Raw genomic sequence first — 55854 nt, 5'->3', positions numbered from 1 at the left:
GCGGTGTTCATGAAGCCGAAGGACATCGTCATCGCGAAGATGCCGGGCATCGCGAACGTCGGGTAGTCCACACCGCTGCCGACGTCCATCGCGCTGCCGAAGACATAGACGAAGAGCAGGACGGAGACGACCGGGAAGCCCAGCTGCCAGGCGATGTTGACGGGCTGCCGGACGAGGTGGGTCAGGTCCCGGCGGATGATGGTCCAGCAGTCGGCGAGGGCCCAGTAGAGGCGGCGCGCGGGGCTGTTGTCCGGGCCGGCCGGGCCCGGAGAGCCGCCGCCCTGGATGTGCGGCACGGTGCCGGCGCTCATGCGGCCGCCTCCTGTCCGGCCCCGGCCGGACGGTGACCCGTGAGCCGCAGGAAGACCTCGTCCAGCGTGGGCCGGCGCAGTGCGATGTCCTCGACGCCGACGCCCTCGTCCTGGAGGGTGCGGGCGACCTCGGTCAGCGCCGCCACACCGTCGGCCACCGGCGCCCCGACCCGCCGCTCGGCCTCGTCCCGCGTGGGCGGCACATCGTCCGCGGCGACCCGCGCCACGGTGCGCACGGCGTGCGGCAGGTCGGCCGGGTCGCGCACCACCACCTGGAGGCTGTCCCCGCCGGCCTGCCGCTTCAGTTCGGCGGGCGTACCGTCGGCGATCGTCCGTCCGTGCTCGATGACGGCGATACGGTCGGCCAGCCGGTCCGCCTCGTCGAGGTACTGGGTGGTCAGCAGGACCGTGGTGCCGGACGCGGCCAGCGAACGGACCGACTCCCACACCTCGTTGCGGCTGCGCGGATCGAGGCCGGTGGTCGGCTCGTCCAGGAAGAGCACCTCGGGTGCGAGGATCAGGCTCGCGGCGAGGTCGAGCCGGCGGCGCATCCCGCCGCTGTAGCCCTTGGCCGGTTTCCCGGCCGCCTCCTGCAATCCGAACCGGTCCAGCAGTTCCGTCGCACGCATCCGTGCCCGGTGTGCGCCGAGGTGGAAGAGCCTGCCGAACATCTCCAGATTCTGACGCCCGCTCAGTATCTCGTCCACGGCGGCATATTGACCCGCGAGACCGATCGTGGCCCGTACCCGCTCCGGTGCCCGCGCCACATCGTGCCCGGCGACGGTCGCCCGTCCGCCGTCCGGTCGCAGCAGGGCGGTCAGGATGCGGACGGCCGTGGTCTTGCCCGAGCCGTTCGGCCCGAGCAGGCCGTGCACCGTGCCGCGGCGGACGGCGAGGTCGAGACCGTCCAGCGCCCGCTTGTCGCCGTACCGCTTCTCCAGGCTCTCCGCGAGAACCGCCACATCCGGCGGTGGCGGCGCCTGAACGGCCTCCGCCGCACCCGCCCCTCGCCGTGCCCCTCGCCGTGCCCCTCTCCTTGCCCCGCGCCCTGTCCCGTTCACCTTGCCGGCCATCGTCGGATCCCCTCCGGTCGAAAACTGGGTACACCGTACCCGATTGCGCGTACAGCGTACCCAGTTCCCGTCGGGGGGCGGCATAGGATGAGCGCACGATGACGACGACAGAACACAGCGGCAGCGGCGATGTCTCGCGCAGCCTGGAGCTGCTCTGGGGCCTCACCGACCGGCCCAGCCGCGGCCCCAAGCCGGGCCTCACCGTTGACCGCATCGTCACCACGGCGGTGGCGGTCGCCGATTCCGACGGGCTCGGCGCACTGTCCATGCGCCGGGTCGCCACCGACCTCGGCGTCGGCACCATGTCCCTCTACCGCTACGTACCGGGCAAGGCCGAACTCCTCGACCTGATGCTCGACAAGGTCTCCGAGTTCGACAGCGAGGCCCACCCCGACCCCGCCGCCGGCTGGCGCCCCGCGCTCGAGGCCCTCGCCCGCGACAACTGGCGGCTGCACCAACGGCATCCCTGGCTGCTCCAGGTCGACCAGGCCCGCCCGCTGCTCGGCCCCAACGCCCTGGACTCACTGGAGTACGCGCTGCGCGCCCTGGCCGGCACCGGCCTGACCGACCGCGAGAAGATCCACGTCATGGTGTCCCTCGGCGGCTTCATCACCGGCACCGCCCGCACCGAGCTCAACGCCGCCCTCGCCGAGAAGCGGACCGGTATCAGCAACGCGGACTTCTGGCGGGCCCAGGAGCCGGTCCTGTCCAAGGCGATGCTGAGCGGCCGCTACCCCGCCCTCGCCGGCCTGGACCAGGACACGTTCACCGGCGGCGACACCCCGGTCTTCGAGCTGGGCCTGGCCGCACTCCTGGACGGATTCGAGGTGCTCATCGCCGCCCGCAGTACCGCCCGAACGGACGCACCATGATGTGACGAAACAGGCCGGATGTGCCTGTATGGGAGTCATGACGAATCCCCCGAGCCCCGGCCTCGCCCCCTTCGAGCGGCAAGGGGCGATTGTGCTGACCACGTACAAGCGGGACGGCACGGGCGTCGGCACAGCGATGAACATCGCCGTCGACGGCGACCACGCCTACCTCCGTACGTACAGCAGCGCCTGGAAGGCCAAGCGGATGCGGAACTTCCCCGACGTGGAGATCTGCGCCTCCACCTGGCGGGGCCGTCCCACCGGGCCCACCGTGCCGGCGCGGGTGCGGCTGCTGGACCCGCAGACCCGGGAGTACCGGCGGGCCGAGCGCTCACTGACCCGCAAATACCCCTTGATCCACGGCCTGTTGGTTCCGCTGGTGCACCGGCTGAGGAAAGAGCGGACGCTGCACTACGAGCTGCGGCTGACCGAGGGCGCGGGAGCAACGGGCGAGGAATAGGCGTGTCGCCGCCATGGAGGAACTCATCCGCCATGACGGCGACAGCCCGACGCCCATGGGACCGAGGCCGCACCTCTGCGCAGCGCAGGGAGCAGAACTCGCGTGGCCCCGGGGGACTACACCGGGCCCGCGGCTGCGTGGCGCAGCGCCGGGCCCGGCTCGGTCACTTGTGGACGATCACGCAGGGCATGCCCTTGAAGGGGTGCTTGTAGCCGTAGCCCCACCACTCGGCGCACACCCGCCAGCCGTTCGGGACGTGCTGCTTGATCGACCAGGTGCGGTAGTCCGTGTCACCGTTGTTGGTGTCACCCCAGCCGCGCAGTTCCCGGCTGTAGTGGTTGCCGCTGTCCCTCAGGATCAGGTGCGCCGTGGCCTTGAAGGCGTGCGGCTTCCGCGTCGTCGTCACCGAGGACACATAGGTGCCGCTGCCGCGGACGGTGATGGTCTCGCCCCGGCTGGAGGAGTGGCCGGTGGCGGAAGCCGGCGTCTGCAGAGCGCCGACGGCCAGGAGCGCGAGCCCCGCGACTATGGCCTTCTTGTTTCGCACGTTCCTCACATGTTTTCTCTGTGCTCGCGGCGCATCCCCGCGGGGAGACACCGCGTCGGAAAGGGACGGCGACGACACTAGATCATTTTCATTGGATCTTCAGATCGTGGTCAGGTGTGTCGTCAACCGAGGTGCAGCGCTCGTGGGTTGAGCCGCCGCGACCGAGCCGGACGGACCGGACGGACCGGACCCAGTACCCGGCCCCTCAGTCCGGCCCCGGCTCTCGCCGTCAGCGACGGCGCAGCAGCCTGCGCAGCCCGACGACCAGCGCCGTGGCCACGGCGAGGACCATGGCGCCCTTGATGAAGGAAGGATCCAGGTCCGTCCCCGAACCGCTTTTCCCACCCTGCCCGTTGGCGCCGTCACCGTTCGCCGGGTCGTCCTTCGCCGTGTCCGGCAGCTGCTCGTCACTCAGGCCGACCGGTTCGACCTCGCTGTCGCTGCCCTCCGAGCCGTACATCAGGGTGCGGCCGTCGGCGGTGAAGGAGACCGATTCCCCCTGCTGTTGGACCGGCACGCCCACGCTGCCGAGGTCCTTCGGGCTGCCGTCCTGCCACCGGTAGATCCGGGCACCGAAGTAGCTGCGCATCACCAGACGGGTGCCGTCGGGGGAGAACGCGCCGTCGGTCGCCCACAGATCGATCGGCGCGACCTTGCGGAAGACGTTGGCGCCGGCGGTGGTGAGCCGCTGCGGGCCCTCGTAGAGGGCGCCACCACCGTCCTGCTTCTTGCTGGCGATATAGACCCGGCCGGTCCTGGGGTGCACCATCAGCGCTTCGGCGTCCCGCGGGCCGTCCGCGTACTTCACATCGAACTGGGTCGCCCTGACGGTGGCGTCGCGCAGCTTCTCCGGCTCGGGGAAGCGGTAGATCCAGACGTGGTTCCAGGTGCCGCCGAGGTTGTCACCGATGTCGCCGACGTAGACGTTGCCGTCCGGGCCGATCGAGATCGCCTCGACATCGCGCGGTGTGCCGATGCCGCGCAGCGTGATCCTGGCGACCGTACGGCCGGACCTGCCGTCGACGGCGTAGACGTACGGGCCGTCGTCGCTGTCGTTGTGGGTCCAGTAGATCCCGGGGTGCTTCCGGCTGGCGGCCAGACCGCTGGACTCGGTGATCCGGGGATCGCCGATGGTGAAGCCGTCGGGCTCGTCGGCGGCGGCGGGCACCACGGCCGCCGACCACAGGATTCCCGCGGCACCGGCCGCGCACAGAAGCGAACGCATGGGCACAGACTGCCATCCCGGGACGCGGCCCGTGGCGCGTCCGCCGCCTCGTCACCTCCGCCCTCACCGCGGCATCGGCCCCGTCACCACGCTGCGGGCCGGGGCGTGTCCAGCGTCACGTACCGAGCAGTAGGGGTTCTCGGACATCATGGCCGGATGAGGATCATGTTCGTCGGTGACTCGATGACCATTGGGAGCACCGGCGATTTCACGTGGCGCTACCGGATGTGGCAGCACCTGAACGCGACGTTCGACGGCCCGTACCGCATCGTCGGACCGCGCCACACGCTCCATGACCCCGTCGAGGGCGCCCCCACCTCGTCCGCCTACGCCGATCCCGGCTTCCCCGACGAGGCCCGCCGCCATCTCGCCGGCTGGGGCGAGGGCTGGCTGCACATGGCGCCGCTGATCGGTGACATGGTGCGCCGCTACGACGCCGACACCCTGCTGGTCTCGCTCGGCCTGATCGACCTCGGCTTCTATACGAACGCCGAGCAGACCGCAGAGAACGTGCGGCGCTTCGTGGCACAGGCGCGGGAGGCGGCACCGCACATACGGGCCGTGCTGATGCCGGTGATACCCAATGTCCGGGCGGCGGTGGACACCGCGTTCGGCGCGGAGTGCGAGCGCTTCAACGAGCTGCTGGCCAAGGCCGTTGCCGATCTCTCCACCCCCGGCTCGCCGTTGCTGCTCGCCTCCGAGCCGGACGGATGGGAGACCGACCGCGCCACGTATGACGGAACGCATCCGTCGGAGTGGGGGGAGCGGCTGCTGGCAGGAACGTTCGCCGGGGCGATGCATCAGGCGTGGGGGGTCGGGGCGCCGTACGGGGTGCTGTCGTCCCGCTGACGGTTCCGCTGGGGGTTCCCGGGGCGCGCGCCCTGCGGAGGTGCTCCTACCGGCGCGTCCACGAATCGGCCAGTGCGCACAGATCCGCCAGCGCCGCCTCCGTGCGCGCGCGGTCGCCGGTGACCAGGAAGTCGGTCTGGAGGCCCGCGTAGGCGCTGTTGAGGAAGGTGGCGTGCACCCGCGCCGCGTCGGGGGCGAGACCGCGGGCCTGGAGGGCCTCGGCGACGAATTCGGCGCGGTCCGCGAGGAACTTCGGGACCCGGCCGCCGAGCCGGCCGGCCGCCGCCAGCCCCTCGATCTCATGGATGAGCCGGGTCGCGCCGATGTTCTCGGGCTCCAGATGGCGCCGCCAGGAATCCCGCGCGATCGCGCCGATACCGCGCGAGGTGTCGTCCCAGCCCTCGGTGGCCCGCAGTTGCCCGTGCTGGATCTCGTCCAGCCGCTCCAGTACGGCGGTGAGCAGATCGTCCTTGTCCACGAAGTGGTGGGTGAGCACCCGTGTGCTGTGCCCGAGGGCGTGGGCCAGCGGGCGGAGCGAGAGGTTGGCGATCCCGGTCTCCACCAGGTGGCCGATGGCCGCGTCGAGGATCTCGGTACGGCGGCGGGGGTCGCGGGGCCTGGCCATCGGTCGGACTCCTAGCGGTGCGGGGGTGCCGGGCGGACGTCGGGACTCTCCTGGTCCCGTGCCCTTCGACCCTCGGAGCGGGTCACCCCCACCCTAATTAGGGAAACGAACGTTACGCTAATGGCATGTCCGCCACTTCCGCTTCCGCCGCGCGAGGGACCCGCCCTGCCCCCTGGCTCTGCGCCCTCACCCTGGGCGCCTTCGCCCTCCAGACCGATGACTTCGTCATCACCGGCGTGCTGCCCGCCCTCGCCCGCGGACTGACGGTCAGCGAGGCCGCGGCCGGACAGCTCGTCACCGCCTTCTCCGTCGTCTGCGCGGTGGCCGCCCCGATCGCCGCCGTCGGCACCGCACGGCTCCCCCGTCGCCGCCTTCTCACCACGACTCTGGCGCTCTTCTGCCTCGCCAACTTCACTGTTCCGCTGGTGAGTTCGTACGCCGCGCTGATGGCACTGCGGGTGGTGGCCGCGCTCGCCGCCGCTGTGGCACTGCCCACCGTCCTCGCCGTGACCGCGCAGCTCGCCCCGCCGGAGCGCCGGGGCCGCAGCCTCGCCACGGTCATGGCGGGGCCGACCGGCGCCGTGGTGATCGGCGTCCCGGCCGGCACCTGGACCGGGGCGGCACTGGGCTGGCGGGCCACCTTCGTCCTGGGCGGGGCGCTCGGGCTCGCCGCGCTGCTCTTCCTCCGCGCCACCCTCCCCCAGGTGCCGCCCGCCCCCGCCGCCTCGCTCGCCGCACGCCTGCGCCCGCTCGGCCGGTGGCGGCCGCCTGCTGCGCACAGACCGCGCTGCTGCTCTTCGCCACGGCCGGACGCCGACGCGCGGCCGGACGCCTCCGCGGCGGGAACCTCCACCGCCTGAAAGCCGGCAGGGGACGGCGGGGCCCGCTCCGCAGGACGAGTCCCCGCCCCACGGAGCGCACACCCCTCACCGGGAACCACGACCAGCCGAACTCCGCCACCCCCCGGGGTCCTTGCTTCGAGGGCACTCGAAGGCGTTGGCTGGACCACCATGAAGTACACGCAGCTCGGACGCACCGGACTCAAGGTCAGCCGACTCGTCCTCGGGACGATGAACTTCGGGCCTCAGACGGACGAGGCCGAAAGCCACACCATCATGGACGCCGCGCACCATGCGGGCATCAACTTCTTCGACACCGCCAATGTCTACGGCTGGGGCGCCAACAAGGGCCGTACCGAGGAAATCGTCGGCTCGTGGTTCGCCAAGGGCGGTGGCCGGCGCGACAAGACCGTGCTGGGCACCAAGCTCTACGCCAACATGGCGCCGAGCGACGACGGGGTCTGGCCCAACCACGACAAGCTCTCCGCGCTCAACATCCGGCGCTCGGTGGACGCGAGCCTCAAGCGGCTGGGCACCGACTACATCGACCTGTACCAGTTCCACCACGTCGACCGGGACACGCCCTGGGACGAAATCTGGCAGGCCATCGACATCCTCGTCCAGCAGGGCAAGATCCTCTACGTCGGCTCGTCCAACCACGCCGGCTGGCACATCGCCCGCGCCAACGAGACGGCCGCCCGTCGCGGTTCGTACGGCCTGGTCAGCGAGCAGTGCCTCTACAACCTCGCCGAGCGGCGCGCCGAGATGGAGGTCATCCCGGCCGCCCAGGGCTACGGCCTGGGCGTCATCCCCTGGTCCCCGTTGCACAGTGGGCTGCTGGGCGGCGCCCTGCGCAAGGAACGCGAGGGCGGCGCGGCCCGCTCGGGCGCCGGCCGCTCCGCGGAAGCCCTCGCCAACTCCGCGATCCGCGCCCAGGTCCAGTCCTACGAGGACCTGCTCGGCAAGCACGGCCTGGAGCCCGGCGAGGTCGCCCTGGCCTGGCTCCTGACCCGCCCCGGCGTCACCGGCCCGATCGTCGGCCCCCGCACGGCGGACCAGCTCGCCTCCGCGCTGCGCGCCGTCGAACTGGAGCTGTCGGACGAGCTGCTCGCCTCGCTGGACGAGATCTTCCCCGGCCCCGGCCCGAGCCCGGAGGCCTTCGCCTGGTGAGCGGACCGGGCGCCCGGCGGCCGGCTGCTGCCGGCTGCGGGGCGCCCGGCACCGGCGGCGGCAGCTCTCAGTGCAGCGCCGCCGCCACGACCACGACGACGAGCAGTACGGCGAGCAGACCGGACATGATCCGGTTACGGGTTTTGGGGTCCACCCTCTGAGCGTAACCGGGGCGGACCCGAACGTTTCAGCGGCCCGGGTGAGGCGGCCACCGGGCCCCGCCGTACTCAGTGTCCCAGCGGCCAGGACCCCACCGTTTCGTACCGCGGCTGCGTGCCCGCCGCCCCGGCGACCGGGGGATGGCTGCACACCAGCGAGAGCGCATCGACCGTCCAGGGGACGCCGGCGAAGTCCTTGAGGGCGGTCGCGTACGGGCGGAGGTCCAGGTCGGGGACGCGGTTCCTGGCGAGGGTGAGGTGCGGGGTGTACGGGCGGTGCTGCTCGTCCATGGAGATGCCGGTCCGCCGGGCCGCCGCCGATGCCGCGTCGGCGAGCATGCGCATGGCGGGGCGGTCGCCGTCCGCCCCGGCCCACACCACCCGGTCCGAGAACCGGCCGCCGCCGGCGATCCGCAGCGCAAAGGGGTCGCGGCGACGGGCGGCGCGGGCCAGGCGTTCGTGCAGTTCGGGGACGAGATCGTCGGGCACCTCGCCGTAGAAGGCAAGGGTGTAGTGCCAGCTGTCCCGGCCGGTCCACCGCAGCCGGCCGGCCGCCGGGAGTTTCTTCAACTGCGCCACCTCGGCGGCCAGTTCCTCGAGCGCGGGAGCGGGGGGCAGGACGGCGGCGAAGAGTCTCATGCGGTCAGTGTGGCGCAGGGCATATGGGGTCCGGCGGACCCCGATGTCTGCATCGCCACGCCCATGTCCGCGCCGCCGGAGCCCGCCCCCTTACTCCTACGCCGCCGGCGCCAGGTCCTTCTCCACGTGCGGAGCCGTTCCGGGGACCCGGGGCACGAAGGCGACGTGCTGATGGCCGCGGCGCAGGTCGATCTTGAGGCGCAGGCCGCCCACCCTGGCGAGGATCAGACCGATGACGGCCGCGGACACCATGGAGACCACGCCGCCCGCCAGGAAGCCGATCCGGGCACCGAAGGCGTCGGTGACCCAGCCGACCACCGGCGCGCCGAGCGGGGTGCCGCCCACGAAGACCATCATGAACAGGCTCATCACCCGGCCGCGCATGAGCGGATCGGTGGCCATCTGGATGCTCGAATTGGCGGTGACGTTGATCGTCAGGCCGACCATGCCGATCGGGGCGAGCAGCGCCGCGAAGACCCAGAACGACGGGGCGAGCGCGGCCGCGATCTCCAGGGCGCCGAAGAGGATCGCCGCACCGACCAGCAGCCGCAGCCGGGAGGTGGCGCGGCGGGCCGCGAGCAGCGCGCCGATCAGCGAACCGGCCGCCATCAGCCCGTTGAACAGGGAGTACGTGCCCGCGCCCTGGTGGTAGACGTGGTAGACGAACGCCGTCAGCCAGATCGGGAAGTTGAAGCCGAAGGTCCCGATGAAGCCGACCAGCACGATGGGCCAGATCAGGTCGGGGCGGCCCGACACATACCGCAGGCCCTCCCGCAGCTGGCCCTTGCTGCGCGGGACGCGGTCGACCTTGTGGAGTTCGGCGGTCCGCATCATCAGCAGACCGGCGATCGGGGCGATGAAGGAGAGGCCGTTGAGCAGGAAGGCCCAGCCGCTGCCGAAGGCGGTGATCAGGACACCGGCGACGGCCGGCCCGATCAGCCGCGCGGACTGGAAGTTGGCGGAGTTGAGACTGACGGCGTTGCGCAGCTCGTCCTGGCCGACCATTTCGGAGACGAAGGCCTGCCGGGACGGGTTGTCGAGGACGGTGACCAGGCCGAGGACGAAAGCGACCAGGTAGACGTGCCAGACCTGCACATGGCCGCTCAGCGTGAGCACGGCGAGGGCGAGGCCGGTCAGGCCCATGGCGGACTGGGTGAACAGAAGCAGCTTGCGCTTGCCGAAGCGGTCGGCGATGACGCCGCCGTAGAGCCCGAAGAGCAGCATCGGCAGGAACTGGAGCGCGGTGGTGATGCCGACCGCGCCGGAGGAGCCGGTGAGGCTGAGCACCAGCCAGTCCTGGGCGATGCGCTGCATCCAGGTGCCCGTGTTGGAGACCACCTGGCCGGTGGCGAAGAGGCGGTAGTTACGTATTCGTAGGGAGCTGAACGTGCCCTTGCGCGGTGTGGCGGCGGGGCCTGCGGCGACACCCGGGGCGATGCCCGGAGTGGTCGCGGTCGCGTCGTCGGAAACCGTGTCTTCTCGGGAGTTCGGTGCGGGGGCGGAGTGTGCTCCGGATCCCGTACTCAAAGTGGGTTCGCCTCCTCGGCCTCGGGTTCTACAACTGTGCGAGTTTCTCCAGCACGGGCGCGGCGGCCCGCACCTTGGCCCACTCGTCCTCGTCCAGCCCGGAGGCCAGCTCGGCGAGCCAGGCGTTGCGCTTGCGGCGGCTCTCTTCGAGCATCGCCTCGGCCTGTTCGGTCTGCGTGACGACCTTCTGGCGGCGGTCGTCGGGGTGCGGTTCGAGCCGGACCAGCCCCTTGGCCTCCAGCATGGCCACGATGCGCGTCATCGACGGCGGCTGCACATGCTCCTTGCGGGCCAGCTCGCCGGGGGTGGCATGGCCGCACCGGGCGAGGGTGCCGAGCACCGACATCTCGGTGGGGCTCAGCGATTCGTCGACCCGCTGGTGCTTGAGTCGGCGCGACAGGCGCATCACGGCGGACCGCAGAGCGTTCACCGCTGCTGCGTCGTCTGGGGGCACCTCCCGGCCGTCAGGCAGGGGGCGGGACAGTTCCGGCATGGTCTTTAGCATAACTCATTACCCTTTCTAAGGAAAGCCAAGGGGTGCCGCCCGTCGGAGATCACCCATACGAGTGAGGACGCAGTCGAAAGTGACGCGCCTGACCGCGTACGGACGCGACCGTGTCCATATGGGATCGCGAGTGCTCAGCCTGCGCGTGGACGGGGAGCTGCTGGAGCGCCTTCGGCAGCACGCCGCAAAACGCGGAATGAGCGTCCAGGACTATGTGGTCCGGACGCTCATCCGCGAGGACTTCGACGAGCGCTTCCAGTCGTCTCTCGACGAGACGGAGAAGCTGGGGGTGCGCTGGCCCGTTACTTGACCCCGAGCGCCTGCTCGATCGGGTCGAGCAGGAAGTAGACCAGGAAGCAGAAGCCGACCGCGTTCAGCAGCCAGGGGATCTCCTTGGCCCGGCCGGTCGCCGCGCGCAGCAGGATGAAGGCCAGGACACCGATCCCGATGCCGTTGGTGATGCTGTAGGTGAACGGCATCGAGATCATCGTCAGGAACGCCGGGATGCCGATGGTGGGGTCGCCCCAGTCGATGTCCCGCACGTTCGAGGCCATGATCAGGAAGCCGACGACCACCAGCGCGGGCGTCGCGGCCTGCGAGGGGACGACGGTCGCCAGCGGCGTGAAGATCAGCGCGAGCAGGAAGAGGCCGCCGGTCATCAGGTTGGCGAGACCGGTACGTGCGCCCTCGCCGACGCCGGCCGTGGACTCCACGAAGCAGGTGTTGGCGGAGGCGGAGCCGAAGCCGCCGCCCGCGACCGCGATGCCGTCGACCATGAGGATCCGGCCCATGTTCGGCAGCTGGCCGGTCTCGTTGTTCAGCAGCCCGGCCTCCTCGCCGACGCCGATGATGGTGCCCATCGCGTCGAAGAAGCCGGAGAGCAGCACGGTGAAGACGAACAGGCAGCCGGTCAGCACGCCGACTTCCTTGAAGCCGCCGAAGAGACTGATCTGACCGATCAGGCCGAAGTCCGGGGTGTCGACGATCTTGTCCGGGACGTTCGGCACCGCCAGTCCCCAGGACACGTCCGGGATCTGGACCAGGGCATTGATACCGATGGCGACCACGGCCATGGTGACCATGCCGATCAGGATCGCGCCCCTGACCTTCCGCACGATCAGCACGAACATCAGCACCAGGCCGAGTACGAAGACCAGCACCGGCCAGCCCTTGAGCTGTCCGCCCTGGCCCAGGCTCATCGGGACGGTGGTGTGCGCGGCGTCCGGGTTACGCGTCACGAAGCCGGCGTCGACCAGGCCGATCAGCGAGATGAACAGGCCGATGCCGATGGCGATGGCCCGCCGCAGCCCGTTGGGGATCGCGTCCATCACCCGCTGCCGCAGACCCGAGGCGACCAGGACCATCAGCACCAGACCGGCGAGCACGACCATGCCCATCGCGTCCGGCCAGCTCATCTTGGGTGCGAGTTGCAGGGAGACCACGGCGTTGATGCCCAGGCCCGCGGCGATCGCGATCGGGACATTGCCGATGAGGCCCATCAGCACCGTGCTCAGACCGGCCATCAGCGCGGTGGCGGTGACCAGCTGGGCGTTGTCGAGGTGGTGGCCGAATTTGTCGACACCGGCACCGAGGATGATCGGGTTCAGCACGATGATGTAGGCCATCGCGAAGAAGGTCGCCAGACCGCCGCGGAGTTCGCGGCCGACCGTCGACCCCCGCTCGGAGATCTTGAAGAAGCGGTCGAAACCGTTCTTGGGAGGCTTCGGACCCGGGTTCTTAAGGGTGTCGACCGGCGGGGTGGCCGAGGGGGGCATGCGGGGACCTCAGTCGGACAGGCCTGGGCAGGCGCGGGGGCCCGAGGGCCCGGAACACGAACAGAAACAGAAACAACCGGATCAGGTTGGAGGAAAAGACGAGCTAAACCAGCCGTATCCAGAAAGGTTCAGTATGAATAAACAATGCGCTGATCGCTATCTCCGCGCGTAGACCCTTGTGGCATACGGACCGCACCACCCGCCCCGCCCTCTCCGGCCCCCGACAGCCGCCGCCTGCCCCGTGCCACCGCCGCCCGCAGCCCCCGCACCCGCCCCCGCACCCGCACCCTCCCCGTAAGCTGACCCCTATGTGGAAGAAGTCCGAACTGCGCGAGGCCCCGGCGCCTCTCGAGGGCCCCGTCGTCGGCACGATCATCGGCGGCACCATCATCTGGTTCGTGCTCTTCCTCGGCCAGCTCCCCTTCTACGGCTGGTTCGCCGACCACGGCCACGCCTGGTGGGTGTGGACCTGTCTGGCCGGCGGCGGCCTCGGGCTGGTGGGCATCTGGTACGTACGGGCCCGGGACGCCGCGATCAAGCGCGCCGCGGCGAGCGACCAGCCCGCCGACCACCTCTGAGGCATACCGCCCACCACCCGCCCACCCAGCGGGTGAAGTGCGCATTCCGCCCGTAACGTCGAGGGCATGACGGAGCGGGCGAGGGCCGAAGTCGAGCACTCCGGACCGGGCGGCGAGCCGGCCGGACGGACCGCTCAGGAACCGGTCAACCCCGGGCTGACCGCCGCCGAGGTCGCGGAACGAGTCGCCCGGGACGAGGTCAACGACGTCCCCGTACGGTCCTCCCGCTCGGCCACGGAGATCGTCCGGGCCAATGTCCTCACCCGCTTCAACGCCATCATCGGCGTGCTCTTCGTGATCATCCTGATCGTCGGCCCGATCCAGGACGGCCTGTTCGGCTTCGTCATCGTCGCCAACACCGGCATCGGCATCATCCAGGAGCTGCGCGCCAAGAAGACCCTGGACGCCCTGGCGGTGATCGGAGAGGCGCGGCCCCTCGTCCGGCGCGACGGGGCCGCCGCCGAGGTCCCCGCCTCCGACGTGGTCCTCGGCGATGTCCTCGAACTCGGGCCCGGCGACAAGATCATCGTCGACGGCGAGGTGCTGGAGAGCGACGGCCTGGAGGTCGATGAGTCGCTGCTGACCGGCGAGGCCGATCCGGTCCTCAAGAAGCCCGGTGACCGGATGATGTCCGGCAGCTTCGTCGTCGCGGGCAGCGGCGCCTTCACCGCGACCAAGGTCGGCCGGCAGGCGTACGCGGCCCAGCTCGCCGAGGAGGCCAGCCGCTTCACCCTGGTCCACTCCGAGCTGCGCAGCGGCATCAGCCGGATCCTCAAGTACGTGACCTGGATGATGATCCCGACCGCGATCGGCCTCATCCTGAGCCATCTGCTCACCCTCGGCCTGCCGGGCGACGAGGCGATCCGCCGGATGGTCGCCGGCATCGTGCCGATGATCCCCGAGGGCCTGGTGCTGCTCACCTCCGTCGCCTTCGCGATCGGTGTCATCCGGCTCGGCCGCCGGAAGTGCCTGGTCCAGGAGCTGCCCGCGATCGAGGGGCTGGCCCGCGTCGATGTGGTGTGCCTGGACAAGACCGGCACCCTCACCGAGGGCGGGATGGACGTCAACGGTCTGCGCGCCCTCGACGGCGACGAGGCGTACGTCAAGGAGGTGCTGGGCGCGCTCGGCGGGTGCGATCCGCGGCCCAATGCCTCCCTCCAGGCGATCATCAACGCGTATCCGGCGGACGACGCCTGGCGCTGCACCCGGGCGCTGCCGTTCTCCTCCGCCCGCAAATACAGCGGCGCCGCCCTCAACGGCCCGGACGGCGAGAGCACCACCTGGCTGCTCGGCGCCCCGGACGTCCTGCTGTCGCCCGGCGACCACCGCCTCTCCGAGATCGACGGCCTCAACGCACAGGGCCTGCGCGTCCTGCTGCTGGCCCGCACCGCACGGGAGCTGGACGACCCCGAGGTCACGCGGAGCGTGCGGCCCACCGCGCTGGTCGCCCTGGAGCAGCGGCTGCGCCCGGACGCCCCCGACACCCTGCGCTACTTCGCGGAACAGGGCGTCCGGGCCAAGGTGATCTCCGGCGACAACGCGGTGTCGGTGGGCGCGGTGGCCGGCAAGCTGGGGCTGCCGGGCGCGGACGACCCCGTGGACGCGCGCGAACTGCCCGGCGACCGGGACGCGATGGCGGCGGTGGTCGAAGAGGCCGCGGTCTTCGGCCGGGTCACCCCGCAGCAGAAGCGGGCGATGGTCGCCGCCCTCCAGTCCCGCGGCCACACCGTCGCGATGACCGGCGACGGCGTCAATGACGTACTCGCCCTCAAGGACGCCGACATCGGCGTCGCCATGGGCTCCGGCTCCGAGGCGACCCGCGCCGTCGCCCAGATCGTCCTGCTCAACAACAGCTTCGCCACGCTCCCCTCGGTCGTCGCCGAGGGCCGCCGGGTCATCGGCAACATCACCCGTGTCGCCACCCTCTTCCTCACCAAGACCGTCTACTCGGTCCTGCTGGCGATCCTGGTGGCCTGCTGCCAGCTCCCCTACCCGTACCTGCCGCGGCATCTGACCCTGCTCTCCACCCTGACCATCGGCATCCCCGCGTTCTTCCTCGCCCTGGCCCCCAACAAGGAGCGCGCCGAACCGCACTTCGTCCGCCGGGTGATGCGCTACGCCGTGCCGTCCGGCCTGATCACGGGCCTCGCCGCCTTCACCACCTACCTGCTCGCCCGCGGCTACTACACCGGCCCGGACGCCCTGCCCGCCGAGACCAGCGCAGCCACCCTGACGCTCTTCCTCGCCGCGATGTGGGTCCTGGCGATCATCGCCCGCCCCTACACCTGGTGGCGGATCGCCCTGGTCCTGGCGATGGGCCTCGCCTTCCTCGCGGTCCTCGCCACCCCCTGGCTGCAGACGTTCTTCGACCTGCGCCTGGTCGGGACGACGATGCCGTGGGCGGCCGTCGCCATCGCGATGGTGGCGGCGGTGCTGCTGGAGATCACCTGGCGCTGGGTGGGACGGCGGTTCCCGGCCTGACGTCCGCCTCCCGTCCACCACCTACGCCCCGGCATCGCGACGCCCACCCCGCCTCCCCTAGAGTCCGTGCCCATGACATTCCACTCGGGAGCCCGCGCATTCGAGCTGCTGGCCCGCTCGCATCACCACTCCAGCCACTACGGCGGCCACTACGACTCCCACTCCTCCGGCGTCTCGTTCGCCGGCGCGTGGTGGATGATCCCGGTCGGCGTCGTGCTCGGGGTCGCCTGGGTGTTCGTGAAGCGGCGGCTCCGCTCCAGGTGAGCGCCGGCCGCGGCGCGCATGGTGCACCATCGGGCTGAGGAGGCCCCCGCGCTCCCCCACCGGCGGGCGGTACTTGGGGCCGAAGAGAACCTGCCCGGCCGATACCCCGGGCACTTCTGCCGTACTACGCTCCTGCCCCATGACATCCCACGGGGACCTGGCGTACAGGGTGCTGGCGAGCTCGCACCGTCACTACCACCACCACTACGGCGGCCACTACGGCGGCACCGGCGACGGCACCTTCGACTGGTGGGTGTGGCCCCTCCTCGCCCTCTCCGCCATCGTCGTCATCTGGAGCCTCGTCAAGAGATTCCGCTCGAACTGATCCCCTACGGTGCGCTGCGCGTCGTACTCACACCCCGCAGTGCCCCTCGCGTTCACGCCCCCGACGCGGCCAACCGAGCCCCCCGGCTCTCCGCGATGCGCCGCACATCCCGCAGCGCATCGGCCAACCCCCGGGCGAGGAACCGCAGCTCACGACTGGTGACCCGACGGCCGCCGAGCATGTCCTCCGCGTGACCGAGAATGGCATCGGCCATGCCGAGCTGTACGCCCTCGATCTCGTCAGCGACCCGGGAGACGTACCCGCCGCCCTCCCCCACGAGATAACAGGGCTTGCCGTCAGGACCCGACCAGGGCAGCAGCCGTACGGGGCCGTGGTGTTCCTCCGTCACGCCGGAAAGTTTCCCGATAGCGTGATTCATGTCGTCGACCTCCACAGGGCTGATGGCCACACCCCCGGACCGTGGCAGCGGTCGCGGGGGCTTTTCGTCCTCACTCAGCATTGCTGACGGAATACGCTGAGTGCACGCCGTACGTGTCACCAAAGTGCGCCCGTGGACAGCGAGTTGAAGGTGTGTTCGAGCAATGGAGCTGAACAACGAGGACGACGACAGGGCCACCCCGCGCTCGGTACTGGGCCGGCGCTTACGCCGCCTGCGGGAGACCGCGGGCCTTTCCCAACGAGCCCTCGCCGACAAGGTCGGTTACCCGCATACGTACCTCAGCCGGGTGGAGCGCGGGGAGCAGTTGCCCTCGGAAGCGCTGGCCGAGGCCCTGGACGCGCACTTCGCCACGGACGGACTCTTCGTCGAGTTACTGTCCATGGCGCAGGATTCGTCGATTCCGGACTACGGGCGTGCGGTACTTCATGGAGAAGCCAAGGCCGCTCGCATTCAGGTATTCGAGAGCAGCCTGATTCCCGGACTCCTGCAAACCGACGATTACGCCCATGCCCTGATTCGGAAATCACTGCCCGGCGAGCACGAAGAACGAGTAAACGAACTGGCGGCAGCGCGAATGCGCCGCAAGCGCGTATTCGACAAGGCAGAACCACCCTTCTACTGGGCAATCATGGACGAAGCCGCACTAAGGCGCCCAGTTGGGGGTGCAAAGTGCATGACTGGGCAGATTCACCACATCCTCACGATGGCTCGGTTGCCGCACACGTCGATTCAGATTCTGCCCTTCAGGGAGGGAGAACATCCATTGCTGGCCGGGAGTTTGACCCTGCTCACCCTCAGGAACGGCACGACGACCGGATATGCCGAGAGCTTCGCTTCAGGTGAATCGGTAGAGTCGCCGCGACGCGTCCTCCAGCTCACCCAGCGCTTTGATATTGCTCGCTCCATGGCATTACCGGAGAGCGGATCTCTCGATTTGATCCGCAGTTACCTGAGAGACTACGAAGATGAAGAAGATTCCTGACGCATCTGGTCTGGTCGGCTGGCGCAAGTCCAGCTACAGCAACGGTGAGGGCGCCGCGTGCATCGAGGTCGCCGATGGAATGCCCGGCGCTGTCCCGGTACGCGACTCCAAGAACCCGACCGGTCCCGCGCTGGCCTTCCGCGCGGACGACTGGGCCTCCTTCCTCACCGCCGTCAAGAACGGAGAGTTCGCAGGCTGAGCCACCGCGCAGTGCACCACGGCCGGCCGGCCCCCGCCGGATCAGGGCGAAGTGCACAGAAGAGGGCCCGTACGAGAGTTGGCTCCGAGGGAGCGTCGACAACTCGTTCATGGTGCCGTGGACACAGCTCATGCAGCGCGTCACCGGCCCCGGGAAGACCGTGCGCCGAGTGCGGGTCGTCACCGAGCCCCATAGCTCCTGCATTCAGTGGGAGTACGCGACGGCCCACGTCAACGTAGAGGCCGGCGAGTCCATCCGCTGGCTACCGCGCCACAAGCTGCACGAGGATCTGGTCTTCCCTGTAGAGGGCAATGACTGGTGGCTCTTCGATGACAAGCTCCTGGCCGTGGGGCACTTCGACGACACGGGGAGGGTCCTCGGGCCCGAAGTGATCGATGATCCCGAGACGGTCGCCGCATGCGCCCGCGTGCGGGATCTGCTCTGGGCCTCCGCCGTCCAGCACTCCGAGTACACGTCCTGAGAACCGCTCATGCCGCTCCGCGGCTCGACCGGCGGGCACCGGCCCCCGCCGCAGCGCGACGGGGCCCGGACCCATGCCCGTCCTCCGTCAGTCGAACCACCGTGCCCGTGCCAGTTCCTCGCCCCGGTCCGGGTCCTCCAGGAGGGCGGCGACCTCGAAGCGGCGGGGCCACTGGCCTGCTGCCCAGGCCAGGGCTGCCGCAACGCCCTCCAGGGTCGCGGCGTGGAGCGTGCCGTCCGGGGTGCGGCGCCAGTCCAGTTCCACGGTGTCGTCGGGGCCGTCGCCGACGAGGAGTTCCTCGTGCTCCGTGTACGCCTCGGGGGTGGCGGCGCCGAGCAGGGCCCGTACGGCGTCCGGCACCTCGTGGCGTACGCCCTCGGAGCGGACCTCGGCGTTGAGCACCTCGCTCAGGCGCCGTACCTGGAGCAGTTCCGCCAGCTCGGCGGCGCGGGCGGGGCGTACCGGCAGCAGGGCGAGGCCGGCGGCCAGCGGTACCAGGTCCGGGGCGTCGGCGACCACCGCCTCCGCCGCGTCCACCACCCGGACCTGCCGGTCGAGCACGGTCCGCAGCTCGTCGGGCAGGGTCACCTGATCGGGGTCGAGGTCCGCCAGCAAGCCGTAGATCGCGTGCAGTTGTGCGGCGCCGACGGGCAGCTCGGCGTCGGCGAGCCGGGTCAGCAGCTCCGCCGCGCCGCCCGGCTCGTCCAGGAGCGCGGCGACGGACGTACGGACGCCGAGCGCCCGCAGCACCTGTGCGTCGACCTCGCCGGCGTCCGCGGACTCGTACAGCCCGGCCAGCAGCGGGTCGCCACCCGCCGAGCGCAGACCGGCGGGCCGGCGGCCGTCGAGCACCGGGTGCCCGCGCAGCCACCAGGCGGTGTACGGGCGGACCGATTCGGTGGTGCCGTCGGGGAGCAGCACCCGCACCGGTGCTGTCAGGGCGTCGCGCAGGGGCGGGCGGGAGAGCATGGCCAGCACCTCGGGCCAGGCGTCGTCGTCGACCAGGTCGAGGTCGCGGACCGCCACCAGTTCGGTCACCACCGGCGGTACGGGGGTATCCGGCAGCGCGTCGAGGATGTCCTCGCACCAGACGTCCACCGCGTCCAGCAGTCCGACGTCGTCGGGCTCGGCGAAGTCCCCGTCCCGCGGATCCATTTCGTCCGGGTCGAGGACGACATCGGTGGCCCGGACGAGCGCGAAGTCGGCCATCACGCCCACCGACGTCAGCGGCTGCTCGCCCCAGCGCTCGGCCAACTCAGCTTCGCAGGCCGCGAGTTCACCCTCCCGGATGACCCGCTCGAAGGCGCTGCCCGGGTACACCAGCTCACCCGCGGGCGCCAGCTCACCGTCCTCGTCGGGCAGCGCGAGCGCCCCGAGCCAGGGCTCGTCCCCCGGTGCGAGGTTGGCGTCCCGGACCAGCCCGAGCACTGTCTCGGCCAGTTCCTCGGCGCCCAGCGGAGCTCCCGCCCCGCCGTCGATCTCGTCGGCGAAGACGTCGTAGGCGTCCTCGTCCGCGTCCAGTGAGTTCGCCACGGCCGCGCGCACCTGGGGCGTGGTCAGTACGGCACGGGGCTGGGCCGGGGTGGCGCCCAGCTTCTCCAGCAGCGGGTGCACCGCCTCGGGGTGGGCGACCTTCAGTCCGAGCCGGGCGAGCGTACGGTGCCGGGCCGCGGCGTCCTCGTCGAGGCCGCCGCCGGGCAACGGCAGCAGCACCTGCCGCGGCCCGATCGTGGTCCGTACGCCACCGCCCCCGCCGGGCCCCTGGCCCGCCGTGCCCGCCAGCGGCACCGGCAGCCCGCTGAGCCGGTCCGGGTCGGTGCCGGCCAGCGCGTCATAGAGCCGCCACCACCAGCCGGGCGACCGTTCGACGCCGGCCAGCCGGTCGACCATCTCCCCGAGCGGCACCCGGGCCACACCCAACGCCCGCAGCTCGGGACGGCGTTCGAGACCGGCCGGCAGCAGGCTCGGGAACAGCTCGGCCAGCACCCCGACCGTCGCCGCGCCCGCGCCCTCCACCAACTCGGCATCCACCGGACGCAGCACGAAGCGGTCCACACCGCCGCCGGCCTCGTCCCACTCGCCCGCCGCCGGCACCTCGGGCTCGGCCGGCAGGCCTCCGGGCGCGCCCGCGCTCGTCAGGAACCGCACCCGCGGCAGCAGCTCCAGCACCTGCCGGCGCAGCTCACCGTCCAGACCACCCTTGCCCAGCGGCCCCGGCACCAGGTCGAGGGTGCCGACCGACACCGGCTGCCAGTCGCCCAGCAGCCCCGCGTAGGTCGCGGCCGCCCGGTCCACCAGGAAGTCCGTCAGCGGGCCCGGTGCGACATGCCGACGGGTCGGCTCCAGCGGGAACGAGGCGATCAGCAGCGCGGGCAGCCCCAGCGGCTCGTCCGTCGGCGTCGGCGCATGCACCACCGCCGCCGTCCCCGGACGCGCCGGTGCGCCCTCGTCGTCCACCGGCACCGCCCAGGTCACCGACCAGGACGGCCGCAGCCGCTCCTCGACGGGCCGGTCCGCCAGCAGCGCCGGGTCCAGCGGACCGCCGTCGCTCGCCACCCGCCACCGGGTGGCACCGCGCTCACTGTCCTCGATCAGGACGTACGGGCCGTCCTGGCTCCGCCGCAACTCCCGTACGCATTCCGGGGTCTCGACCACGACCTCGGACAGCCCCGGCAGGGTCAGCAGCAGCGCCGCGTCGATCCCGTCCAGCAGCCGCTCGGCGAGATCCTGCGCCGCGACGTCCCGCAGCGGCAGCACGACGGCCGTGTCGTAGCCCTCGGGCGCCGTGCCCTCCGCGGGCAGCGGCAGCCGCAGCAGCGGGACATGCCCGTCGCGCCGGCGCAACTCGCCGCCCAGGCCGGGGCTGTGCGCCGCGACCTCCTCCGCCATCCCGCGCGCCTCGGCCAGCGACCAGCGCACTCCGCCCGTACGGCCCACCAACGCCGGCTCGTCGCTCACGGACAGCACCGCCGCGAAGCCCACACCGAACCGGCCGACCGCACCGGCCGACACGCCGGCCTCACGCTTCGCGGAGGCACGCAGCGTCGACAGCGACTCGACGCCGGTGGCGTCCAGCGGGGCGCCGGTGTTGGACGCGACGAGCACGGCGGGCGCGTCGCCATTGGCCGCATGCAGGGTCAGCCGCAGCCGGCCGGTGACGCCGGCCCGGGCCGCCGCGTCCGCCGCGTTCTGCGCCAGTTCCACGGCGAGCCGGTCGCGGTAGCCGCCGAGCGCGAGGTCCTCCTCGGCGTTGGCATCCTCCCGGAACCGGGCCGGCGAGGCGGCCCAGGCATCCAGCACGCCACGCCGCAGTCGGGCCGTCCCGAACGGGTCTCCGGCTGCGCCTCGCACCCACGACGTAGCTGTCACTGTCCGTCTCCCTAAGCGTGTGTCGGTGGGCCGACGGTATCGCCCCACGTCTGCGGGTGCCCCGCCGTGCCTGTTTCCCGCCTTCGGCGGTCGATTTCCCCGCCTTCGGCGGGAGGTGTGCCCGCCTTCGGCGGGAGGGGGTGTGTGGGGTGGGGCCCCGGGTTTGTGGTGGGTGCCGGGTTCGGGGCCGGAGGGGTGGGTGTTCGGACTGCTTCGCTTTACGTCCGAACACCCACCCCTCCGGCCCCGCCCCCTCCCGTCCGTTGTGGGCCCCACCCCGGTGGAAGTGCAGGAGAAAAACAAAGACCACGAACATCAGCTACGCCACGACGTGGCCGAGCTTCTGGTCTTGAAAACCTTCACCCTCACCGGGCGGCGGCCGCCCAACCCGGCGGGAGGGGGTGGGCCGGAGGGGCCTGTGTTGTGGACGTAAAGCGAAGCAGTCCACAACACAGGCCCCGGAGGCCCACCACCGGCACCACCACGAACAGCAAGCGGCCCCCGCCCGAACACCCCCACCCCCGCCGAAGGCGACACGCGGCCCCCGCCCGACCACCACCCACCCCCACCCCCGCCGAAGGCGAAAGAACGAGAGGCGAAACGGCGCCGCAGAAAACCACGTGGGGCCGGGGGCCCAGCGCGCCAGCGCGCCTAGCTGTGGCCGAGCTCCTCGGCCGGTCCCGTCTCCTCGACCGACCCCCCGTCCCGCTCCGGGCGGAGCGACAACGGCTCGACCACCGTCTCGTCGACCACCGGCGCGGCCGGCCGCGGCGGCTTCGGCATGACGGCGGCCTCGGAGTGCGCACCGCACCCGTACGCGAGGGACACCACGCGCCCGTCCGCCGGGGCGAACTCATTGGCGCAGACGCCGAAGGCCTGGCCCAGGGAGCCGGGGAGCGGGGTGAGGAAGCCGCAGGACACGCAGGTGGCGGGGGCCGCCTGGGCCATGGGGGTCTTGGCCCCGTAGGCCTCTTCCCAGCGGTCGGCGGCGGTGTGCAGGCCGTAGCGGGACAGGACCCGGGCGCGGCGCATGCCCAGTTCCTCGGCGACCGCCGCGATGCTGCCGCGCTCGGGGGCGGGCTGGATCGCGGGCGAGCCCGGGACGACGTCCGCCTCCTCGGAGTCGGCGACGTCGGCGGCCATGCCCTCGGCGACCGGGGAGTTCGGCGGCGGGGCGTCCTCACCGGTGAAGCCGGGCTCCAGGCGCAGGTCGTCGGCCTCGGTGGGCAGCAGGTCGCCGGGGCCCATGTCGCCGGGGCGCAGCCGCTCGCTCCACGGCACCCACTCCGGTGCGAGCAGCGCGTCCGGGCCGGGCAGCAGGACCGTCTCGTCGAGCGTGACGAGCTTGGCGCGGGAGGCCCTGGCGACCGTCACGGCCCAGCGCCAGCCGCGGTAGCCGGCTTCGTTGCAGGCGAAGAGGTGGGTGACGACGCGGTCCCCGTCGGCCACCGCATCGATGTGCTCGCCGACCGTGCCGGGCAGTGCGGCTTCCTCCGCCGCCTCCCGGGCAAGGTCGACCGCCTCGGCGCACAGGCGGTCAGGGGTACGGCTTCGCATCGCAGCACTCACAAGAATCGATTCTCTCTTCTACGCCGTCTCACGAGTGCGCCAGCCGTAGCTGTCCTTGTCCTGTCCGGACGACCGGCGGTACCGGGGCGGGCGGAGCGGACCAGGGGACCGCGTCGACGTCCGCGCCCGGTCGTTTCGGTCGAGCGCACCTCTTACGTCCCATTCTGCGGGATCGCGAGGAGGCACGCGGCCAAGAACGACCGCCGGTGGCGCGCTACACACGCTACCCCTTCAACGGTGTACGACCCCTCGGTGGGAGGGCAAATGTCAGCGGCAGCGACTGCGCGCGGGTACGCCTCGCGCGCCAGCGTGGAGAAAGTGCCCTCTCCTGGGCGAGTTGGGGCACTATGACCGGGTGGCTGCCGCAAGGGCGTCGAAGGTGTCGAGGGTGTCCAGGACCGCACGGAAGTCATCGCAGGTGTCGCACGCCTCGACACGAGGCGGGAATGGGGACAACCGGGCCCGCCGGGCGGGCCGGGTGGTCGGCCGTGCGCTGCGCAGACCGTTCACCGGTGCGGCGCGGGGAGTACGGCGCGCCACGCATGCGCACGGTGCGGGCGAGTCGGGCCTGGGCAAGCTGATCGAGCTGCATGCGGTCAACTCCGCCGGTGACGTGATGATCACCATCGCGCTGGCCTCGACGGTCTTCTTCTCGGTGCCGACGGATGAGGCGCGGGGCCGGGTGGCGCTGTATCTGGCGGTGACGATGGCGCCGTTCGCCCTGCTCGCCCCGGTCGTCGGGCCGCTGCTGGACCGGGTGCCGCACGGCCGCCGGGCGGCGATGGCGGGCGCGATGCTGGCGCGGGCGCTGCTGGCGCTGACGATGTCGGGCGCGGTGGCGACCGGCGGGCTGGAGCTGTATCCGGCGGCGCTGGGTGTGCTGGTGGCGTCGAAGGCGTACGGCGTGGTCCGCAGCGCGGTGGTGCCGCGGCTGCTGCCACCGCGGATTTCGCTGGTCAAGGCCAATTCGCGGGTGACGCTCGCGGGGCTGCTGGCGACCGGGGTCGCGGCGCCGATGGGTGGCGGGCTGCACATGCTCGGGCCGAGCTGGCCGCTGTACGGGGCGTGTGTGGTGTTTGCCGCCGGTACGGTCCTGTCCTTCTCGCTGCCGCACAAGGTCGACTCGGCGAAGGGCGAGCGAAGGGCCCGGCTGGCGTCCCGGGAGGCCTCCGCGCGCTCGGCGGGCGCCGGGCGGAAGCCGGGGCTGCGTACGGTCGGCCCGTCGGTGCTGCACGGCCTTCAGGCCAATGCCTGTCTGCGGGCGCTCTCCGGGTTTCTGACGTTCTTCCTGGCCTTCCTGCTGCGCGAGCATCCGCTGGGCGGGCTGGGCGAGGCGGCCTCGCTGGGGCTGGTGGTGGTGGCGGCGGGGACCGGCAATGCGCTGGGGACGGCGGTGGGCGCGTGGCTGAAGGCCCGCGGCCCGGAGCCGATCATCGCGGCGATGCTGGGGCTGGCGCTGTGCGCGACGGTGCTCGCGGCGGTCTTCTACCCGGTGGCGGCCGTGGTCGTGGTGCCTGCGGCGGCGGCCGCCGCGGGGCTGTGCCAGGCGCTGGCGAAGCTGTCGCTGGACGCGATGATCCAGCGCGATGTGCCGGAGGAGGTGCGCACCTCCGCGTTCGCCCGGTCCGAGACGGCGCTCCAGATGTCGTGGGTGGTGGGCGGCGCGATCGGGATCTCGCTGCCGTTGATCGGCACGATGGGGATGGCGGTGGCCGCGGGGCTGGTGGCGCTGGGCGTGGTGCTGGCCGTACGCGGACTGCTCAGTGCGGCCCGGCGGGGCGGTACGCCGAGCCCCCGGGTGGCCTGAGACCCGACGGGCAACGCGGCACGCCGTACCCGGGCGTGGCGTGAGCCGGAGCGCCAGATAGCCTGCCCGTATGACCGCTGCGTTGATCTCCTGGGGCAAGGGCCGCCGTGCCGCTGCCGCCATCGGTGCCGTGTCCCTGGGTCTCATCACCCTCTCCGCCTGCGAGAAGCCGACATCGCTCGCGACCGTGACCGTCGGTTCGACGACGGTGCAGGCCGAGGCCACCCCCGGCTGCGACGGCGGGGGCAAGGTCCTCTCCAAGAAGGACGTCACTGCCTGCATCACCAAGAAGGGCGGCAAGACGATCACCGTCCACCCCGGTGAGAAGGTGCGCGTCGGCGTCGACCCGGAGGTCGCCAAGTCCGGCTGGATCGTCATCGGTGCCGGCCCCGTCATGCGCGAGCCCAGCAAGCAGACGTACCGCAGCTTCGACGCGGACACCCTCTTCATGCAGCAGAACCCGCAGACCGGCCAGACCTCCTACTCCAAGGACGTCACCCTCCAGGTCGCGGAGCTGAGCGGCGGCGACGGGCCCAAGACCCTGTGGCACTTCACCCTGAAGCAGAAGGACTGAGACATCTGAGGTGGGAGGGCCGTCCGATGAGGGTCCTGGTCGTCACGGCGGTGGCCGCCGAGTGCGACGCGGTGGCTGCCGCGGCGGGGCCCTGCGACGAGGTGGCGCTGCCCGGCGGGTACGCGCTGCGGCGCGCGGCAGGGGTGCCGGTGGCGTTCGATGTGCTCGCCGCCGGCGTCGGCCCGGCCGCCGCGGCTGCCGGCACGGCCACCGCGCTGACCGCCGCCGCGCTCGCCGAAGCGCCGTACGACCTGGTCGTCTCGGCCGGTATCGGCGGCGGTTTCTCCCCGGGCCCCGGTGCCCGGCCCGGGGGATCTCCCTCCGGCGCGCCCCTGGGCTCCGTGGTGGTCGCGGACGCGATCGTCGCGGCCGACCTGGGCGCCGAGACCCCTGACGGCTTCACCCCGGTCACCGAACTCGGCTTCGGGACGGTGGCGCACCTGCCCGACCCGGCGCTGGTGAAGGCCGTCGCCGCGGCGGCCGGTGCGGCGGCCGGCACCGTCGTGACCGTCTCCACGGTCACCGGCAGCGCGGCCCGTGCCGCCGAGCTGACGGAGCGTCACCCGGGTGTGCTGGCCGAGGCGATGGAGGGCTTCGGGGTCGCCGAGGCGGCCGCCGCGCACGGTGTGCCGGTGCTGGAGTTCCGTACGATCTCCAACGCCGTCGGCCCGCGCGACCGCGCCGCCTGGCGCATCGGCCCTGCACTCAACGCCCTGACCGGTGCCTTCCGTACGCTTCCCGGAGCCCTGTCGGCCGCTGCCGGACCGGCTCCGGAACTGCACCGTCCCTGAGGAGGACCCGTGACCCGGCCGCTGAACATCGCGTACTCGCCGTGCCCGAACGACACCTTCGTCTTTGACGCGCTGGCGCACGGCCGCGTCCCGGACGCGCCGGAGCTGGCGGTCACCTTCGCCGATATCGACCTCACCAACGGCATGGCCGAGCGCGGTGAGTTCGATGTGCTGAAGGTGTCGTACGCGGTGCTGCCGTGGGTGCTCGACGACTATGCGCTGCTGCCCTGCGGCGGGGCGCTGGGGCGCGGCTGCGGGCCGCTGGTGCTGACCCGGGAGCAGGGCCCGGCCGCGGACCTGGCGGGCAAGACGGTCGCGGTGCCCAGTGAGCGGTCCACCGCTTATCTGCTGTTCCGGCTGTGGGCGGCGGCCGAGGTGCCGGGCGGTGTCGGGGAGATCGTGGTGCTGCCCTTCCACGAGATCATGCCGGCCGTGCGCGACGGCAAGGTCGATGCCGGCCTGGTCATTCACGAGGCGCGCTTCACGTACCAGAACTACGGTTTGGTCTGCCTGGCCGACATGGGCGAGCACTGGGAGCTCACCACCGGCCTGCCGATCCCGCTCGGCGCGATCATCGCCAAGCGGTCGCTGGGCGAGCGGGCGTTGCGCGACCTCGCGGCGGCGGTCCGCAGCTCCGTGCTGATGGCCTGGGACGACCCCGAGGCCTCCCGGCCCTACGTCCTGGAGCACGCCCAGGAGATGGACCCCAAGGTCGCCGAACAGCACATCGGGCTGTACGTCAACGAGTTCACCGCCGACCTCGGCGAGGACGGCTATGCCGCGGTGCGCGGACTGCTCACCCGCGCCGCGGCCGAGGGGCTGGTTCCGCCCCTCGGCCGCGATGCGTTGCACTTTGTGTGAGCTGAGAGCCGCGTGTGACGCGTGGGAGCGGCTGCCCTTGAGCCTGCTTGCTCAGACGTCCAGTTGGTCGGCGACGGCGCGCAGCATGCCGGCGATCTTCGCGCCGTGCACCTTGTCCGGGTAACGGCCGCGCTCCAGTTGCTGGGTGACGTTCTCCAGGAGCGTGGTCAGGTCCTGGACGATCGAGGCGAGTTCGTCGGGCTTGCGGCGTTGCGCCGCGGCCACCGAGGGTGCGGGGTCGAGGAGTGTCACGGTCAGCGCCTGGTCGCCGCGCTGGCCGGCGACGACGCCGAATTCGACGCGCTGGCCAGGCTTGAGTGCGGCTACGCCATCGGGCAGCACCGACGAGTGTACGAAGACGTCACCGCCGTCATCGCGGGAGAGAAAGCCGAAGCCCTTCTCACTGTTGAACCACTTGACCTTGCCGGTAGGCACGTCTGTCCTCGTCCTCGTACTCGTTGGAAAAAACTGGGCCGGGTCTTCTGCGGAAACTGCAGGGTGGGGCTCCCCCGCCCGTGCGGAACCGGGAGCGGGAGAGGGGCTGGAGAGCAGTGCAGCGGGCCGCAGGACCCGCCACACCCAAGGCTAATGGTCCCAAGGCCGGTGACAAGACGCCGCCGGGTGGATCCTCAGTGCTTCTGGCCCCGACTTACCCTGGTCAGGTGTCTGACGAAACTCCCCTGGCCGGGGATCTGCTGGTCCGAATCGGCGCGATCATGTTCCTAGTTGGCGCAGCGGCCACTCTCGCCACGGTGGCGCCGCTGTTCCTCGGGACCGAACCGCTGCCGTCCGTCTTCTACTGGGTGTGCATGCTGATGGGCCTCGGTTTTGCGATCGCCGCGGCCGGAGTGATCCGTTCCGCCACCGCTCAGCGCCGTCGGGCGGCGGCTGCGGCGCCCCCGTCCGCACCCTCCGCCAGATAGCGCTCCAGCCACGACGGGAACTCCGTCAGGTCGCCGAGCACCACGTCGGCGCCGGTGGTGCGCAGTTCCGTGGCGTCGCACGGGCCGGTGGCGACCGCGACGGACAGTGCGCCCGCGGCGTGCGCCCCGACGACGTCACCGATGTGGTCGCCGACGTAGACCTGAGCGTCGTGCTTGCGCAGCGCCTCGGCCTTGCCCGCCGCCCACAGGGAACCGACCAGGGCGTCCACGTCGAGGCCGAGGTGCTCCAGGTGCAGCTTGGCGCTGGGCTCGTACTTCGCCGTCACCACGATCGCCCGGCCGCCGGCCGCGTGGACCGCGTCGAGGGCCTCGCGGGCGCCGGGCAGGGCGGGCGACGCGGCGACCGCGTACTCCGGATAGAGCGCGCGGTAGAGGCCGGCGATCTCCGCCACCCGCTCCTCGGGGAACCAGCGGCGGATCTCCTCCTCCAGCGGGGGCCCCAGCCGGCTCACCGCGAGGTCGGCGTCGACGACGGTGCCGGTCCTGGCCGACAGCTCCTGATAGGCGGCCTTGATGCCCGGACGGGAGTCGATCAGCGTCATGTCGAGGTCAAAGCCGACCGTCGGAGAGTGTGCAGCCATGCCTGCCATTGTGCCTGCGACGGTGTCCCGGGCCGGGGCCCGCCCTCAGCGCGGGACCCGCCGCATCCGCCACACCAGGAACAACGCCGAGGCGACCGCCGCCACCCGCACGATCCCCGGCAGTCCGTCCGCCATCTCCTGCCCCAGCCGTCCCTGGGCGATGGGCTCGCCCCACCGCCCGTCGAACCGGCCCCACAGCCACACCACCATGCCGCCGACGACGATCCCCGGCACGCCGAGCGCCGCGAACTTGGCCTCGGCCCGGCTCAGCCGCCGTGATACGTAGGCGAGCCCCCAGCCGCCCGCCAGCGCGAGCCACGACCCCAGCGCCGCACCGGCGACCAGCAGGAGTACGGCCAGCGTCAGGACCGGGCTGAGCGGCGCCCGCGCCGGCGCCACCACCACCTCGTCCGGGGCTCCGGCCACAGGTGCCGCCTCGGCGGCCGCGCCGCCCCGCCGGCGGAGCACCCGCCGCACCAGCCCCGGCAGCGTCCGTTCCGCCGGCGCCGCGCCGTCCGCGTCCGTGCCGCCCGCTTCGTCCCCGTCCGCGCCGTCCTTCTGCAACGACAGCGGGCGCTCGCTCTTGGGCCGGTCCCATATCTCCGGGATCTCGATGCCGCCGACGAACCCCGGCACGGTCTCCCCCGGCCCGAAGGGCGCCGGCTCCACCCGCCACCAGTCGGGCGCGTCGGCGTCGTCGCCCAGTTCGTCCGCACCGGCCAGATGCGGGGGCAGGCCGACGGACGGCGCGGGGGCCGCCGCCCCGTCACGCGGGGCGGGCACCGTGCCGGGCCCGGAGTCCTTGCCGTGCGGGGAGTCCTTGCCGTTCGCGGACGGTCTGCCCGTCAGCCCGCTGCGCCGGGCCAGACCGGTGAGCTTCTCGCGTGCGGCGCTCCACGGCCGGGGCGGCTCCGCGGGCCGCGACGGCTCCGCGGGCGGGCGGCCGGCCGGAGCGGCGGGCTCCGCTGCCGAGGCGCGCCCGGCAGCCGGCCCCGGCCGCGCCGACGGGCCGCCCCGGGACGCCCCCGGCACCCGGTCGTCCGCGCTCCCCGCGGCCGTGACCACCGCCTCCGGTGTCCCCAGCCGCGCCAGAATGCGCTTCACCCCGGACACCGAATCGGCTTGCCGGCCGTCTATCTCGGCCCGCAGCCCGGTGACCAGCCGCATCCGCGTGGCGGCGGGCAGTCCCCGCTGCTGGGCCAGGTCGCCCACCCGGCTCAGATAGTCATAGACGAGCTGATCGCTCTCGATCCCCACGAAATCCCCTGCGGCGTCCGCTGGTTGCTGCCCCGACGGTACCGCTTCGGCCCGCCGACGGGCCGGAGGCCGCGGGGGACGGAACGGGGTGGCGTCCGGGTGCCGTGGCGGCGCTGCACGCATACCGGGCCGCCACACGGTCCCCCGTCCGGCCCCACCCCGCTAACGTAGGACGAATGACCGGTACACCCCGCACCCTCGCCGAGGAGCTCAGGACCCGCACCGACAGCGGGCTCGTCGGGCTGCTGCGGGCACGTCCCGACCTGCTCAATCCGGTGCCCGGCGATGTCACCCAGCTCGCCACCCGGGCCGGGACGCGGGCGTCGGTCGTGCGCGCGGTGGAGCGCCTCGACCGGTTCGTGCTCCAGACCGCCGAGGCACTGGCGGTGGCGCCCGACCCGTGCCCGTACGACACGCTGGGCGGGCTGATGGCCGGGGACGCCGGGAACCCTGCGGTCGCCGCCGAGCTGCCCCGGGCGGTCGCCGAGCTGCGTGCGCAGGCGCTGGTGTGGGGCCCGGACGACCGGCTGCGGCTGGTGCGTACGGCCCGTGAGCTGCTCAGTCCCAGCGCCACGCACCCGTCGCCGACCGGCCTGGGCCCGACCGTCGCCGAGGCCACGGCGGGGATGTCGCCGGGGCGGCTTCAGGAGATCATCGCCGCGGCCGGGCTGCCGACCACCCACGACCCGGTCACCGCGGTCGCCGCGCTCACCGGGCTGTTCTCCGACCGTTCCCGGATGGCGGCGCTGCTCGACACCGCGCCCGCCGAATCCGTCACCGTCCTCGACAAGCTGCTGTGGGGCCCGCCCTACGGCGGGGTCACCGACCGCCCGGCCCCGCACCTCCAGTGGCTGCTGGACCGGGGCCTGCTGATCGCGGCGGGCGCCCGCAATGTCGTGCTGCCGCGGGAAGCGGCGCTCCATCTGCGCGGCGGGCGCGCCCATCACACCCCCGAGCCGGTCCCGCCCGCCCTCGCGCCCGCCACGGAACGTGATCCACAGCTTGTGGACAACGCCGCCGCGAGCCAGGCGTTCACCGCGCTGGCGACCGTCGAGGAGCTGCTCAAGGAGTGGGACCTGGGCGGACCGGCCGTGCTGCGCGCCGGCGGGATGAGCGTCCGCGACCTCAAGCGGACCGCCGCCGCCCTGGACACCACCGAGCAGCTCGCCGCCTTCTGGCTCGAACTCGCCTACGGGGCGGGGCTGATCGCCTCCGACGGCGAGGCCGACGAGCGGTTCGGGGCCACCCCGGCCGCCGAGGAGTGGCTGCAACTGCCCGACCACGAGCGCTGGGCCGCGCTGGCGGCCGGCTGGCTCGCCGCGACCCGCACCCCGGGGGTCGTCGGCACCGCCGACGCCAAGGGCCGCGCGCTGGCCGCCCTCGGCCCGCACCTCGACCGGTCCCCGGCCCCCGAGGTCCGCCGCCGCGCCCTCTCCCTGCTCGCCACCCTGCCGAGCGGCGCGTCCGTACCGGCCGCGGCGGTCCGCTCGCGGCTGCGGTGGGAGCGGCCGCTGCGGAGCGGCGCGGGCCAGGCTCCGGCACCGGCCGTGGGCCGGACTCCGTCCGCGGCGGCCGCCGTCGACGGCGCCGCCGGCCCGGCCGGTCCCGCCGGGTCCGCGCCCGACCCCGTCGACGACCTCCGCTCGCGCCTCGCCCAATGGACCCTGACCGAGGCCGAGTTGCTCGGCGTGACCGGCCGTGGCGCCCTCGCCACCCATGGGCGCGCCCTGATCGACGCCACGTCGCACACCACCGCGGACCCCACCCCCGCGGACACCGACGCCGCCGCGACCCGCGCCGCCGCCCTGCTCGCCCCCCTCCTCCCCGAACCGGTCGACCACGTCCTCCTCCAGGCGGACCTGACCGCCGTCGCCCCCGGCCCGCTGCACCGCCCGCTCGCCGACGCGCTCGGCGTCCTCGCCGACATCGAGTCCAAGGGCGGCGCGACGGTCTACCGCTTCACCCCCGCCTCCGTACGCCGCGCCCTGGACGCCGGCCGCTCCGCCTCCGAGTTGCAGGAGTTCCTCACCACCCACTCCCGCACCCCGGTCCCCCAGCCGCTCGCCTACCTCATCGACGATGTGGCCCGTAAGCACGGCCGGCTGCGGGTCGGCGCAGCCACCGCCTACGTCCGCTGCGACGACGACGCACTGCTCTCCGAGATCCTCGCCGACCGCCGCGCCGCCACCCTGCGTCTGCGCCGGATCGCCCCGACGGTGCTCGCCGCCCAGACCGCCCCCGACCAACTCCTCGACGGCCTGCGGGCGATGGGCTACGCCCCGGCCGCCGAGTCCGCCGCCGGTGACGTACTGATCGCCCGCGCGGACACCCACCGCACCCCGCCGCGCACCGCCCCCGCCCCGGTCCCCGACGGCCCGCCGTCCCCAGACCCCACCCTGCTCACCGCGGCGGTACGCGCCATCCGCGCCGGCGACCTCGCCGCCACCGCGGAACGCAAGCCGGTCCACGCCCCCGCTCCGGCCCCCGGCGGCCTCCCCCGCACCACCTCCGCCGAGACCCTCGCCACCATGCAGGCCGCGGTCCTGACCCACTCCGCCCTGTGGATCGGCTACGTCAACGCCGACGGTGCCGCCAGCCAGCGCGTCATCGCCCCCGTACGCGTCGAGGGCGGCTTCGTGACGGCCTACGACCACACCTCCGACGAGGTCCGTACGTACCCGCTGCACCGGATCACGGGCGTGGCGGAACTGGCGGACGATTCGGTCTGAGCGGGCACCGGAGCCTGCCGTGCTTTCCTTCGCGCGCGGGGGCCCGCCGTCCATCGCTGACGACCGCCGCGGCGATGCGGCACACTGGACGTTTGGCCGTATCTGCGGTCGATGTCTGCGGTCGTGATCAACGGTCGAGGTCTGTGGCCGGTCCAGCGGTCGACGACCGGGAAGCGAAAGGCGAGGCGCGTGAACGGACCCCTCATCGTCCAGAGCGACAAGACGCTGCTGCTGGAGGTGGACCATGAGCTGGCGGACGCCTGCCGGCGGGCCATCGCGCCCTTTGCCGAGCTGGAGCGGGCGCCGGAGCACATCCATACGTACCGGGTGACCCCGCTCGGGCTCTGGAACGCGCGGGCGGCCGGGCACGACGCCGAACAGGTCGTCGACGCGCTGGTGCAGTTCTCGCGGTACCCGGTGCCGCATGCGCTGCTCGTCGACATCGCCGAGACGATGTCGCGCTACGGGCGCCTCACGCTCACCAAGCACCCCACGCACGGGCTGGTGCTGACCACCACCGACCGCCCCGTGCTGGAGGAGATCCTCCGCTCGAAGAAGGTGCAGCCGCTGGTCGGGGCGCGGCTGGACCCGGATTCGGTCGTGGTGCACCCGTCGGAGCGCGGGCAGATCAAGCAGACGCTGCTCAAGCTGGGCTGGCCGGCCGAGGACCTGGCCGGCTATGTCGACGGTGAGGCGCACCCGATCGAGCTGGACGAGAACGGCTGGGCGCTGCGGCCGTACCAGCAGCAGGCCGTCGAGGGCTTCTGGCACGGCGGCTCGGGTGTGGTCGTGCTGCCCTGTGGCGCGGGCAAGACGCTGGTCGGGGCGGGCGCGATGGCGCAGGCCAAGGCGACCACGCTGATCCTGGTGACGAACACGGTCTCGGCCCGGCAGTGGAAGCACGAGCTGGTGAAGCGGACCTCGCTGACCGAGGAGGAGATCGGTGAGTACAGCGGGACGAAGAAGGAGATCCGGCCGGTCACCATCGCCACGTACCAGGTGCTGACGACCAAGCGGAAGGGCGTCTACCCGCACCTGGAGCTGTTCGACTCCCGGGACTGGGGCCTGGTCATCTATGACGAGGTGCATCTGCTGCCCGCACCGGTCTTCAAGTTCACCGCCGATCTTCAGGCGCGGCGGCGGCTGGGGCTCACCGCGACGCTGGTGCGCGAGGACGGCCGGGAGTCGGATGTCTTCTCGCTCATCGGGCCGAAGCGCTTCGACGCCCCCTGGAAGGAGATCGAGGCGCAGGGGTACATCGCCCCCGCGGACTGTGTCGAGGTGCGGGTCAACCTGACCGAATCCGAGCGGCTGGCGTATGCGACGGCCGAGACGGAGGAGAAGTACCGCTTCTGTGCGACCACCGCCAGCAAGCAGTACGTGACCGAGGCGCTGGTCCGCCGCCACCAGGGCGAGCAGACGCTGGTCATCGGGCAGTACATCGACCAGCTGGACGAGCTGGGCGAGCATCTGGACGCGCCGGTGATCAAGGGCGAGACCACCAACGCCCAGCGCGAGAAGCTCTTCGACGCCTTCCGGCAGGGCGAGCTCTCGGTGCTCGTCGTCTCCAAGGTCGCGAACTTCTCCATCGACCTTCCGGAGGCCACGGTCGCGATCCAGGTGTCCGGCACCTTCGGCTCGCGCCAGGAGGAGGCCCAGCGGCTGGGCCGGGTGCTGCGGCCCAAGGCGGACGGGCACGAGGCGCGCTTCTACTCGGTCGTCGCGCGCGACACCATCGACCAGGACTTCGCGGCGCACCGCCAGCGCTTCCTGGCCGAGCAGGGCTACGCCTACCGGATCGTGGATGCGGACGAGCTGCTGGCGGCGGACGAGGACGCCTGAGGCGGCGGTCTCGCGAAACGCCGGCTGAACGGGGCGGCGGCCTGGTACCGGGCGCGGCGTTCCGCCCGGATACCTGGCCGGGCGCCCCCGCTCGGACGGGCCGCCCCGCTCGGACAGGCCGTCCCGCTCGGACGGGCCGCCCCGCTCAGCCCGCCCGGGACCCGCTGGACAGCTCCTGCTCGACGCGCTGCGTCGGGACGCGGCCGCCCGGTGCCTCGCGGACGCCGGGGAGCTGCCGTGTCCACCAGAACACGGCAGCCAGCAGGGCGAGACCGAGCAGGGGGTACGGGGCCGCGAACGGCTGCTGCCACCAGGAGAAGGACAGGTCGAGATCGCCGGTGTGCGGGATCATCCACATCGTGCGGGCGGTGAAGGCGAGGGTGACGGCGGCCGGCAGTGCCCTGCGCCAGGCGTGGCCGCGGGTGCGGGCGGCGAGCGCGACGAGCAGAGGAACACACCAGACCCAGTGGTGGGACCAGCTGATCGGCGAGACCAGCAGCGCCGTGACGGCCGTACACAGCACGCCCCAGCTGTCCAGGCCGCGCCGCAGATACACCCGGCGGGCGGCGTAGAGCCCGGCCGCGGCGGTCAGCAGCGCGGGCACCGCCCAGAGGAGGCCGGGCTCGGGCTCGTGCAGCACGCGGGCGATCAGTCCCTGGAGGGACTGGTTGTCGACGAGCCAGGCCTTGCCGACCCGGCCGGTCTCGAACATCCGCCGCGTCCAGAACTCGATGCTGGCGGCGGGCAGCACCAGCCAGCCCAGCAGCGCCGAGGCCAGGAACCCGCCGAGGACGGTGAACGCGGCCTTCACCCGGCCCGTGACGAGGAGATAGACGGCGAAGAGCGCGGGGGTGAGCTTGATGCCCGCCGCGATGCCGGTGGCGAACCCCTTGAGGCGTGCGCCGTCCGGACGGGAGAGGTCCCACAGGACCAGGCAGGTCAGCGCGAGATTGACCTGCCCGAAGACGAAGGTCTGGAAGACGGGCTCCAGCCAGAGGCCGAGCGCGGTGGCGGCCAGGATGACGGGGGCGGCGCGGCCGGCCTTGCCGAGGCCTGCGGCCTTGCAGGAGAGGTGGACCAGCAGCGCGAGGAGGACCGCGTTGACGAGGACGGCGATGATCTTGAGCGGGCCGAGCGAGAGCCAGGTGGTCGGTATGAAGAGCACGGCGGCGAAGGGCGGGTAGGTGGCCGGAAGCGCCCACTTCGTGACCGTGAAGCCGTAGAGATCCCCGCCGGCCGAGGCCGCCTGGCCCTCGGCGCGGTAGACCGCTATATCGGACATCGGCAGCGGCTGGAGCTGGTACAGCATCCACAGTCCGGCCAGCGATGCCATGAGCAGCGCCGCTGCGAGCACCACGCGAGGACGGGCGATGCCCTGCCCCCGGACCGGTCTCCCCGTCCGCGTCCCGTCGGCGGCAGACACCCTTCGACCCCTCCCCGTTGCCCTGAGCGCACCCTCTGTGGTGACGCTAGTGGAACGGGGCCTACTGTCCGTAACGGTTTTCGGTCATCCGGATGGCGCCCCGGAGGCGGCTTCTCCCGCGGAGCCGGCCGTCCGTGGCATCAGTCGGCCACGGACTTTGTCATCAATCCGAGGGGTCGTCCGCGTACTCGCCCATGACGACGACGCTGAAGGCGGCCGTGGCGAAGACCTTGACGGCGCGGAGCGCGTTGCCCACGACATAGCGATGCTCGTGGGCGGGCGCCGCACCGCGCCCGGGGTCCGCGCCGAGGGCCGTGGCGCCCTTGACCGGGTGGAGGGAGACGGGGTGGACAGAACCTGGGGGAATCGCTGCGCTGCTCATGTCTCCATGATGAATTTCACGCGATTGCAGCACATCGGTCCATAGGTCCATCCCTGAGGCCCCGGACGTCAGACTCCAGACCCACCCCTCCCCCTAAGGGAGGCATGCGGCTCCTCAGGGCCGTCCGCCCCGGAACGACCGCCGCGACCCCGCGGAAATCCGTTGGCGCCCTCCTGAGCCGCTGACTACAATCGCGCGTCTGCCTGCCTCCCGTCGAGGAGTGCCGCCTGCCGGTCGGAAACCGGTCGGCCCTTCGCTTCACGCCGCTGACCCGCGAGGCGCAATCACCTGCGCTGCGCACCGACACCGGCCCGCCGCGCCCGCGCACCTCGGCGCGCCCGCCGAAGTACCTGCCACCGGAGGCAACGCCGTGCCCTCGCACGCCCACCATCCCTCGACGACGGCGCTGCACGCCGAAAGCCCGTCGCCACCCGGCCCCCACCCCGGCGAGCCCGCCGCCCCGGCCGGCACCGCCGCCCCGACCGCGGCGGGCACGAGCCCCGACCCGCTCCAGCGCGAAAAGTCCCACCTGGCCGCCTCCCGGGCCGCCCTGCGGGCCATGCGCGAGGACGCCGAGGCGCTCAACATCGCCGACGTCACCGCGAACTGGGTCAACGCCGAGGTCCTCCAGGGCGAGATCGACGCCCGGATCAAGGCGCTCGCCGACCTCTCCCACACCCCGCTCTTCTTCGGCCGCCTCGACTATCTCCATGCCCCCGGCATGGACCTCGCCGAAGGTGCCGCGGGAGAGAACTTCTACATCGGGCGGCGGCACGTCCACGACGCCGACGGCGACCCCATGGTCATCGACTGGCGCGCGCCCGTCTCCCAGCCGTTCTACCGGGCCTCCAAGAAGGACCCGATGGACCTCGGGCTGCGCCGCCGTTTCGGTTACACCGCAGGCGAGTTGACCGCCTACGAGGACGAGCACCTCACCGACCCCGCGGAGGCCGAACGGACCAGCCGGCTCCTCCAGTCCGAGATCGAGCGCCCGCGCGTCGGCCCCATGCGGGACATCGTCGCCACCATCCAGCCGGAGCAGGACGAGATCGTGCGGGCCGGCATCGGCGGCTCGGTCTGCGTGCAGGGGGCGCCGGGCACCGGAAAGACGGCGGTCGGCCTGCACCGTGTCGCGTATCTGCTGTACGCGCACCGCGAGCGGCTGGCCCGGTCCGGCACCCTCGTCATCGGCCCGAACCGCTCGTTCCTGCACTACATCGAGCAGGTGCTGCCGGCCCTCGGCGAGCTGGAGGTCAAGCAGGCCACGGTCGACGACCTGGTCGGGCATGTGGACATCCGCGGCACGGACGAGGCGGCCGCCGCGACGGTCAAGGGCGACGCGCGGATGGCGGAGGTGCTGCGGCGGGCGGTCCGTTCGCACATCGCGATGCCGCAGGAGCCCTGTGTGGTCGTCCGCGGCTCCCGCCGCTGGCGCGTACCTGCTTATGAACTCGAAGAGCTCGTACAGGAGTTGACGGACCGGGACATCCGCTACGGCGCGGCCCGTGAGGCGCTGCCGCAGCGGATCGCCCACTCCGTGCTGGTACGGATGGAGCAGGCGGGCGAGGCGCCGGACGACCGGGTGCAGGACGCGGTGGCCGCAACCCCGCGGTGAAGGCCGCGGTCAAGGCGGTCTGGCCGCCGGTCGACCCGGCAAAGCTGGTGCTGCGGCTGCTGGGCGACGCGGAGTTCCTGGCCGAGCAGGCCGAGGGGATCCTGACGCCCGAGGAGCAGAAGACCATCCTGTGGACCAAGCCGGCCCGCAGCGTGAAGAGCGCCAAGTGGTCCGCCGCGGATGCGGTGTTGATCGACGAGGCGATGGACCTGGTGGCGCGCACCTCGTCACTGGGCCATGTGGTCCTCGACGAGGCGCAGGACCTCTCCCCCATGCAGTACCGCGCGGTCGGCCGCCGCTGCACGACGGGCTCCGCGACCGTCCTCGGCGACATCGCCCAGGGCACCACCCCTTGGGCGACCAACACCTGGGAGGAGGCGCTGACCCACCTGGGCAAGCCCGGCTCGGCCGTCGAGGAGCTCACCCAGGGCTTCCGTGTACCGCGCGAGGTCATCGCCTACGCGTCCCGGCTGCTGCCCGCCATCGCCCCCGATCTGACGGAGGCCACCTCCATCCGCGAGTCGGCGGGTGACTTCGAGATCCGTACGGTCGAGCCGGCGGACCTGACCGATGCCACCCTCACGGCCTGCGACGAGGCGCTGACGAAGGAGGGCTCGGTCGGCCTGATCGCCACGGAGGCCCGTATTCCGGCGCTGCGCACGGCCCTTGAGGCAGCGGGCGTGTCCTGTCTGGCGCCCGGCGAGGAGACCTCGGCCGAGGCCCGGCTGACGCTGGTGCCGGCCACGCTCGCCAAGGGTTTGGAGTACGACTACGTCGTCCTGGACGAGCCGGCCGCGATCGTCGACGGCGAGCCGGACGAACGGACCGGCCTGCGCCGCCTGTACGTCTGCCTGACCCGGCCGGTGTCCGGCCTGACGGTGGTGCATGCGGCGGCGCTGCCGGAACAGCTGGCCGACCGCTGAGCGGCCGGCCGCCGGCGGGCGTCAGGCGACCTTGGCGCAGATCATCGTCCGGCCGTCATGGACGTTCCACGAGTAGCGGTAGCGGCCCGGCTCACCCGGGCACGCATGCGTGCCCGCCGAGGCCGGCAGGACGGCCGTGACCTGCATGATGTAGCTGAACTCCGAGGGCACCCGCCCGGCGCCACAGCTCCACGCGGTGAGGAGGTTCGCCGGGCCGGGCCGGCCGGCCGCGGACTTGGCCAGGAAGCACTGGCCCCGGCGGAACTGCCGCTCCACGCAGAGGTTGGTGAACGTGTAGTCCTCACCGGTGTGCCACCAGCTGCCGCGCCCCCCGCCGGACGGGCAGCCGCCCCCGGACCGGGTCACCCGCAGCACCCGCAGATAGGCGTCCGCCGCACCGCAGCCGACCTGCTGCGGTGCCGGACGGCTCCAACTGCCGTAGCCGTTCTGGTAGGCGTCGAGGCAGTCGCCGGTCCGTACGGAGGTGAAGGCGCGGTCGGCCGCGCTGGGGGTGCGGGACACGACGGTCGGGGGCGCGGAGGTGGTGGGCGCCGAGGTGGTCCCGCCGGTCGTGGAGCTGCCGCGGGTCGGCGCGGAACCCAGCCCACCGCTCGTGTACGTACCGGTCGTCGGCGTCGAACCGGTCCCCCCGCTCGTGTACGTACCGCTCGACGAACCGCTCGACGAACCGCTCGATGTGCCGCTGCTCGTCGAGCCGGCCGTGCCGCCGGCGTCCCAGGGCTTCCAGATGAAGACCACGAGAGCGATGACCGCGATCACCCCCCAGAAGCAGCCGGCCGAGGAGTCGGCGGACTGCGCGGCGGGCCGCGCAGCGGACGACGGCCGGGACGCGGCGGCCTTTCCGGTCTGCGGGGCGGACGCGGTCCGGGAGGAGGACGAGGAGGTCCGGGACGAGGAGGCCGCGCCGGTCTGCCCGGAGGCCCGCACCCGCTGCTCCTGCCGCGCCTGTTCGGCGCGCTTCTTCCGCTCCCGCTCCTCGCGTGCGCGGCGCTGCTTCTTCTCGCTCTCCGCGGTCGCCCGCGCCCTGGCCGCCGCCCGCCTGCGGTTCTCCTCCTCCTCCTTGCGCTCCCGGGCCTCGCGGGCCTTGCGCTCCCGGGCCTCGCGCGCCTCGCGCTCCCACTCGGCGCGGGCCCGCTCCTCCTGCTTCCGGCGCGCGGCGAGCTCTTCCTGCGCCCGGCGCGCCGCCCGCTCTTCCTCCTCCTTCCGGCGCGCCGCCCGCGCTTCCTCCTTCCGGCGCGCCGCCTCTTCGTGCGCGGCGCGCTCCGCGGTGTAGGGGCGGGTGGGGTCCGGCGGCGGCACGGGCCGCGTCCGCTCATCGGCCGTGAGCCCCTCCCCGCCCTCGCGTAAGGCCCGTCCCCGGGCCTCATACGCCTCGATCAGTGCGGTCCACCGCGGCGGCAGCCAGCGTTCGCCGCGCTGCGACGTGGGCGCCCGGTCGAGCTCCTCCAGGAACTGCCGCAGTACGTCGGCCGGTTCGGGCCTTTCGTCCGGATCGGAGGCCAGACAGGGACGGATCAGCGGGGCGAGCTCCTTGGGCAGCCCCGTCATGTCGAGTTCCCCGCGCTGCACGAGGGTCAGCAGCCGGATGGTGTCGACGGTGTCGGGGTAGGGCGGGCGGCCGACGGCGAGGTGGAAGAGCGTGGCGCCCAGCGAGTACACGTCGGACGCCGTGGTGGACGGCTCGGCGCGCGCCTGCTCCGGCGAGGTGAAGGCGATGGTGCCCAGCGTCAGCGAGGTACGCGTGATGTCGTTGGCGTGCGAGATGCCGAAGTCGATGAGGCGGGGCCCGTCCAGCGGCAGCAGGATGTTCTGGGGTTTGACGTCCCGGTGGACGATGCCCGCGTCGTGCAGCAGCACCAGGGCCTTCGCGGTGCCCGCCGCGATCCAGCGCACCGCCGAGCCCGGCAGCCGTCCCGCGCTGCGGACGAGCTCGGACAGCGCGGGCGCCGGTATGTACTCGATGGCCATCCAGGGCCGCTCGGCGTCCGGGTCGGAGTCCCGCACCCGGGCCGTATAGGCGCTCTCGATCCGCCGGGCCAGCGTCACCTCGCGGGCGAACCGCCGCCGGTCGGTGTCGCTGACGACCCCCTCGGCGAGCAGCGTCTTGACCGCGACGAGCGAGCCGTCCACCGTGGACCGCGCCAGATAGATCCGCCCCATGCCGCCCGAACCGAGCTGCCCCAGCAGCCGGTAGACGCCGAGCCGCTGCGGATCGTCGCCACTGAGCGGCTTCATCCCCATGCCGGTCATGCCGTGTCACCCTCCCCCGGTCCTGCTGCCGTGACACCCGTCACACAGTGCCACGCCGAAGGGAGTTGAGGAAGCGGGCGAGCGGCGGGCCCCAGGGCGCGTGTGCGCGTGCGGTGGCCCGGGACGGCGCACCTGCGCCCGGGGCCCGCCGGGCGGCGGTCAGGCCCGCTGCGCGACGGGCTGGTCCAGCGCCTGACGCCACTCCCGCACCGCCGCCGCATCCACCGGCGCCGACCAGCCGGCGGGCCGGGCGGCGCCCCCGATGTGGAACGCGTCGAGACCGGCCGCCCGCAGCGCCGGCAGATGACCGAGTCCGAGCCCGCCGCCGACCAGGATCCGCGGCGCATACCCTTGCTCGCCCGCCGCCGTACGCGCCTGCTCGGCCAGCAGCGTCGTCAGCCCCTCGTCGACGCCCTGCGCGGCACCGGCCGTCAGGTAGGTGTCGAGCCCCGCGGCACCGGCCGCCGCCGACAGCTCCTTGCGCAGTGCGTCCCGGTCGGCGGCCCGGTCGATGGCCCGGTGGAAGGTCCAGCGGCAGCCGTCGATCACCTCGGTCAGCGCCGCCACGGCATCGAGATCCGGCCGCCCGTCCGGCGTCAGAAAGCCGAGGACGAACTCCTCGGCGCCCGCCGCCCGCAGCGCCGCCGCCTCCTCGCACAGCGCCGCCACGTCCCCGGCCGCGAAGCCGTCGGCGGCCCGCAGCATCACCCGCAGCGGGATGTCGACAGCCGCCCGGATCGCCGCGAACGTGGCCCGGGGCGGGGTGAGCCCATCGGCCGCCATGTCCGTGACCAGCTCCAGGCGGTCGGCCCCGCCGGCCTGGGCGGCGACCGCGTCCTGCGGGCCGAGCGCGATCACCTCCAGGAGCGCGCGCTTGCTCATATGACCCAATCCTTCGATGACGACGACGATGATGACGAGGGTGATGGAGATGGAGACGGCGACGGCGACGGCGACGGCGTGACGAGACGGACCGCCGCCACAACAGGTCTAGTCCAATATCCCAGAGTAAGCGCCATCCGGCATTCCCGGGGCCGCCTCACCACCGGCGCGGCCGGAATCCGCCCGTACGCCTCACCCGTACACCTACCCGGATGACCGGCGGCCGACGACCGGCCACCGACGACCGGCCACCGGGCGGACGCCCCGCCGGACCACGCCACCCCGCCGGACCACGTCACCCGCCTGACCCGACACCGCCCTCCGGCCCGGTTTCCCGGGGCCCGGGGCACAATGGCTGGCATGACTTCCGTGTCCCGTACGGCAGACAGCACCGACCCGGCGCCGGAGCTGCGGCAGCGCTGGGCCGTGACCGTCGCCGAGGCCCGCGGCAAGAAGAACCCCACGGCACCCGACCCCGCCCCGTACGCGGACAACCTCCTGTCCCGTTGGCGCGAACCGCAACGCCGCTATCACACCGTCGACCATCTGGCCGCGGTCCTCTACCGCATCGACGAACTGGCCGAGCACGCCGACGACTTGTCCGCCGTCCAGTTGGCGGCGTGGTTCCACGACGCCGTCTACCGCCCGGACCGCTCCGAGAACGAGGAACGCAGCGCGGCCCTCGCCGAGCGCGCACTGCCCGAGCTGGGCATCGGCGCCGCCCGCACGGCCGAGGTCGCCCGCCTGGTCCGGCTCACCGTCACCCACGACCCGGCGCCCGACGACCCCGACGGCGAGGTCCTGTGTGACGCCGATCTCGCCGTGCTCGCCGGCTCCCCCGACGAATACGCCGCCTACGCCGCCGCGGTCCGCGACGAGTACGCCTTCGTCCCCGACCCCGACTTCCTCGCCGGCCGCTCCGCCGTACTCTCCCAACTCCTCTCGCTGCCCCGCCTGTTCCACACCCCCCGCGGCTACGACCGCTGGGAACACCTCGCCCGGCGCAACCTCGCCACGGAGCTGGATCTGCTGCGGGGTGCGTAGAGCGTGTCCCCCCGGGCCGCCCCCCGGGGGCCGCGCCCACCGGGAATGTGAGCCGTCCTACCGCTGTTAGTAGCTGATATGCCAGCACCGTCCGACCGCGCCCGCCTGCCCATAGCCGTGTACGTCCTCGGCCTGTCCGTCTTCGCTCTCGGCACGTCCGAGTTCATGCTCTCCGGGATCCTCCAGCCGCTCGCCCGCGACCTTCAGGTCTCGATTCCGCAGGCCGGGCTGCTGGTCTCCGCATTCGCCATCGGCATGGTGGTCGGCGCCCCGGTGCTCGCCGCCGCGACGCTCCGGCTCCCGCGCCGGACGACCCTGATCGCGCTGCTCGCCGTCTTCGGCCTGGGCCAGGTGGCGGGCGCCCTGGCGCCGTCCTACGGCGTGCTGTTCGTCTCCCGCGTGGTGAGCGCGCTGGCCTGCGCCGGATTCTGGGCGGTCGGCGCGGCGGTCGCCGTCTCGCTGGTGCCGGTGACCGCACGGGCCCGCGCGATGGCAGTGATGGTCGGCGGTCTGAGCATCGCGAACATCGCGGGCGTCCCGGCGGGCGCACTGCTCGGCCAGCACGCCGGCTGGCGCGCCGCCTTCTGGGCCGTCTCAGGACTGGCCGCGATCGGTCTGCTCGGCGTGGTCGCACTGGTGCCGCGTACGGCCGTGCCCACCGGCGACGACCGCCCGCAGCTGCGCCGCGAGCTGACCATCTACAAGGACAAGCAGGTCTGGCTGGCGCTGACCGCCACGGCCCTGAACGGCGCCGCGGTCTTCGCGCTCTTCTCGTACCTCTCGCCGCTGCTGACCGACACCGCCGGCCTGGCCGAGAGCTGGGTGCCGACGGTGCTGGCGCTCTTCGGCGTCGGCGCGCTGATCGGTACGTTCATCGGCGGCCGGATCGCGGACGCGCATCTCTTCGGGACGCTCTTCGGCGGCATCATCGCGTCCACGCTCGTGCTGACCGTCCTGGCGCTGACCGCGCACAGCCCCCTCGCCGCCATCGCGCTCTCCCTGATGCTCGGGGTGACCGCGTTCACCACGGCCCCGGCGCTCAACGCCCGGATGTTCAACGTGGCGAACGCCGCGCCGACGCTGGCCGGCGCCACCACCACCGCCGCCTTCAACATCGGCAACACCCTCGGCCCCTGGCTCGGCGGCCTGACCATCGGGGCGGGCTGGGGCTACCCGTCCGTGGCCTGGACCGGCGCCGCGCTGGCCGCGGGGGCCGTCGGCACGACGGCTCTCGCCTTCCGGCTGCACCGCACGACGAGCCGCTCCCGGCTGATCGCCTCCTCGGCCGCCGCCACCCCCGCACCGGATTTGCACAAGGCAGCGGAGGCAACGGGGGCAACGGGGCAGCAGCACTGAGCCCTGGGGGCGCGCCTCGGAAGATGCCACGGCGCCGCCCCCTCCTCCCACCGGTCACTCCCCGCCGTCGAACCTCCACCGTGTCTGGCTGTACGTCTCCCCCCGCCCGAAACCGAAGGCCGTGACCGGCTCGACCCGGAAGACCACGGCCCGGTTGCCCTCCCCGTGGAAGGCGCCGTCGCGGACGTCGAAGTGCCAGTCGCTGCCGTACTTCTCTTCATAGAGCTCGGCCAGCCGGCGCAACGTCGGCTCGTCGCCGACCTGCACCGCGTCGCCCTCGACGACCACATCGAGCCCCGCATGCAGGTCGTTGCCACCGGCCGTCGAGGTCGTCAGCACGCAGTGGGCGTTGGCTTCGAGGTTCTTGGCCTTGCGTTCGCCGGGACCGGTGCAGAAGTGGAGGGCGCCGTCCGACCAGACGGCGAGCAGCGGGGTGACATGCGGACGGCCGTCGGGCCGGACGGTGGAGAGCCAGAAGATCTCCGCCTCGGTCATACCGCCGATGGCCGCGGGCCATGCGGTCGCCGTGGCGTCCTCACTGCTGTAGTCCGGGTCGAGCGTGGTGGCCGGGTCCCGGCCCGGTTCGCCGGCTGACATGGCTGTCCCCTTTCGGTACGGCGCGCGGTCAGGCCCATCGTGCGGGGGCCCGCCATCCCGCCGCCGCTACGACGCGCCGCAGCGGGCCGTACGGGGGGTGCCGCGGGGCGACGGCTCCCGGGCCGACGCCGACGGCCTCACACCCGCGACGCCGACGGCCTCACGCCCACCGCGCCGACGGCCTCATCCCCGCGGCGCCGGCCGGTTCTTGGGTCGGCGCAGGCCCGCGGCCGTCAGCCGGCGCAGCAGCTCCTTGCTGCCGACCTCCACGGCCCCGGCACGCACCGCGTCGCCGTACCGCTCGGCCGGCAGGTCGTAGTGGTCGCGTTCGAACGCCCGCCGGGGCGCGCCGATCCCGGCCGCGAAGGCGTGCAGTTCGTCGAAGGAATGGTCGCTGACCAGATGCGACCACATCCGGCCGTGCCCGGGCCAGGTGGGCGGATCGATGTAGATCGCCACGTCAGCCCGCCGGCCCGTTCGCCACGTCAGCCCGCCGCACCATCAACCACCTCAGCCCTCCATGGGGTCACGCAGCTGCCCGACCGGGGCCACCGCGACCGCCGTCTTGGGGCAGACCCAATGCGGATCGGGCCCCAACTCCGGTTCGACGTCGAGCGCATGGGGATCGCCCGACTCCGTGCACACGGGACACAGCGGCCAGCGGCCGTACCGGTCCAGCAGGGCGTCCTGGACGTCCTGCGCTATCAGTCCTGCGACGAATGCCGCGCCTTCAGGCCATTGCTCCACCCACCACCGGCGGTGGACGACCGCATCCTCCACGAGCGAGACGATGTCGGCGTCGGCCACCTTGTCCGCCATCAGGTCGGCGAGCACCAGCGCCCGCGCGGCGTGCAATGCCTGTTCCAGCTCCATGCCACCCATTGTCCCCCGACCCTCCACCGGCGATCGGCGCCGTCCACAGCCCGCGGCGGGATCATGCGCTTTGTCCACAGCACTCACAGAGGGTATTGACGCCGGGCGTCGATGAAATTACTTTTCAAGCGTGAGCAGTAGCGTGAAGGAAACTTTCAAGGACGTGGCCGTCGAGACCCGACCGGCCCCGGCCCCACCCGCCCCCGCCGCACTGGCCGCCAAGGTCCGCACCCTCGCCCCGACGATGACCCGCTCCATGCAGCGGGTCGCCGAGACCGTCGCGAGCGACCCGGCCGGCTGCGCCGCCCTCACCGTCACCGGCCTCGCGGAGCGCACGGGCACCAGCGAAGCCACCGTCGTGCGGACCTCCCGGCTGCTCGGCTACCCGGGCTACCGCGATCTGCGCCTCGCCCTCGCCGCGCTCGCCGCGCAGCAGGCGGCCGGCGGCGCCCCCGCGGTGACCGCCGACATAGCGGTCGACGACTCCCTCGTCGACGTCGTCGCAAAGCTGGCGCAGGAAGAGCAGCAGTGCCTGGCCGACACGGCCGCGGCGCTGGACGTCACCCAGCTCGAAGCCGCCGTCGCCGCGCTCGCCGGTGCCCGCCGCATCGATGTGTACGGCATCGGGGCCTCCAACCTCGTCGGCCAGGACCTCGTCCAGAAGCTGCTGCGCATCGGCCTGATCGCGCATGCGCACGCGGACCCCCATCTGGCCGTGACGAACGCGGTGCAGATGCGGACCGGTGACGTCGCCCTCGCGATCACACACTCCGGCCGGACCACCGATGTCATAGAGCCGCTGCGGGTGGCCTTCGACCACGGCGCCACGACGATCGCCATCACCGGCCGCCCGGACGGCGAGATCGCCTCGTACGCCGACTACATCCTGACCACGTCCACGGCCCGCGAGAGCGAGCTGCGCCCCGCCGCGATGTCGTCCAGGACGAGCCAGCTGCTGGTCGTGGACTGCCTGTTCATAGGTGTCGCGCAGCGTACGTACGAGACCGCGGCCCCCGCGCTCTCTGCCTCCTACGAGGCCCTCGCCCACCGCCATTCACCACGCAACAACCAGCGCTGACCTCGCTGACCCGCCGCTGCGGGCCCGTGCCGCCGGGCGGCGCGGGCGGGCGCGGCGGCGCCCCGCGGCGAGGCAGCCGAACAGCAACGGCCCCCACGAGCCCGACCCGAAAAGAGCCGTCACGCCATGACCTCCACCGCCGACTACGCCCATCTGCGCGCCCAGTTGGACACCCTCACCACCGAGGCCTTCCGGCCCGAGCTCGCCGACATCGACCGCCGCCCGACCCTGGACATCGCCCGCACGATGAACGGCGAGGACGCCACCGTCCCCGCCGCCGTCGCCCTGCGGCTCCCGGAGATCGCCGCCGCCATCGACGCCACCGCCGCGCGCATGGCCCGCGGCGGCCGGCTGATCTACGCGGGCGCCGGTACGGCCGGCCGTCTCGGGGTGCTGGACGCCAGCGAGTGCCCGCCGACCTTCAACACCGATCCCTCCGAGGTGCTCGGGCTGATCGCGGGCGGCCCGTCCGCGATGGTCACCGCCGTCGAGGGCGCCGAGGACAGCAAGAAGTTCGCCGTCGAGGATCTGACCGGCATCGGCCTGACCGACGTGGACACCGTCGTCGGCATCTCCGCCTCCGGCCGCACGCCGTACGCGATCGGGGCCGTCGAATACGCCCGCGACCTGGGCGCCCTGACCATCGGCCTGTCCTGCAACGCCGATTCCGCACTGGCCGAGGCCGCCGAGCACGGCATCGAGATCGTGGTCGGCCCCGAACTCCTGACCGGCTCCACCCGGCTCAAGGCGGGCACCGCCCAGAAGCTGGTCCTCAACATGCTCTCGACCATCACCATGATCCGCCTGGGCAAGACCTACGGGAATCTGATGGTCGACGTCCGCGCCTCCAACGAAAAGCTGCGGGCCCGCTCGCGCCGCATCGTCGCGCTCGCCACCGGCGCCACCGACCTGGAGATCGAGACGGCGCTCCGCATCACGAACGGCGAGGTGAAGAACGCCATCCTCACCCTCCTCGGCGGAGTCGACGGCCCCACCGCCGCCCGCCTCCTGGAAGCCGCCGACGGCCATCTCCGCGAGGCCCTCCAGGCCGCCAAGGCCCTCTGACGCCATGACCGCTGACATCCGCTGACCCGCTGCGTTCTGCCGCCCCTCGAAGATCCCACCACCACCCACCACCTCACGCACACCGCCCCGGGCCGGGCCTCAGCCCGCCCGACACCGCCCACTCCTCCCCTGGTTGGTCTCCACAGCAAGGCACCGCATATGCCCGAAGACAAGAACCGCGCCACCGCCGCCGCGATCCTCCCTCTCGTCGGCGGCGCCAGGAACCTCACCTCCATCGCCCACTGCATGACCCGGCTCCGCCTCGGCATCCAGGACCGCTCCCTGGTCCAGGACGAAGCCCTCAAGGCACTGCCGGCCGTCCTGGGCGTGGTCGAGGACGACACGTACCAGATCGTGCTGGGCCCCGGGACGGTCGCCCGGGTCACCCCCGAGTTCGAGCGCCTGGCCGAACAGGCCCGCAGCACGGAACCACCCCCGGAACCGAAGGCCGCAGCACCGGCCGCCGGCCCCCTGGCCGCCACACCACCCTCCACCCCGGAACCCACGCCTGAGGCCGCCCCGCCAGGCGCCGCCTCGCCCGCCACCGCCCCGCCCGCCGGCACCGCCGAGGAGCTGGCCGCCCAGGGCGCCGCCCTCAAGGCCCGGCAGAAGTCCCGGAACGCCACCCCGGTGAAGCTGTTCCTCCGCCGGATCGCCAATATCTTCGTCCCGCTGATCCCGGCCCTGATCGGCTGCGGCATCGTCGCCGGGATCAACGGCCTGCTGACCAACCTCGGCTGGCTGCCGTCCGTCGTCCCGGCCCTGGCCGCCATCGCCTCCGGCTTCATGTCCCTCATCGCCGTCTTCGTCGGCTACAACACCGCCAAGGAGTTCGGCGGCACCCCCATCCTCGGCGGTGCGGTCGCCGCGATCATCGTCTTCCCGGGCATCTCCCACGTCACGGCCTTCGGCCAGAAGCTCGCACCGGGCCAGGGCGGCGTCCTCGGCGCACTGGCCGCGGCGCTGCTCGCCGTCCGGGTGGAGAAGTGGTGCCGCAACGGAGTCTTCCCCGGCCGGGCGCATTCGAGAGCGTGGGGAAGGGTCCGGGTCCCCGAGGCACTGGACGTGCTCCTCACCCCCACCCTGACCGTCCTGGTCACGGGCCTGGTCACGATCTTCGGCCTGATGTTCGTCGCGGGCGAGGTCTCCACCGCCATCGGCTCGTTCGCCGGCTGGCTGCTGGCCCACGGCGGCGCGTTCGCCGGCTTCATCCTGGGCGGCCTCTTCCTCCCCCTCGTGATGCTCGGCCTCCACCAGGCCCTCATCCCCATCCACACCACCCTCATCGAGCAGCAGGGCTATACGGTCCTGCTCCCGATCCTCGCCATGGCGGGAGCGGGCCAGGTCGGCGCCGCCATCGCCGTCTACCTCCGCCTCCCGCGCAACCGCTCGATCCGTACGACCATCAAGTCCGCCCTCCCCGCAGGCTTCCTGGGCGTCGGCGAACCCCTGATCTACGGCGTCTCGCTCCCTCTGGGCCGCCCCTTCATCACCGCCTGCCTAGGCGGCGCGTTCGGCGGCGGCTTCGTCGGCCTGTTCAACCAACTCGGCGACACCGTCGGCTCCACCGCCATCGGCCCCTCGGGCTGGGCCCTCTTCCCCCTGGTCAAGGGCAACCAGAGCATCACCACCACCCTCGTCGTCTACGCCCTGGGCCTGGCCGTCGGCTACCTCACCGGCTTCCTCGCCACCTATTTCTTCGGCTTCAGCAGGCAGATGCGGACGGACCTTAACCACGACAACCACGACTCCGACACGCCTCGCAACCCCGGCACCACCACCCCAGCGACCGGCACACCCCCGGCCCCGGCCCCGTCCGCAAAGCCGACCCACCCCGAGGGCGTCCACATCCCGGGCTGACGTACGCGGGTTCGTCAACCGGACGGAAGAGCTGGACCGGCCCCACGCCCGTCCCACCCGGTGATCCCCGGTCACGGCATCCGGCTCTGCCAGTTCAATTCCCTGACCCGGGCCGCCAGTACGGCGGACGGCGGGGCGGCGCGTAATAAGTACGGCGGGCAGTTCCACGACCGGCCGCCGCCGGGCGGCCGGAGCTGCACACACGGCCCCTCCTGGCCCACGACCCGCCCGACGCGCCCGTCCCGCCCGTCCACCGCATAGCTGCCGAGCGCCGGAATCACGGCTGCCGCTCCTCCGTGCCGTGTCCGGGAGCGGCGGTCTTGGCGTACTCCGCCAGTACGTCGGCCAGGCGCTGGGCGGTGTCCAGGTTGCAGCGCCCCAGCTCGACCAGTGGCGCCATGACGCTGCTCGCGCACGACACCGGGTCGACGCAGAGGGAGGGCAGGGTGACCCCCACTGCTCGGAGTGCGGTCTGTAGTTCCACCATGACAACCTCGGCCTGCCGTACCCGATCACGCGCCGTCAACATTTCTCTCCATCACCTTCCACGCTGAGTGTTCCGGTTGTGCACACAGCGTGGCGGCTACAGGTCTAGCCTGCATAGAGACGCAGACCCAACAACCGATCGTGTGTAACAGGGAGTTGCTGCGATGCCCGGACCCAAGCCCCTCGACCCGTCTTCGTCACCCCGCGCCATGCTCGGGGCCGAGTTACGACACAAACGTGAAGAGGCGGGCCTCACCCAGGAGGAACTCGGCAGTCCCCTCTTCGTCAGCGGCTCGTTCATCGGCCAGCTGGAGGCAGGGACGCGGCGGATGCAGATGGAATACGCCGTCAAGATGGACGAGATCCTGGCGACGGACGGCTACTTCGTCCGCAACTGCGAGGCCGCGAAGAAGTCGAAGTACCCGGATCACTTCGCGGAAGCGGCGGAGGCGGAAGCCATCGCCACGGCGATCAGGGAGTACGCGCCGCAGCTGATTCCGGGGCTGTTGCAGACGAAGGCGTATGCATGGGCGGTCTGCCGCGCGTACCAGCCGACGGCGCCGGACGATGTCATCGACGAGCTGGTGTCTGCGCGGCTTGAGCGGGCCCACCTGCTGACTCATCCAACGACCCCGCTGTTGTGGGCAGTACTGGACGAGGCCGTGCTACGCCGACGGGTAGGTGGTGCAGGAGTCATGGCAGAGGCGCTACGGCACATCACTGAACTATGCAGGCGACACCGGATCATTGTGCAGGTGCTGCCGCTTACGGCGGGGGCTCACGCAGCAATGAACGGATCCCTCAAACTCATGACCTTCGAGGACGCGCCTCCACTCGCCTACCTTCAAAGCTTGGGAACTGGCCGCCTGCAGGACGATCCGGCTACGGTCGCCCGTCACGAACTGACTTACGATTTGCTTGGGGCCAGCGCACTGTCACCCCAGGAATCCCTGGCCCTGATCGAATCAGTGGCGGAGGATTACGCGCATGAGGATCAGTCCTGAGTACGGCCTGCACTCGGCCACCTGGCACAAGTCCAGCTACAGCGGTGGCGACGGCGGCGACTGCCTTGAGGTAGCCCGGGACTTCCCCGGCGCCGCCCAATGGCGTAAGTCCCGCCACAGCGGTGGTGAGGGCGGCAACTGCCTCGAAGTCTCCGACGACCACCCCGGCATCGTGCCCGTCCGTGACTCCAAGGACCCGCACGGTCCGGCGCTCGCGTTCCGGGCGCCGGCCTGGACGGCGTTCGTCGAGGGCGTCAAGTCAGGTTCGTTGCACGGCGTCTGACCCCCACTCGGGGTCCGTGGCTGCTCAAGCCGCGGACCCCGATCTGGTGCTTGCGCCGCCCTCGGGCCGCCTCCGCGTGCTACACGGCCCTCACCCCGCGATGACGCTCCCGAACTCCGGCGCGCCCGCCGTCGAGATGCCGACGTCGGACGGACTGATGTAGCGGGAACCCGTGGCGGTGAGGCTGCTGCCGTCCGAGGGGAGGGTGATGAGCCCGCCGTTGCCGCCGTCCTCGTAGGTGGCGCCCACCGTCAGGTCGGCCTTCTTGTCACCGTTGAGGTCGGAGAGGACGACCTCGCCGCCGAAGTAGTCGTCCTTCTCGCTGGCCCCGGGGACGCCCGGGGAGTTCTCGTGGAAGTACTGGATGTGCTGCGAGGTGTCGATACCGGAGGGCGAGCCGCGCAGGACGGTGACCGCCCCGGCCTTGCTCACGCCGTCGAGGGTCTCGTGTGCGACGCCGATGGCCAGGTCCTGCATGCCGTCACCGTTGGTGTCGCCGAGGGTGACCTCGTAGCCGAATTTGTCGCCCTTTTCGGAGCTGCCGGGCACGGCGCCGGACTCCTGGGTGATGGCGTCGATGCGGTCCAGGCGCGGGCCGTTCGCCGAGCCGTGGATGACGTTGACCTTGCCGCCCTTGGTGCTGCCGGGGACCCGGTCGTCGAAGAGCATGCCGGTGACGAGGTCGCCGAAGCCGTCGCCGTCGACATCGCCGATGGCCGTGATGAAGCCGCCGGGCAGCCGCTTGAGGCCGGCGCCGGAGAGGCCGGCCGGGGTGCCGGGCAGGTAGTAATTGGTGCTGTAGTGGGGGGCGTTCTTGTCGTAGGCGCTGACGACGAGGTCGGCGTAGCCCTGGTCGGTGACCTCGCCCGCGGTCAGCTGGAGGACGCCGCTGGTGGGCCCGCCGACGACGGGCAGGGCGAGGGCCGTGCGCGCGCCCGGGGCTCCGGACCTGCCGATGCCGCCCTTGAAGACGTGCAGCGTCGGGGCGGACGTGCCGACCGCGACGTCGGCCTTGCCGTCACGGTCGAAGTCGCCGGCGGCCAGCGCCGCGCCGAAGCGGTCGTGCTGGGTGGGGGCCGGGTCGGCGAGGGCGACGCCGCCGTTTCCGGAGAGGCCGCCGGAAGCGCCCCACAGGATCTGAATCGTGCCGGCGTCGGCATCGGCCGCGATGTCCTCGTACGGGGCGGAGACGGCGAGGTCGGCGAAGCCGTCGGAGTTGAAGTCACCGGTGGCGAGGCTCGCGCCGAAGAGGTCGTCGGCTTCGGCCGCGCCGGGGACGCCCGGGGAGTTCTGGGTGAGCGTGGTGCGCCGGGAGGCGTCCACGCCGTGCGCCGAACCGTAGAGCACGGTGACGGCGCCCGCGCCCTTCTTCCCGTCGACGGTGGCGGAGGGCGCGGCCACCGCAAGATCGCGGTAGCCGTCGCCGTTGAAATCGCCCTGGCGGCCGTTGGCGGCCGGCGCGGCGTGGTCCGCGGCCGCGGCGGTGCCGGTGGCGGCCGTCAGCAGCCCGGCCGCCAGCGCGGTGGCGGCGGCGGTGGCCAGGGTCGTACGGAGGTGCTGGGGCATGCGGGACTCTCCTGCTGCCTGCGGGACGCGCGGGGCGTCCACAACCGAATGGTGTGTCCGAACCGCCGCGGCCCGGGGCGCGAGTCTCCACCGGCACCTGTGCGGGAGTCGCTTCCCGGTACCTGTGCGGGAGCCTCTCCCCCGTACCTGTGCGGGGGAGTCGCTTCCCGGTACCTGTGCGGCAGTTGACTCACAAGAGACCTGCGAGGGGCAGGGAGGGTTGTAGCCAAATGGCGAAGAAGGCGTGAAGGTGCGGTGTTTGGGCGGAATGCGGACGGATCACACCCGGAGGGCGGACGGATCACACCCGGACCGGGGACGGACCGCACCCGGACCGCGCCCCCTGTCGACGCCACTCCGCCGCAGTAGGGTCGGCGCCATGCTGATCCGGTTACACCGTCCCTGGCGCGCCAGGCTGGCCGTGGCACTCACCGTTCTCGTGGTGGCCGCCGGCGGGGTGGCACTGGTCCTGTGGGGCGAGGCGCCGCCTCCGTACGCGCCACTGCCCTCACTGCCCGCGGCACACGGAAATACCCTGGTCCAGGTCGTCTACGAAAGCACCTTGGACCGCGACGGCCCGCCCGGACCGGCCACTCTCGGCGGAGCCGCGATGCTGGCCGTGGCCGCGGTGTTGGGCGTCGCGGGGTGCCTCATCGGCCGTCGGCGGTAGCGGGGCCAACGCCAAGCCTCGGCCCCGCCCGCCAACGGCACCGCCGTTGGACGCGCCCCCATGAAACGCCGCCGGGGCGGCACCCCCTGGGAGGAGGGTGCCGCCCCGACGTACGTCTGGACGTGATCCGGGAGGATCAGCGTTCTGATCCGGGGATCAGAAGTCCATGTCACCGCCCGGCATGCCGCCCGGAGCGCCGCCGGCGGCGGCCTTCTCCGGCTTGTCGGCGATGACGGCCTCGGTGGTGAGGAAGAGCGCCGCGATGGAGGCGGCGTTCTGGAGCGCGGAGCGCGTGACCTTCGCCGGGTCGATGATGCCCTCGGCGATCATGTCGACGTACTCACCGGTCGCGGCGTTGAGGCCGTGGCCGATGGGCAGGTTGCGCACCTTCTCCACCACAACGCCGCCCTCGAGGCCGCCGTTGACGGAGATCTGCTTGAGCGGGGCTTCCAGGGCCAGCTTCACCGCGTTGGCGCCGGTGGCCTCGTCGCCGTCGAGCTCCAGCTTCTCGAAGACCTGGGAGGCCTGGAGCAGGGCGACGCCACCGCCGGCGACGATGCCCTCCTCGACGGCCGCCTTCGCGTTGCGAACGGCGTCCTCGATGCGGTGCTTGCGCTCCTTGAGCTCGACCTCGGTGGCGGCACCGGCCTTGATGACGGCCACGCCGCCGGCCAGCTTCGCCAGACGCTCCTGGAGCTTCTCGCGGTCGTAGTCCGAGTCGCTGTTCTCGATCTCGGCGCGGATCTGGTTGACCCGGCCCTGGACCTGCTCGCTGTCGCCGGCACCGTCGACGATGGTGGTCTCGTCCTTGGTGATGACGACCTTGCGGGCGCGGCCGAGCAGCTCGAGACCGGCGTTCTCCAGCTTGAGGCCGACCTCCTCGGAGATGACGGTGCCACCGGTGAGGATGGCGATGTCGCCGAGCATGGCCTTGCGGCGGTCACCGAAGCCCGGGGCCTTGACGGCGACGGACTTGAAGGTGCCACGGATCTTGTTGACGACCAGGGTCGACAGGGCCTCGCCCTCGACGTCCTCGGCGATGATCAGCAGCGGCTTGCCGGACTGCATGACCTTCTCCAGGAGCGGCAGCAGGTCCTTCACGCTGCTGATCTTGGAGTTGACGATCAGGATGTACGGGTCGTCGAGCGCGGCTTCCATGCGCTCCATGTCGGTCGCGAAGTACGCCGAGATGTAGCCCTTGTCGAAGCGCATACCCTCGGTGAGTTCCAGCTCCAGACCGAAGGTCTGGGACTCCTCGACGGTGATGACGCCTTCCTTGCCGACCTTGTCCATGGCCTCGGCGATCAGCTCGCCGATCTGGGTGTCAGCGGCGGAGATGGAGGCGGTCGAAGCGATCTGCTCCTTGGTCTCCACGTCCTTGGCCTGCTCCAGCAGGGCGGCGGAGACGGCCTCGACGGCACGCTCGATACCGCGCTTGAGGGCCATCGGGTTGGCGCCGGCGGCTACGTTGCGCAGGCCCTCGCGGACCAGAGCCTGGGCCAGGACGGTCGCGGTCGTCGTGCCGTCACCGGCGACGTCGTCCGTCTTCTTCGCGACCTCCTTGACCAGCTCGGCGCCGATCTTCTCGTACGGGTCCTCGAGCTCGATCTCCTTGGCGATGGAAACACCATCGTTGGTGATCGTGGGGGCGCCCCACTTCTTCTCGAGGACGACGTTGCGGCCCTTGGGGCCGAGGGTGACCTTGACGGCGTCGGCGAGCTGGTTCATCCCGCGCTCGAGACCGCGCCGTGCCTCCTCGTCGAACGCGATGATCTTGGCCATGTGAAGTGGTCCTCCCGGACTGGGGTGGATTGCTCCGGACCGCGCTGGCGCCCGCGACGGACGACCTGCAGACCTGTGTGGTTCC

The 55854-nt window shown here is 72.2% G+C and carries 54 protein-coding genes and 1 pseudogene (1 of these 55 running past the window's edge); 29 read left to right on the top strand and 26 right to left on the bottom strand.

What is annotated here, in order from left to right; genetic code table 11:
- Together K7C20_RS22280 and K7C20_RS22275 are read right to left on the bottom strand one after the other, a co-directional pair.
- Positions 1-311, bottom strand: the beginning of a protein-coding gene (locus K7C20_RS22280; protein WP_053209244.1) for an ABC transporter permease. It extends 553 nt beyond the left edge of the window; the window shows 311 of its 864 coding nt (coding positions 1-311); it begins with the start codon at positions 309-311; the stop codon falls past the left edge of the window.
- A complete protein-coding gene (locus tag K7C20_RS22275) occupies positions 308-1273 on the bottom strand; it encodes an ATP-binding cassette domain-containing protein (RefSeq protein ID WP_053209245.1) in 966 nt (321 codons plus the stop codon). Before K7C20_RS22275 ends, K7C20_RS22280 begins: the two co-directional genes overlap by 4 nt.
- Before the next feature lie 209 nt (positions 1274-1482).
- Here K7C20_RS22275 and K7C20_RS22270 point away from each other — a divergent pair, with 209 nt between their 5' ends.
- Together K7C20_RS22270 and K7C20_RS22265 are read left to right on the top strand one after the other, a co-directional pair.
- Positions 1483-2256 (top strand): TetR/AcrR family transcriptional regulator, encoded by a 774-nt coding sequence (locus tag K7C20_RS22270; RefSeq protein ID WP_030086353.1) that lies wholly within the window; start codon positions 1483-1485, stop codon positions 2254-2256.
- A 37-nt stretch (positions 2257-2293) separates the two neighbouring features.
- Complete coding sequence (locus K7C20_RS22265; RefSeq protein WP_030086355.1) at positions 2294-2716, top strand: PPOX class F420-dependent oxidoreductase; 423 nt, start codon at positions 2294-2296, stop codon at positions 2714-2716.
- A 163-nt stretch (positions 2717-2879) separates the two neighbouring features.
- Here K7C20_RS22265 and K7C20_RS22260 read toward each other — a convergent pair whose 3' ends face one another.
- Positions 2880-3272 (bottom strand): hypothetical protein, encoded by a 393-nt coding sequence (locus tag K7C20_RS22260; RefSeq protein WP_245171163.1) that lies wholly within the window; start codon positions 3270-3272, stop codon positions 2880-2882.
- Positions 3273-3492: 220 nt separating this feature from the next.
- Positions 3493-4488 (bottom strand): SdiA-regulated/phytase-like domain-containing protein, encoded by a 996-nt coding sequence (locus tag K7C20_RS22255; protein ID WP_053209246.1) that lies wholly within the window; start codon positions 4486-4488, stop codon positions 3493-3495.
- A gap of 156 nt (positions 4489-4644) precedes the next feature.
- Here K7C20_RS22255 and K7C20_RS22250 point away from each other — a divergent pair, with 156 nt between their 5' ends.
- Positions 4645-5337 (top strand): GDSL-type esterase/lipase family protein, encoded by a 693-nt coding sequence (locus K7C20_RS22250; RefSeq protein ID WP_030086362.1) that lies wholly within the window; start codon positions 4645-4647, stop codon positions 5335-5337.
- Between the two features lie 46 nt (positions 5338-5383).
- Here the strand turns inward: K7C20_RS22250 and K7C20_RS22245 are convergent, their stop codons facing one another.
- Positions 5384-5962 (bottom strand): TetR/AcrR family transcriptional regulator, encoded by a 579-nt coding sequence (locus K7C20_RS22245; protein WP_030086364.1) that lies wholly within the window; start codon positions 5960-5962, stop codon positions 5384-5386.
- Positions 5963-6087: 125 nt separating this feature from the next.
- Between K7C20_RS22245 and K7C20_RS22240 the strand changes: the two genes are divergently transcribed.
- Both K7C20_RS22240 and K7C20_RS22235 read left to right on the top strand, forming a co-directional pair.
- On the top strand, positions 6088-6822 hold the full coding sequence (locus K7C20_RS22240) for an MFS transporter (protein WP_245171164.1): 735 nt from the start codon (positions 6088-6090) through the stop codon (positions 6820-6822).
- 150 nt (positions 6823-6972) lie between these two features.
- A complete protein-coding gene (locus tag K7C20_RS22235; RefSeq protein WP_030086367.1) occupies positions 6973-7971 on the top strand; it encodes an aldo/keto reductase in 999 nt (332 codons plus the stop codon).
- 227 nt (positions 7972-8198) lie between these two features.
- Here K7C20_RS22235 and thpR read toward each other — a convergent pair whose 3' ends face one another.
- The 3 genes from thpR to K7C20_RS22220 form a co-directional block, all read right to left on the bottom strand.
- Positions 8199-8768 carry an RNA 2',3'-cyclic phosphodiesterase gene (gene thpR / locus K7C20_RS22230; RefSeq protein ID WP_030086368.1) on the bottom strand — a complete coding sequence of 190 codons (570 nt, stop codon included), beginning with the start codon at positions 8766-8768 and terminating at the stop codon, positions 8199-8201.
- Between the two features lie 96 nt (positions 8769-8864).
- Positions 8865-10295, bottom strand: a complete 1431-nt coding sequence (locus K7C20_RS22225) for an MFS transporter (protein ID WP_030086369.1) — start codon at positions 10293-10295, stop codon at positions 8865-8867.
- A gap of 28 nt (positions 10296-10323) precedes the next feature.
- On the bottom strand, positions 10324-10788 hold the full coding sequence (locus K7C20_RS22220) for a MarR family winged helix-turn-helix transcriptional regulator (RefSeq protein ID WP_030086370.1): 465 nt from the start codon (positions 10786-10788) through the stop codon (positions 10324-10326).
- Positions 10789-10918: 130 nt separating this feature from the next.
- On the opposite strand from K7C20_RS22220, the gene K7C20_RS22215 reads away from it, so the two are divergent.
- Positions 10919-11110, top strand: coding sequence for a ribbon-helix-helix protein, CopG family (locus K7C20_RS22215; protein ID WP_030086371.1), 192 nt, complete (start codon positions 10919-10921; stop codon positions 11108-11110).
- On the opposite strand, the gene K7C20_RS22210 is transcribed toward K7C20_RS22215, so the two are convergent.
- A complete protein-coding gene (locus K7C20_RS22210; RefSeq protein WP_030086372.1) occupies positions 11103-12575 on the bottom strand; it encodes an NCS2 family permease in 1473 nt (490 codons plus the stop codon). The two genes, K7C20_RS22215 and K7C20_RS22210, sit on opposite strands and share 8 nt — an antisense overlap.
- A 308-nt stretch (positions 12576-12883) precedes the next feature.
- Here K7C20_RS22210 and K7C20_RS22205 point away from each other — a divergent pair, with 308 nt between their 5' ends.
- The 4 genes from K7C20_RS22205 (at position 12884) to K7C20_RS22190 (ending at position 16223) form a co-directional block, all read left to right on the top strand.
- On the top strand, positions 12884-13153 hold the full coding sequence (locus K7C20_RS22205; RefSeq protein WP_030086373.1) for a DUF2530 domain-containing protein: 270 nt from the start codon (positions 12884-12886) through the stop codon (positions 13151-13153).
- 66 nt (positions 13154-13219) lie between these two features.
- Positions 13220-15634 (top strand): HAD-IC family P-type ATPase, encoded by a 2415-nt coding sequence (locus K7C20_RS22200; protein ID WP_030086374.1) that lies wholly within the window; start codon positions 13220-13222, stop codon positions 15632-15634.
- A gap of 72 nt (positions 15635-15706) precedes the next feature.
- On the top strand, positions 15707-15898 hold the full coding sequence (locus K7C20_RS22195) for a hypothetical protein (RefSeq protein WP_030086375.1): 192 nt from the start codon (positions 15707-15709) through the stop codon (positions 15896-15898).
- 139 nt (positions 15899-16037) lie between these two features.
- Positions 16038-16223 carry a hypothetical protein gene (locus K7C20_RS22190; protein WP_053208855.1) on the top strand — a complete coding sequence of 62 codons (186 nt, stop codon included), beginning with the start codon at positions 16038-16040 and terminating at the stop codon, positions 16221-16223.
- A 52-nt stretch (positions 16224-16275) separates the two neighbouring features.
- Here the strand turns inward: K7C20_RS22190 and K7C20_RS22185 are convergent, their stop codons facing one another.
- On the bottom strand, positions 16276-16572 hold the full coding sequence (locus K7C20_RS22185) for a hypothetical protein (protein WP_030086376.1): 297 nt from the start codon (positions 16570-16572) through the stop codon (positions 16276-16278).
- A gap of 193 nt (positions 16573-16765) precedes the next feature.
- On the opposite strand from K7C20_RS22185, the gene K7C20_RS22180 reads away from it, so the two are divergent.
- From K7C20_RS22180 to K7C20_RS22170, 3 genes are read left to right on the top strand one after another with little or no spacing between them, the layout of a single operon-like run.
- Positions 16766-17605 (top strand): helix-turn-helix domain-containing protein, encoded by an 840-nt coding sequence (locus K7C20_RS22180; protein WP_030086378.1) that lies wholly within the window; start codon positions 16766-16768, stop codon positions 17603-17605.
- On the top strand, positions 17589-17804 hold the full coding sequence (locus K7C20_RS22175; protein WP_030086380.1) for a DUF397 domain-containing protein: 216 nt from the start codon (positions 17589-17591) through the stop codon (positions 17802-17804). The genes K7C20_RS22180 and K7C20_RS22175 overlap by 17 nt, the downstream gene beginning before the upstream one ends.
- A gap of 40 nt (positions 17805-17844) precedes the next feature.
- On the top strand, positions 17845-18285 hold the full coding sequence (locus K7C20_RS22170) for a DUF6879 family protein (protein ID WP_342452559.1): 441 nt from the start codon (positions 17845-17847) through the stop codon (positions 18283-18285).
- A gap of 87 nt (positions 18286-18372) precedes the next feature.
- On the opposite strand, the gene K7C20_RS22165 is transcribed toward K7C20_RS22170, so the two are convergent.
- Together K7C20_RS22165 and K7C20_RS22160 are read right to left on the bottom strand one after the other, a co-directional pair.
- Positions 18373-21654, bottom strand: a complete 3282-nt coding sequence (locus K7C20_RS22165) for a sacsin N-terminal ATP-binding-like domain-containing protein (RefSeq protein WP_167352500.1) — start codon at positions 21652-21654, stop codon at positions 18373-18375.
- Between the two features lie 651 nt (positions 21655-22305).
- Positions 22306-23211: a DUF3027 domain-containing protein gene (locus K7C20_RS22160; RefSeq protein ID WP_030089410.1), complete on the bottom strand. Its 906-nt coding sequence runs from the start codon at positions 23209-23211 to the stop codon at positions 22306-22308.
- A 430-nt stretch (positions 23212-23641) separates the two neighbouring features.
- On the opposite strand from K7C20_RS22160, the gene K7C20_RS22155 reads away from it, so the two are divergent.
- The 4 genes from K7C20_RS22155 (at position 23642) to K7C20_RS22140 (ending at position 27256) form a co-directional block, all read left to right on the top strand.
- Complete coding sequence (locus K7C20_RS22155) at positions 23642-25030, top strand: MFS transporter (RefSeq protein ID WP_030089411.1); 1389 nt, start codon at positions 23642-23644, stop codon at positions 25028-25030.
- A gap of 70 nt (positions 25031-25100) precedes the next feature.
- Complete coding sequence (locus K7C20_RS22150; RefSeq protein WP_030089413.1) at positions 25101-25604, top strand: hypothetical protein; 504 nt, start codon at positions 25101-25103, stop codon at positions 25602-25604.
- Between the two features lie 26 nt (positions 25605-25630).
- Positions 25631-26395: a futalosine hydrolase gene (locus K7C20_RS22145; RefSeq protein ID WP_053208951.1), complete on the top strand. Its 765-nt coding sequence runs from the start codon at positions 25631-25633 to the stop codon at positions 26393-26395.
- Between the two features lie 9 nt (positions 26396-26404).
- The gene (locus K7C20_RS22140) at positions 26405-27256 is read left to right on the top strand and encodes a 1,4-dihydroxy-6-naphthoate synthase (RefSeq protein ID WP_030089419.1); all 852 of its coding nucleotides are present in this window, start codon (positions 26405-26407) and stop codon (positions 27254-27256) included.
- Between the two features lie 51 nt (positions 27257-27307).
- On the opposite strand, the gene K7C20_RS39025 is transcribed toward K7C20_RS22140, so the two are convergent.
- Positions 27308-27691, bottom strand: a complete 384-nt coding sequence (locus K7C20_RS39025) for a cold-shock protein (protein ID WP_018089689.1) — start codon at positions 27689-27691, stop codon at positions 27308-27310.
- A 227-nt stretch (positions 27692-27918) separates the two neighbouring features.
- Here K7C20_RS39025 and K7C20_RS22130 point away from each other — a divergent pair, with 227 nt between their 5' ends.
- On the top strand, positions 27919-28179 hold the full coding sequence (locus K7C20_RS22130; RefSeq protein WP_222892648.1) for a hypothetical protein: 261 nt from the start codon (positions 27919-27921) through the stop codon (positions 28177-28179).
- On the opposite strand, the gene K7C20_RS22125 is transcribed toward K7C20_RS22130, so the two are convergent.
- Together K7C20_RS22125 and K7C20_RS22120 are read right to left on the bottom strand one after the other, a co-directional pair.
- Positions 28125-28781 carry an HAD family hydrolase gene (locus K7C20_RS22125; protein ID WP_053208950.1) on the bottom strand — a complete coding sequence of 219 codons (657 nt, stop codon included), beginning with the start codon at positions 28779-28781 and terminating at the stop codon, positions 28125-28127. The genes K7C20_RS22130 and K7C20_RS22125 overlap by 55 nt on opposite strands.
- Before the next feature lie 45 nt (positions 28782-28826).
- Positions 28827-30038 carry a hypothetical protein gene (locus K7C20_RS22120; protein ID WP_222892646.1) on the bottom strand — a complete coding sequence of 404 codons (1212 nt, stop codon included), beginning with the start codon at positions 30036-30038 and terminating at the stop codon, positions 28827-28829.
- Between the two features lie 176 nt (positions 30039-30214).
- Here K7C20_RS22120 and K7C20_RS22115 point away from each other — a divergent pair, with 176 nt between their 5' ends.
- Positions 30215-32767 carry a helicase C-terminal domain-containing protein gene (locus K7C20_RS22115; protein WP_053209308.1) on the top strand — a complete coding sequence of 851 codons (2553 nt, stop codon included), beginning with the start codon at positions 30215-30217 and terminating at the stop codon, positions 32765-32767.
- A 189-nt stretch (positions 32768-32956) separates the two neighbouring features.
- On the top strand, positions 32957-34609 hold the full coding sequence (locus tag K7C20_RS22110; RefSeq protein ID WP_053209309.1) for a DNA repair helicase XPB: 1653 nt from the start codon (positions 32957-32959) through the stop codon (positions 34607-34609).
- 145 nt (positions 34610-34754) lie between these two features.
- Here K7C20_RS22110 and K7C20_RS22105 read toward each other — a convergent pair whose 3' ends face one another.
- Both K7C20_RS22105 and K7C20_RS22100 read right to left on the bottom strand, forming a co-directional pair.
- Positions 34755-36032 (bottom strand): glycosyltransferase 87 family protein, encoded by a 1278-nt coding sequence (locus K7C20_RS22105; RefSeq protein WP_409351315.1) that lies wholly within the window; start codon positions 36030-36032, stop codon positions 34755-34757.
- 163 nt (positions 36033-36195) lie between these two features.
- Complete coding sequence (locus K7C20_RS22100; protein WP_030088574.1) at positions 36196-36414, bottom strand: hypothetical protein; 219 nt, start codon at positions 36412-36414, stop codon at positions 36196-36198.
- Between the two features lie 370 nt (positions 36415-36784).
- On the opposite strand from K7C20_RS22100, the pseudogene K7C20_RS22095 reads away from it, so the two are divergent.
- Positions 36785-38952, top strand: a pseudogene (locus K7C20_RS22095) (HelD family protein).
- Between the two features lie 21 nt (positions 38953-38973).
- On the opposite strand, the gene K7C20_RS22090 reads toward K7C20_RS22095, so the two are convergent.
- Positions 38974-41223, bottom strand: a complete 2250-nt coding sequence (locus K7C20_RS22090; protein WP_053209310.1) for a serine/threonine-protein kinase — start codon at positions 41221-41223, stop codon at positions 38974-38976.
- Positions 41224-41382: 159 nt separating this feature from the next.
- Positions 41383-42105, bottom strand: a complete 723-nt coding sequence (locus K7C20_RS22085) for a copper homeostasis protein CutC (RefSeq protein WP_053209311.1) — start codon at positions 42103-42105, stop codon at positions 41383-41385.
- A gap of 360 nt (positions 42106-42465) precedes the next feature.
- On the opposite strand from K7C20_RS22085, the gene K7C20_RS22080 reads away from it, so the two are divergent.
- A complete protein-coding gene (locus K7C20_RS22080) occupies positions 42466-43149 on the top strand; it encodes an HD domain-containing protein (RefSeq protein ID WP_030088570.1) in 684 nt (227 codons plus the stop codon).
- Positions 43150-43227: 78 nt separating this feature from the next.
- Positions 43228-44505 carry a Cmx/CmrA family chloramphenicol efflux MFS transporter gene (locus K7C20_RS22075; RefSeq protein WP_030088568.1) on the top strand — a complete coding sequence of 426 codons (1278 nt, stop codon included), beginning with the start codon at positions 43228-43230 and terminating at the stop codon, positions 44503-44505.
- Between the two features lie 54 nt (positions 44506-44559).
- On the opposite strand, the gene K7C20_RS22070 is transcribed toward K7C20_RS22075, so the two are convergent.
- The 3 genes from K7C20_RS22070 to K7C20_RS22060 all read right to left on the bottom strand — a co-directional run bounded on the left by K7C20_RS22070 (position 44560) and on the right by K7C20_RS22060 (position 45975).
- Complete coding sequence (locus tag K7C20_RS22070; RefSeq protein WP_053209312.1) at positions 44560-45102, bottom strand: pyridoxamine 5'-phosphate oxidase family protein; 543 nt, start codon at positions 45100-45102, stop codon at positions 44560-44562.
- Between the two features lie 183 nt (positions 45103-45285).
- Positions 45286-45561: a DUF4031 domain-containing protein gene (locus K7C20_RS22065; protein WP_030088561.1), complete on the bottom strand. Its 276-nt coding sequence runs from the start codon at positions 45559-45561 to the stop codon at positions 45286-45288.
- 51 nt (positions 45562-45612) lie between these two features.
- Positions 45613-45975 carry a hypothetical protein gene (locus tag K7C20_RS22060; protein ID WP_030088559.1) on the bottom strand — a complete coding sequence of 121 codons (363 nt, stop codon included), beginning with the start codon at positions 45973-45975 and terminating at the stop codon, positions 45613-45615.
- 130 nt (positions 45976-46105) lie between these two features.
- On the opposite strand from K7C20_RS22060, the gene K7C20_RS22055 reads away from it, so the two are divergent.
- The 3 genes from K7C20_RS22055 (at position 46106) to K7C20_RS22045 (ending at position 49978) form a co-directional block, all read left to right on the top strand.
- Entirely contained in the window at positions 46106-47053 is a 948-nt protein-coding gene (locus tag K7C20_RS22055) for an SIS domain-containing protein (protein ID WP_078889728.1), read from the top strand.
- 126 nt (positions 47054-47179) lie between these two features.
- Positions 47180-48118 (top strand): N-acetylmuramic acid 6-phosphate etherase, encoded by a 939-nt coding sequence (gene murQ / locus K7C20_RS22050; RefSeq protein ID WP_053209313.1) that lies wholly within the window; start codon positions 47180-47182, stop codon positions 48116-48118.
- Positions 48119-48277: 159 nt separating this feature from the next.
- The gene (locus tag K7C20_RS22045) at positions 48278-49978 is read left to right on the top strand and encodes a PTS transporter subunit EIIC (protein WP_030088553.1); all 1701 of its coding nucleotides are present in this window, start codon (positions 48278-48280) and stop codon (positions 49976-49978) included.
- A 71-nt stretch (positions 49979-50049) separates the two neighbouring features.
- On the opposite strand, the gene K7C20_RS38340 is transcribed toward K7C20_RS22045, so the two are convergent.
- Together K7C20_RS38340 and K7C20_RS22040 are read right to left on the bottom strand one after the other, a co-directional pair.
- Positions 50050-50256: a hypothetical protein gene (locus K7C20_RS38340; protein WP_053209322.1), complete on the bottom strand. Its 207-nt coding sequence runs from the start codon at positions 50254-50256 to the stop codon at positions 50050-50052.
- Positions 50256-50507: a hypothetical protein gene (locus tag K7C20_RS22040; RefSeq protein WP_051818758.1), complete on the bottom strand. Its 252-nt coding sequence runs from the start codon at positions 50505-50507 to the stop codon at positions 50256-50258. Before K7C20_RS22040 ends, K7C20_RS38340 begins: the two co-directional genes overlap by 1 nt.
- A gap of 121 nt (positions 50508-50628) precedes the next feature.
- Between K7C20_RS22040 and K7C20_RS22035 the strand changes: the two genes are divergently transcribed.
- Together K7C20_RS22035 and K7C20_RS22030 are read left to right on the top strand one after the other, a co-directional pair.
- Complete coding sequence (locus tag K7C20_RS22035) at positions 50629-51468, top strand: helix-turn-helix domain-containing protein (protein ID WP_030088549.1); 840 nt, start codon at positions 50629-50631, stop codon at positions 51466-51468.
- A complete protein-coding gene (locus K7C20_RS22030; protein WP_030088547.1) occupies positions 51452-51751 on the top strand; it encodes a DUF397 domain-containing protein in 300 nt (99 codons plus the stop codon). The genes K7C20_RS22035 and K7C20_RS22030 overlap by 17 nt, the downstream gene beginning before the upstream one ends.
- A 90-nt stretch (positions 51752-51841) precedes the next feature.
- On the opposite strand, the gene K7C20_RS22025 is transcribed toward K7C20_RS22030, so the two are convergent.
- On the bottom strand, positions 51842-53317 hold the full coding sequence (locus K7C20_RS22025) for an FG-GAP-like repeat-containing protein (protein WP_030088545.1): 1476 nt from the start codon (positions 53315-53317) through the stop codon (positions 51842-51844).
- A gap of 379 nt (positions 53318-53696) precedes the next feature.
- On the opposite strand from K7C20_RS22025, the gene K7C20_RS22020 reads away from it, so the two are divergent.
- Positions 53697-53987 (top strand): hypothetical protein, encoded by a 291-nt coding sequence (locus K7C20_RS22020; protein WP_053209314.1) that lies wholly within the window; start codon positions 53697-53699, stop codon positions 53985-53987.
- Between the two features lie 156 nt (positions 53988-54143).
- Here the strand turns inward: K7C20_RS22020 and groL are convergent, their stop codons facing one another.
- Positions 54144-55769, bottom strand: a complete 1626-nt coding sequence (groL, locus tag K7C20_RS22015; protein ID WP_053209315.1) for a chaperonin GroEL — start codon at positions 55767-55769, stop codon at positions 54144-54146.
- Positions 55770-55854: the final 85 nt, after the last annotated feature.

It is taken from the genome of Streptomyces decoyicus, assembly GCF_019880305.1.
GTDB classification, from domain to species: domain Bacteria; phylum Actinomycetota; class Actinomycetes; order Streptomycetales; family Streptomycetaceae; genus Streptomyces; species Streptomyces decoyicus.
The sequence above is the reverse complement of the archived record's forward strand: the minus strand, read 5'-3'. Positions and strand labels throughout refer to the sequence as shown.

Excerpts from the sequence above, each read along its gene's own strand:
- K7C20_RS22240 (WP_245171164.1), top strand. The coding sequence starts at position 6,088 with ATGTCCGCCACTTCCGCTTCCGCCGCGCGAGGGACCCGCCCTGCCCCC.
- K7C20_RS22060 (WP_030088559.1), bottom strand. The coding sequence starts at position 45,975 with ATGGAGCTGGAACAGGCATTGCACGCCGCGCGGGCGCTGGTGCTCGCC.
- K7C20_RS22175 (WP_030086380.1), top strand. The coding sequence starts at position 17,589 with ATGAAGAAGATTCCTGACGCATCTGGTCTGGTCGGCTGGCGCAAGTCC.
- K7C20_RS22220 (WP_030086370.1), bottom strand. The coding sequence starts at position 10,788 with ATGCCGGAACTGTCCCGCCCCCTGCCTGACGGCCGGGAGGTGCCCCCA.
- K7C20_RS22265 (WP_030086355.1), top strand. The coding sequence starts at position 2,294 with ATGACGAATCCCCCGAGCCCCGGCCTCGCCCCCTTCGAGCGGCAAGGG.
- K7C20_RS22145 (WP_053208951.1), top strand. The coding sequence starts at position 25,631 with ATGAGGGTCCTGGTCGTCACGGCGGTGGCCGCCGAGTGCGACGCGGTG.
- K7C20_RS22255 (WP_053209246.1), bottom strand. The coding sequence starts at position 4,488 with ATGCGTTCGCTTCTGTGCGCGGCCGGTGCCGCGGGAATCCTGTGGTCG.
- K7C20_RS22160 (WP_030089410.1), bottom strand. The coding sequence starts at position 23,211 with ATGCGAAGCCGTACCCCTGACCGCCTGTGCGCCGAGGCGGTCGACCTT.
- K7C20_RS22180 (WP_030086378.1), top strand. The coding sequence starts at position 16,766 with ATGGAGCTGAACAACGAGGACGACGACAGGGCCACCCCGCGCTCGGTA.
- K7C20_RS22075 (WP_030088568.1), top strand. The coding sequence starts at position 43,228 with ATGCCAGCACCGTCCGACCGCGCCCGCCTGCCCATAGCCGTGTACGTC.
- K7C20_RS22100 (WP_030088574.1), bottom strand. The coding sequence starts at position 36,414 with ATGAGCAGCGCAGCGATTCCCCCAGGTTCTGTCCACCCCGTCTCCCTC.
- K7C20_RS22115 (WP_053209308.1), top strand. The coding sequence starts at position 30,215 with ATGACCGGTACACCCCGCACCCTCGCCGAGGAGCTCAGGACCCGCACC.
- K7C20_RS22205 (WP_030086373.1), top strand. The coding sequence starts at position 12,884 with ATGTGGAAGAAGTCCGAACTGCGCGAGGCCCCGGCGCCTCTCGAGGGC.
- K7C20_RS22025 (WP_030088545.1), bottom strand. The coding sequence starts at position 53,317 with ATGCCCCAGCACCTCCGTACGACCCTGGCCACCGCCGCCGCCACCGCG.
- K7C20_RS22245 (WP_030086364.1), bottom strand. The coding sequence starts at position 5,962 with ATGGCCAGGCCCCGCGACCCCCGCCGCCGTACCGAGATCCTCGACGCG.
- K7C20_RS22080 (WP_030088570.1), top strand. The coding sequence starts at position 42,466 with ATGACTTCCGTGTCCCGTACGGCAGACAGCACCGACCCGGCGCCGGAG.
- thpR (WP_030086368.1), bottom strand. The coding sequence starts at position 8,768 with ATGAGACTCTTCGCCGCCGTCCTGCCCCCCGCTCCCGCGCTCGAGGAA.
- K7C20_RS22035 (WP_030088549.1), top strand. The coding sequence starts at position 50,629 with ATGCCCGGACCCAAGCCCCTCGACCCGTCTTCGTCACCCCGCGCCATG.
- K7C20_RS22125 (WP_053208950.1), bottom strand. The coding sequence starts at position 28,781 with ATGGCTGCACACTCTCCGACGGTCGGCTTTGACCTCGACATGACGCTG.
- K7C20_RS22235 (WP_030086367.1), top strand. The coding sequence starts at position 6,973 with ATGAAGTACACGCAGCTCGGACGCACCGGACTCAAGGTCAGCCGACTC.
- K7C20_RS22090 (WP_053209310.1), bottom strand. The coding sequence starts at position 41,223 with ATGACCGGCATGGGGATGAAGCCGCTCAGTGGCGACGATCCGCAGCGG.
- murQ (WP_053209313.1), top strand. The coding sequence starts at position 47,180 with ATGACCTCCACCGCCGACTACGCCCATCTGCGCGCCCAGTTGGACACC.
- K7C20_RS22215 (WP_030086371.1), top strand. The coding sequence starts at position 10,919 with ATGGGATCGCGAGTGCTCAGCCTGCGCGTGGACGGGGAGCTGCTGGAG.
- K7C20_RS22250 (WP_030086362.1), top strand. The coding sequence starts at position 4,645 with ATGAGGATCATGTTCGTCGGTGACTCGATGACCATTGGGAGCACCGGC.
- K7C20_RS22200 (WP_030086374.1), top strand. The coding sequence starts at position 13,220 with ATGACGGAGCGGGCGAGGGCCGAAGTCGAGCACTCCGGACCGGGCGGC.
- K7C20_RS22150 (WP_030089413.1), top strand. The coding sequence starts at position 25,101 with ATGACCGCTGCGTTGATCTCCTGGGGCAAGGGCCGCCGTGCCGCTGCC.
- K7C20_RS22070 (WP_053209312.1), bottom strand. The coding sequence starts at position 45,102 with ATGTCAGCCGGCGAACCGGGCCGGGACCCGGCCACCACGCTCGACCCG.
- K7C20_RS22020 (WP_053209314.1), top strand. The coding sequence starts at position 53,697 with ATGCTGATCCGGTTACACCGTCCCTGGCGCGCCAGGCTGGCCGTGGCA.
- K7C20_RS22190 (WP_053208855.1), top strand. The coding sequence starts at position 16,038 with ATGACATCCCACGGGGACCTGGCGTACAGGGTGCTGGCGAGCTCGCAC.
- K7C20_RS22210 (WP_030086372.1), bottom strand. The coding sequence starts at position 12,575 with ATGCCCCCCTCGGCCACCCCGCCGGTCGACACCCTTAAGAACCCGGGT.
- K7C20_RS22270 (WP_030086353.1), top strand. The coding sequence starts at position 1,483 with ATGACGACGACAGAACACAGCGGCAGCGGCGATGTCTCGCGCAGCCTG.
- K7C20_RS22040 (WP_051818758.1), bottom strand. The coding sequence starts at position 50,507 with ATGTTGACGGCGCGTGATCGGGTACGGCAGGCCGAGGTTGTCATGGTG.
- groL (WP_053209315.1), bottom strand. The coding sequence starts at position 55,769 with ATGGCCAAGATCATCGCGTTCGACGAGGAGGCACGGCGCGGTCTCGAG.
- K7C20_RS22045 (WP_030088553.1), top strand. The coding sequence starts at position 48,278 with ATGCCCGAAGACAAGAACCGCGCCACCGCCGCCGCGATCCTCCCTCTC.
- K7C20_RS22030 (WP_030088547.1), top strand. The coding sequence starts at position 51,452 with ATGAGGATCAGTCCTGAGTACGGCCTGCACTCGGCCACCTGGCACAAG.
- K7C20_RS22195 (WP_030086375.1), top strand. The coding sequence starts at position 15,707 with ATGACATTCCACTCGGGAGCCCGCGCATTCGAGCTGCTGGCCCGCTCG.
- K7C20_RS22085 (WP_053209311.1), bottom strand. The coding sequence starts at position 42,105 with ATGAGCAAGCGCGCGCTCCTGGAGGTGATCGCGCTCGGCCCGCAGGAC.